Genomic DNA, 57,671 nt, shown 5'->3' on the forward strand with positions numbered 1-57,671 from the left:
GCAACGTTGTTCACGACATCCGGATCGAGCCCCACCTGGCCACCACCGAACATCTCCCCACCCAGTTTGAGCATCACGCGTCGGAACCCGGGACGGTCAGGGGCCGGATCGGTCATAGCTCTCCTCGGTACTCGTCGAACACTACGGTTTACTCACCGATCATCCTGCCCTATCGGCACCCGATCGGTGGACACGGCTCCGACCTGCCTCGCGCACGAACGATGCCGTCCACTCGATGAAATCGAATGAACGGCATCGCCTCGATCGGATCGAGCGCAGACTAGCTGGCGCCGACCTCGAATCGGGAGAAACGGGTGATGGTCACGCCGGCCTCGTCGAGGATGGCCTTGACGGTCTTGTTGCCGTCCTGAACCGACTTCTGCTCGGTGAGAACGACGTCCTTGAAGAATCCGTTGACGCGACCTTCGACGATCTTCGGCAGAGCCTGCTCCGGCTTGCCCTCTTCGCGCGCGGTTTCTTCTGCGATCCGACGCTCGGCGGCGACCAGATCCTCGGGAACCTCGTCACGGGTGACGTACTTGGCCTTGAGCGCTGCGATCTGCATCGCGGCAGCGCGCGCAGCATCGCCGGCGGCGTCGCCGTCACCGGTGTACTCGACCAGCACGCCGACGGCAGGCGGCAGGTCCGCGCTGCGCTTGTGCAGGTAGGTCGCGGTGTTGCCGTCGTAGGACACGACGCGGCGAATTTCGAGCTTCTCGCCGATCTTGGCCGACAACTCGTTCAGAGCCGTTTCGACGGTCTTGCCGTTCAGGTCGAGTGCCTTGAGAGCGTCGACATCAGCAGGCTCGCCTGCTGCAGCCGTCGCCGCGACGGACGCGGCGAACGTCTGGAACTCGTCGTTCTTGGCCACGAAGTCGGTCTCGGAGTTGATCTCCACGAGCACTCCACCCTCGGCGACGACGAGGCCTTCGGCGGTGTTGCGCTCGGCGCGCTTGCCGACGTCCTTGGCACCCTTGATACGCAGGTACTCGACGGCCTTGTCGTAGTCGCCGTCGTTCTCGGCGAGTGCGTTCTTGCAGTCCATCATTCCGGAGCCGGTGAGCTCGCGGAGCCGCTTGACGTCGGCGGCAGTGTAGTTCGCCATCGTGGGCGAGCCTCCTCAAAAGTCTGAATACGGGCGTTGACGAAAGTGCTGTTCTCGAAGCGTGATCGACGGGCTCGCTGTGGAGCCGGACCGATCACAACCCTGACATACCGAAGCGGCCCCGGCCCACCCCTGAGGGTGAACCGGGACCGAATTCGATCAAGCCTGAGCGGCCGGTGCTTCTTCTGCTGCCGGTGCTTCTTCTGCTGCCGGTGCGTCGGCGGCCGGCGCATCGGCTGCGGGAGCCTCTGCTGCCGGAGCGTCAGCGGCCGGGGACGTCTGTGCGAGCTGCTCGAGCTCCCACTCTGCGAGCGGCTCGCCTGCGCCGACCTCGGGCTTGGCGTCGGTTGCGGTGTTCTGGCCTGCACGGGCCTGCACACCTTCGGCCACTGCGGATGCGACGACCTTGGTCAGCAGCGCAGCGGAACGGATCGCGTCGTCATTACCCGGGATCGGGTAGTCGACCACGTCGGGATCGCAGTTGGTGTCCAGGATCGCGATGACCGGGATCTTCAGCTTGCGCGCTTCGCCGACGGCGATGTGCTCCTTGTTGGTGTCGACGATCCAGATGGCCGACGGAACCTTGGCCATGTCGCGGATGCCGCCGAGGGTGCGATCGAGCTTGGTCATCTCACGCGTGAGCATGAGGATTTCCTTCTTGGTGCGTCCCTCGAAGCCACCGGTCTGCTCCATTGCCTCGAGCTCCTTGAGGCGGACCAGGCGCTTGTGCACGGTCTGGAAGTTGGTGAGCATGCCACCGAGCCAGCGCTGGTTCACGTAGGGCATGCCCACGCGAGTTGCCTCAGCGGCGATGGACTCCTGTGCCTGCTTCTTGGTGCCGACGAACAGAACGGTGCCGCCGTGGGCGACCGTCTCCTTGACGAACTCGTAGGCCTTGTCGATGAAGGTCAGAGTCTGCTGCAAGTCGATGATGTAGATGCCGTTGCGGTCGGTGAAGATGAATCGCTTCATCTTCGGGTTCCAGCGACGGGTCTGGTGTCCGAAGTGTGTGCCGCTGTCGAGCAGCTGCTTCATTGTTACTACAGCCATGGCTGAATAACTCTCTTTCATGGTTCGGTTGACGCAGAGTGTCGGTGACCTCTGCCCTGGCGACCGCCGAAGTTGTCGGACCTGAACCACAGGGGGATCAGGACCGCCGACAACCGGTTCTCGTATCGTGAACTCTGCCGAGGCAGTCGATACGATGACGCGGACGCGCGAAGTCGACCCGTGCACGCACAGGCCGCAACAAGGAGTGTAGACCTGCGGCGGCCCCCGTCATAACCAGGCCCGACTGTCAAGAGATTCCGGTGCCTGTGGACGAATCTTTCGGTTGTCCACAATTCGTGCCGGGCCTCGTTTTCCAGCACATTCACAGGCCATCGTCGACGAGTGAACACTCTTCGTACCGGGTGCATCGCCTGCGTTCTTGCCGCGATCGTGCTGACCACGCCGGCCGCGGCAGCCGAATCGGACTCGTTCGCGTGGCCGATTCGGCCGCACCCTCGCGTCGTGACACCGTTCGACCGCCCGGAACACGATTGGCTCCCCGGCCATCGCGGGGTCGACCTCGCCGCGGCGGACGGCACCTCGGTTCTGGCCGTCGCCGACGGCACGGTCGTGTTCGCAGGCCTCGTGGCCGGTAAGCCGGTGGTGTCGGTGGACCATCCGGGCGGACTTCGATCGACGTACGAACCCGTGACGGCGGCGGTCCGGGCCGGAGCACGAGTACGACGCGGCGACATCCTGGGTTCGCTGACGTCGGGACACGACGGCTGCACGGCGACATGCCTGCACTGGGGCATCAAGCGGGGCCGCGAATACCTCGATCCGACGGCCCTGGTGCGTGCCCGTCCGATCAGATTGAAACCCGTGCAGGAGCCGGTTCGGTGACGGTCAGCGCGCAGGGCCGGAGTGACGACCGGACGCGGCAGGAAAGTCGTCCGCGACCATGGCGGCAAGCTCGACGAAAGCGCTCCTGGTCTGGGGACGCAGCTTCTCGAGATCGACCACGGCCCCCTCGGCGAGGTGCTCGTCGAACGGAACCACCAGCACCGCGCGGCAGCGTTCCAGGAAGTGCTGCTGCAACAAGTTCATGTCGACCGCGGACGAACCAGGTCGGACCGAACTGATCACCACGACCGTGCGCTCGACCAGATGGCCGTATCCGTGCAGTTCCAGCCAGTCCAGAGTCGCGGCTGCACTGCGTGCCCCGTCGACGGCCGGCGAACTGACCAGAACCAGCGCATTGGCCAGCTGCAGCACCCCGTTCATCGCCGAGTGCATGATGCCGGTTCCGCAGTCGGTGAGGATCAGGTTGTAATAGACCTGCAGCATGTCGATGACCGCGCGATAGTCCTCTTCGCCGAACATCTCCGACGCCGAGGGATCCCGCTCACCGGCCAACACTTCCAGTCGGCTCGGTGCCTGCGAGGTATGAGCGCGAATGTCGGAATACCGGCGAATGTTCGGGGCTGCGGCCAACAAGTCGCGAACAGTCGACGCGGTCTGACGCGGTACCCGCTCTCCGAGTGTCCCGAAATCCGGGTTCGCGTCGACCGCGATGACGCAATCTCCGCGCAGCGACGCGAACGTCGACCCCAGACCCAGAGTGGTCGTCGTCTTGCCGACCCCGCCCTTGAGCGACAGGAACGCGATGCGGTAGTCCCCCAGCACCGGCTGGCGTATGCGATCGACCTGGTTGCGGTAGCGCTCCTCGGCCGTCGACTCGCCGGGGTTGATGACGCCACCGGTCAACCGGTGCACACCGCGACGCCACCCCGACGACGAGGTGCGCTTGGGTCGTTTCAGCAGCGATTCGGCACCCAGGTCCTGACTGCTCGGACGATACGGATTCGGGGCACCTGCCCACGGCTGCGCGGACCAGGGTGCCTGCTGGGCCGGCTGGGCCTGCGACCGATCGTCCCCGACGGGCGGAACGGGCGGCATCTGTGCCTCGGGATAGGCGGCCGGCGGGCCCGGTCGAAGCGGCACGGGCGGGTTGTACCGCGGGGGCACGGGAGGTCGCTGCACAGAATCGGGCGTCTGCCACGGCGGGGGCTGCCGGGGCGTAGAGCGCGGAGTGGACATCGGTTCCGACGGTGCGGATCCGGCGGCATTGTCACCCCGGCCGTCGACTGCACTGCCGTCGACTGCACTGCCGGGTCGTGCCCCGTTCACCGGCGCACTGTGGCCATGCGTCGACCACGGCTCCGATTTACCTTGCGGTCGGTCGCGGTCCACGGTCCCCCGTATTCGGTGTAGTCGATCCTGGGCAGACGCTACCAAACGATGCGCCGCCCAGCTCGACGCTCATGCTCTGGGATGCGCCTGATCGTGCACCGCCCGCAACCGTTCGACGGATACGTGAGTGTAGATCTGCGTCGTGGCAAGAGATGCATGTCCGAGCAGTTCTTGCACCACCCGGAGATCGGCACCTCCTTCCAGCAGATGCGTGGCTGCTGTATGGCGCAGGCCGTGCGGTCCCAGGCTGGGGCCGCCGGGGACTGTCTCCAGCACAGCATGCACCGCCGACCTGGCCTGTCGCTGGTCGAGTCGTCCACCCCGACGCCCGAGCAACAGGGCCGGTCCGGATCGATCGACGGCCAGGGCAGGCCTGCCGTCGGTGAGCCAGGCGTCGAGTGCCTGCGCGGCCGGCAGACCGTACGGTGCCGACCGTTCCTTGTTGCCCTTGCCCACCACCCGAACGACTCGTCGATCGGTGTCCACGTCGTCGACATCGAGACCGCACAGCTCCCCCACGCGGACCCCGGTCGCATACAACAGTTCGACGACGAGTCGATCGCGCAGCGCTATGGGATCGAGTTCGGCGGCACCCGACTCGGCAGCGTCCAGCGCTCGCGTCGCTTGATCGTGACGCAGCACTCCGGGCAGGGTGCGGTGACCCGACGGGGACGCGAGACGCTGCGCGGGACCGACCTTCACAGCCCCGACCCGTTCGAGCCACGCCCCGAACGTTCGCACCGACGAGGTGCGCCTGGCCATCGATGTCCGGGCCGCGCCGGCCGCCGAGTACCCCGCCAACCACGAGCGCACGACACGCAGATCCAGATCGGCGATCGTCGCGCCCGGTGAGGACGCGGCCAGGTGCGCCAGTAACGAACGCGCGTCGGCAACGTAGGCCCGGATGGTGTGCTCCGACCGTTCCCGTCCGAGGCGCAGGTGTTCGGCGAACTCCTCGACGTGCACCTCCAGGTGCGGCGGCAGCGAATCGGTCATCGGCTCAGCTTGGGCGCTGACGTCTCGCTCGACAACCGGACACGCCGTCGGGTGGACGTCGGTGCGCGATCAGGCGTCGACTCCCGCCTCCGCCTGTGCCAGCTCACGCTTCCAGGCTCGGAAGGTTTCCTCGGTCCGCCCCCGACGCCAGTAACCCGAGATCGACGCCCACTCGGCCCCGACCCCACGTTCCTTGCGAATGTACGGACGGAGGTTGTGCATGACGGCCTGCGCCTCACCGTGGACGAACACCTGCGCTTGCCCGGGTAACCATTCGGTGTTCTTGACGGCCTCGATCAGCGGTGCGTTGTCTCCGGCCCGGTCGTCGCCGATCTCGTTCGACGACGCGCCCCGGTGCACCCAGGTGACGTCGACGACTGCGAGAGTCTCCATGTAGATCTCGTCGTGACGACCGCCGACCTCGATGAACACCTTGGCGATGGCGTCTTCCGGGAGGGCCTCGACCGCAGCCGAGATGGCCGGGATAGCCGATTCGTCGCCTGCGAACAGGTGCCAATCGGCGTCGGGGCGAGGCGCGTATGCCCCCGACGGCCCGAAGAACGACATCTCGTCGCCCGGCTTCGCGCGTGTGGCCCACGGTCCGGCGACGCCCTCGTCGCCGTGCACCACGAAGTCGATGGCGATTTCCCGCGCGTCGGTGTCGACGGATCGAACGGTGTAGGTCCGCATGATCGGTTCGTCCTCGGTTCCGAAGAACAGCTTGACGTACGCATCGGTCTTATCGATGGCGTCGAACTCCTCGAAGCCTGGACCACCCAGATACACCCGGTGCATGTGCGGGGTCAGCGCTTCCGTGCGCACTACGGTCAACGTGGTTTTCTTACGCGGCACTACAGACCCCTCTTCGAGCGAACGACGCCGATGCTCACTGCACCGACTAAGCATTACCTAACACTCTACCTTCACCGGGCCTCGGTAGGGCCGTCACCTCAGCCGCGCACCACCCGGGCCCACCCGGTCTCGTCGTTGCTCACGAAGCCGTCCATCTCCATCACCGGTAGCGCGGCGCGGACCTTCGACAACGGAACTCCGGAACTCTCCGACAGTTCACGGGTGGACAACGCTCCCGTGGCCGGCAGCGCGTCGTAGATCAACAGTGCGGTCTCGGACAGCGCATCGATTTCCCGGAACAGATCGGGACGGGGTTCCTCCGGCGAGCCGAGCGCCCCGGCCTCGGCCACCACATCGTGCGAGCTCGACACCAGAACGGCCTCACCCTCACGAATCATGCGATGGCATCCCTTCGACGTCGGAGAAGTGACCGGCCCCGGCACCGCAAGAACGGGGCGCCCCAGTTTCGCCGCCCACGCCGCGGTGTTGCGCGCCCCGCTCCGCCATCCCGCCTCGACGACCACCACCGCCGAACCGAGAGCCGCCACCAGTCGGTTGCGCGCCAGGAACCGGTGCTTGGCCGGAGTGGTTCCGGGCGCGTATTCACTGAGAACGACACCGCTCGAGGCGATCTGACGCAACAGGCGGGAGTGGCCCGCCGGGTATGCCCGGTCGACGCCGCAGGCGAGCACCGCCATCGTCGTCCCCTCGACTCCGAGTGCCGCGCGATGCGCTGCCGCATCGATACCGAAGGCAGCACCCGACACGACGGTCCAGCCGTCCAGCGCCAGATCGGCGGAGATCTCGGCAGTGACGTGGTCGCCGTACGGACTCGACGCTCGGGTTCCGACTATCGACACCGATCGTTCGGTGTCTGCTCCGACAGACCGGTTTCCCAACGCCCACAGTGCGATCGGCGGCGATGTGTCGACACCCGCGGTGAGGCCGGACCCATCGAAGCCGAGAAAACGCCACGCAGGCCACTCGTCGTCGTCAGGGGTGATCAGCCGTCCACCGAGAGCGGCCATGTGGTCCAGATCTGCTGCTGCAGTGTCGACATGAGCCCGTGCTGCCAGTCGCTCACCCAAGTGTCCGGCGCGTACGGCTGCGGCGGTGACCTCGGGGCCGTGGGCAGCGGCGTGGTCCGTCACCGTGCGATGCGGACCCTGTGCCACCCGGGACAGATACGCCCACGCCAGCCGACGTGCGTCATAGGTCATGCCACTCCCCTGTCTCGAAAATCCAGTGCGGCACCGACCTCGTCTGCACCGGGCACGGTGCCGCCGGCGAGATCGTTCAGAGTCCACGCCACCCGAATCGCACGATCCGCGCCGCGCGCGGTCAGCGATCCATTGCGCAATGCCCGCTCGATCGGTGCCAGCGTCGACCGAGCGAGCCGAAACCGTTGACGCAGTGCGGGTCCGGGCACTTCCGCATTGGTCCTCCACCCGAACTCCGACCAACGATGAGCGGCAGCATCCCTCGCTCCCGTCACGCGGGCGCGAATATCGGCCGTTCCTTCTCCGATGTCGTCGACCAGCGCCCCGGTCGCGACTCCCATCATCTGAATTCGGAGATCGACCCGGTCGAGGAGCGGTCCGGACAGTTTTCCCAAGTACTTGCGGCGAGCAGTGGGCGCGCACACGCAGTCGGCCTGCCGCGCCGGTGCGCACGGACACGGATTGGCCGCCAGGACGAGTTGGAACCTCGCCGGGTACCGGGCCACCCCGTCGCGACGCGCAATCCGAATTTCACCGTCTTCGAGTGGGGTTCGCAACGCTTCGAGTACCCGGATGCTCATCTCGGCGCATTCGTCGAGGAACAGAACTCCGCGATGCGCGCGACTGACTGCGCCCGGTTTGGCCATACCGGTACCTCCGCCGACCAACGCGCTCACCGACGTCGAATGGTGTGGCGCGATGAACGGCGGTGACGTGATCAGCGGTCGCGCGCTCGTCAGCAGCCCCGCCACCGAATGGATCGCGGTCACCTCCAGCGCCTCGGACTCGGTGAGCGGCGGGAGTATTCCCGGAAGACGTTGCGCGAGCATTGTTTTCCCGATGCCCGGTGGCCCGGTCAACATGATGTGATGCGCACCGGCCGCAGCGACCTCCAACGCCCATCGGGCATCTGCCTGACCGGCAACGTCACTGAGATCCGGGTAACTCTCCTGATGCCAGTCGGTGGGGGTGGGCGATTCCAGCGCCTGCTCACCACGAAGCCACGCAACGACATCTGCCAGGCAATCGGCACCCAACACCTCGATACCGTCCACCAGACCCGCTTCGGGCAGACACCGACTCGGCACCACCACCCGCTGCCACCCCGCCGCCTTCACCGCGAGCACTCCGGGCAGTACCCCGCGGACCGCTCGCAACCTGCCGTCCAGAGCCAACTCCCCCAGAAACACCGTCTCCGACAGGCTTCCCCGCGGAATGGCCTTGGCGGCGTCGAGGACCGACAATGCCAGCGCGAGGTCGTACACCGAGCCACCCTTGGGCAACGTCGCCGGAGACAACGCGAGAATCACTCGACTGTCCGGCCAGGTACCACCCGAATTCTTCACCGCGGCCTTGACCCGATCACGCGATTCGTTCAGCGCGGTATCGGGCAGTCCCACCAGATGGGTCCCCGGAAGACCCTGACCGATATCGGCTTCGATCTCCACCAACACTCCGTCGACGCCGTTGACCGCCACCGAATGGGCTCGTCCCAGGGGCATCAGAACGCCGCCCTGACGTGAGTGAGAACAGGGTCGTCACCGCGACCGATCACGATGGCGATCACGTCGAATCGGATGTGGACCCACGGCCCTCCGCGAAGCGAAAGCCACTGCAACGCCAATCCTCTGATCCGAGTCTGCTTGGTGTACGTCACCGCTTCCGCCGGCGTTCCGTAACCGATTCCCGAACGCGTTTTGACTTCGACGAACACCATCGTCTCGCCCTCGCGCGCAATGATGTCGAGCTCCCCCGAACGATGCCGCCAATTCCGCTCGATCACCTCCAGGCCGATGTGCTCGAGATGGCGTGCAGCAAGGTCCTCACCGCGGGCCCCGAGTTCTTGATTGGTCGGCATGTCGAATTCCTCCACTCTGCGGCCGCACAGCACGGCCGGATCCGGTCGCCATGACGGTGACACGACCGAAAGGAGGTGATTCCGAGAAAGTGCAGGTGCCGCATTGCCCTGTGGACACGCGCAATCCTGTGGAGAGAACCGTCGAATCGCAGGGCCGACACACCTGTTTTGTCGTACCTGTGTGCTTACCGGCGTTCATGCCCTGTCGATCGCCCGACAAATGGTTCGAACATGCAAAAGCTCCGTCCGGATTACTGCACGGACGGAGCTGAAGCACGGAATCGGTAATCGAATTCGATGACCGAACTACCGCTGACCGAAGACAGCGGGCATATCAAGGCTGGGAGGCGGTCAGTGCGCAGCCTCGTAGGCGGCCTGAACTTCCTGGCTGATTCGACCTCGGGCGCTGACCTCGTGGCCGTTTTCGCGAGCCCACGCTCTGATGTCCTGCAGATCGACCTTTCCTCGAGCCGGTGCAGGCGCGGCACCGGTCTTGCGGGGGCGGCGACCGGAAATCTTCTCGGCGTGCTCGATCCAGAAAGCCAGCTGCTCGTGCAGTTCGTTCGCATGCTTGAGATTCAAGTCGATGCGGTACTGGTTTCCACCGATACCGAATTCGATCGACTCCCCCTGGCCTTCTTTGATTACCGAGCCGTCGACATCGTCGATCATCTGGACAAGCGTCTTGCGTGCCATCTCGTACCTCTTACGCGTCTGGGAGAATGTGGTAATTCAAGTTCTACCACCGATTATCGGACCGAGGCAAAGACCCAACGATGTTCACATCGGCGTAGGGTCGAAAACATTCGGTACGAAAACGTGTGAATACCGGAAGCTATTTGCATCATTAAATCGAAATACTATGTGAGACAACAGAATTCGGCGTTCACATTTCGACGATTCTCCCGCGCTCGACGTAACCCGGCAACGGGCCTCTGCTCGAAACAGAACACGCGGAATTATTCGGTCGGTTGTCCAGCTTTTCGCTGATCGGTGCGCTTCGGAACACTCCACACGGGAAATCTGCCGAGCGGAACCGTCCAGGTGCGCCCGTCAGGCACCGGGCACACCTGCCGATCCGACCCGGGTAGGACTATTCGGGGAGACGCAGATCCGGTTTGTCCAGCTCTTCGATGTTGACGTCCTTGAACGTGATCACCCGCACGTGCTTGACGAAACGAGCCGGTCTGTACATGTCCCATACCCACGAGTCGGACATCCGCAATTCGAAGTAGATCTCACCGTCGGCATTGTGCGGAATGAGTTCGACGGAGTTCGCGAGATAGAAACGACGCTCGGTTTCGACGACATAGTTGAACTGTCCGACGATGTCCCGATACTCGCGGTACAGCGAGAGCTCCATCTCGGTTTCGTACTTTTCGAGATCTTCGGCACTCATCGGTCTCTTTCATCCTCCAGTCGGGCGTGAAATTCAATCATGGCGCACCGTCGTCGGTGCAGTCCATTCGCCCCAGTGCGTCGACCTCGCTACGCGAGCGACCGGCTGCCGCGGCAGCCACGTTGGCATAGGACATTCGATGCTCTCGGCTCGGGCCGAGCGTGGTCATCGCGGTCGAATGCGCACGTGTGCTGTACCCCTTGTGCACGGCGAATCCGTAACCGGGAATGTCGGTGTCCATCTGCACCATCAACCGGTCTCTGGACACCTTGGCCAGGACACTGGCCGCAGCGATGCAGGCAGCTGTGGCGTCCCCTCCGATGACGGGTAGAGACGGCACCGGAAGTCCGGGAACCCGAAAGCCGTCGGTGAGGACATACCCGGGAGTGAGGCTCAGGCCCGCCACCGCGCGGCGCATTCCCTCGATGTTCGCCACGTGTACCCCGATGCGGTCGACCTCGGCCGCGTCGACGAACACCACACTCCACGCAAGTGCCAATTTCTTGATCCGGGGAAAGAGCTCCTCCCGGCGACGCTCGGTCAGCTTCTTGGAATCGTCGAGGTCCGCGAGGGCAGTGTGCGACCGAGAGCCCAGGATGCACGCCGCGACCGTCAACGGCCCCGCGCAGGCTCCCCTGCCTGCTTCGTCGACACCCGCAACCGGACCGAGCCCGTTGCGTTCGAGTGCCGATTCCATGGTCCGCAGCCCCGCCGCCCTCCTGATGATGGGACGAGGCGGCCACGACGAGCGGCTCAGAGATGCGCGCGCACGAGGCGCGGGACGAGGACGGGCCGTCATCGACCCTGAATGTCCGGCGAGTCCAGGAGGCCGGTTCGCGATGGCGGCAACGCGGTGGCCACGGCCTTACCTATCACGTTGTCCAGCGGAACGGTGCCGGTGAACTCGTCGGTGACGTGATACCGCGAGTCTCGCGAATTGCTGCGATTGTCGCCCATGACCCAGATGTTGCCCTCGGGCACCGTTACAGGGTCGAAGCACCGGCCCGACTTCAATTCGGTCTCGCACGTCATCGTGTCCGGAACGAACGGGAAATCCATCTGTATGTACGGCTCGTCCAACGGCTTTCCGTCCACGAGCACCCGTCCCTGAGCGTCACAGCACTCGACCGTCTGACCGCCGGTGGCAATGACGCGTTTGACCAGATCGTTCTCGTCCGGAGCGACGACTCCGATCAAAGAGCCCACTTCCTGGGCCCCGCGGATGACCGAATTGTCGGAGCGCTGCGAGACGAATTCGTCGTTCCAGGAATCGGGGCCGCGGAACACGACGATATCGCCGGGCTTCGGATCGCCGAATCGATAGCCGATCTTCTCCACGACGATGCGGTCCCCGGTGCAGCCGGCGCAGCCGTGCAGTGTCGGTTCCATCGATTCGGATGGGATGAGATAGACCCGGGCGACGAACGTCTGAAGCAGAAAACTCAGCACGAGAGCTACCAGAATGAGGATGGGAAGTTCACGCCAGAAGGACCGCTGCTTGCGATCCGCACGCTTGTTCCGGGGAGACTCGTCGTCGGGCTCGTTCGTCGAACCCTGTGGGGTCGGATCCTGTGGGGACTGCGTCACCTGGACAGGTTAGCCGGAACCGTCGCCCGCGGGCCGGTCGGTCCGCGCCTGCGGCGTTTTCACCGAGCATCGCTCGTACCGGTACGTCCGAAATGTCAGGGCGGTGGCTCCAACGCACCATGCCGCGTCACCGATGTTCGGTGACGCGGCATGGTTGCTGCTCGAAGCGGTCGATACGACCGGGTCAGCGCTTTTCTTTGATCTTGGCGGCCTTGCCACGCAGATCGCGGAGGTAGTACAGCTTCGCGCGACGAACGTCGCCGCGAGTGAGGACCTCGAACTGCGCGATGTTGGGGCTGTGCACCGGGAAAGTGCGCTCCACGCCGACGCCGAACGACACCTTACGAACGGTGAACGTCTCGCGGACGCCACCGCCCTGACGTCGAATCACGACGCCCTTGAAGATCTGAATACGCTCTTTCGAGCCTTCGATAACCTTGACGTGCACGTTCAGCGTGTCGCCGGGGCGGAAATCGGGGATGTCGCTACGCAGCGACTGATTGTCGAGAAAGTCCAGGGTGTTCATCGGTTGTGCCATCCTTGCGTTCTGCGCTTGAGCAGAGGAACCGAGCGGCTCGCCACCGGGGCGGCACAACTGGTTCGTACTCCGAGTGAGGTGTGTGCCTCGCGAGAGGCAACCCGCCTATTGTGCCAGACCGTCAGGCGTTCGAGGAAATCGCCCCGACCGAGGACTGGGCCACGGTTCCGGCCTGGGGTGCAGGCACGACGGTCCGCGCGAGCTCGTCCTCGGTGGCCTCGACCGCGTGAACAATGCTGGGCTTGCCCGCGATCGCATCCTGCAGGTAGATCTTGGCCCGTATCAACGGCCTGCGCCACTTCTTCTCTCGCCGCAGCGCACGCTCCATCTTCTTCGGTCTGCTCGTGTAGCGCCACCTCGCCCAGGGTGCACTCGGCCTGCTGAGTCGGACCGCGGCCAGAATGAGGATGGGCAGAACGAACAGCCCGATCAGCCCGGTCCAGATCTTGCCCTTGAGCAGCACGACGACGCACAGACTCAGGTTGAGCAGTGCCAGCACACCGAGTGTTCCGCGAACCCAGGGATCGGGATCGGCCCGGAAATCGGCGGGGCTGAGCAGCTCCAACGGGTGAAGTCCCAGTAGCAGGAACCCGGTGAAGGCGACGGCTGCGAATACCGCATCGACGGATGTTCGGCCCTGCTCGGACCAGTAGACGTCGCGGAGATAGAAGATGAGTGCAAATTCGTCGAGCACGAGGGCAGCACCGCTGCCGAAGATCGCCGCCAGCACGGCACCGATGGTCTGCGACCCGTCCACGTACACCGCGATGAGCCCGATCCCCGCCAACAGCATCAGCACGATTCCGAACACGACATGGTGAATGTGCTGGCCGCCAGGGGTGATGTTGCCAGGCCACCACTTCACATCCGCGCGAATCATTCTGACGCTCAGGCGAATCAGCAGAAATCCCACGAGTAGGCCGAGCAGAAAGCAGAGCAACGGAAGGCGGCCGTGCTCGACGACACCGTGCTCCAACCACCTCACGCGCTCCACGTCCCTCCCGCCGCACGCCCGAAACAACGGCTATCGCCGAATCAGCCTATTCTCGTTCTTCGCCGCCGGGGTCGGCATCGACCGGGAAAGTCCGAGCGCTACTTCCCGAAGCCCGCTTTGCGCAACGCGTCGGCCATGGAACCTGCCGCAGGCGTTGCTGCTTGGCCGCCGCGTCGGTCGCGTTGCGGGCGGTTGCCCTGGCCGCCATTGCTCTGACGGCCGTTGCCCTTGCTCGAGGACGTACCGCGGGAGCGGTCACCCTGCTGCCCACGAGGTGCGTCCTTGCCACCGCTCGCACCGGGCTCGTCGTCCAACCGCAGACTCAGGCCGATGCGCTGACGTGGGATGTCGACCTCCATCACCTTGACCCGCACCACATCGCCGGATTTGACGACCTCACGCGGGTCCTTGACGAAGTTGTGCGACATCGCAGAGACGTGAACGAGTCCGTCCTGATGCACGCCGACGTCGACGAAAGCACCGAACGCCGCCACGTTGGTCACGACACCTTCGAGCGTCATCCCCGGCTTCAGGTCGGCGACCTTCTCGATACCGGCTGCGAAAGTAGCGGTCTTGAACTCCGGACGCGGATCGCGTCCAGGCTTCTCCAGCTCGGAGATGATGTCGGTGACAGTGGGCAGCCCGAATCGTTCGTCGACGAATTCCGCGGGGTCGAGGCGGCGCAGGAGTGCGGTGTTGCCCACCACCTCGCGCACGCCCACGCCCGCCTTGCCGACGATGCGGCGCACGACGGGATAGGCCTCCGGGTGCACGCTGGAGCGGTCGAGTGGATCCTCTCCCCCGGAGATGCGCAGGAACCCGGCGCACTGCTCGAAAGCCTTGGGACCCAAGCGCGGTACGTCCTTGAGGGTGCTACGGCTGGAGAACGGACCGTTCTGGTCGCGGTGCGCCACGATGCTCTCGGCGAGCGAACCGGCGATACCGGAGACCCTCGACAGCAAGGGCACCGACGCTGTGTTGACGTCGACACCCACCGCGTTCACCGCATCCTCGACCACAGCCCCGAGAGAACGGGCGAGCAGCGTTTCGGAGATGTCGTGCTGGTACTGGCCGACACCGATGGACTTGGGGTCGATCTTGACCAGCTCGGCCAACGGATCCTGCAGCCTGCGAGCGATCGAGACCGCGCCGCGGATGGAGACGTCGAGTTCGGGCAGCTCACTCGAGGCGTACGCCGACGCCGAGTAGACCGAGGCACCCGCCTCGGACACCACCACCTTGGTCAAATTCGCCGCCGGGAATTTTGCAATCAATTCTGCTGCTAAAGAATCGGTTTCGCGTGAGGCCGTACCGTTTCCGATGGCGATGAGCTCCACCTTGTGCTTGGCCGCGAGCCCGGCGAGTGTGGCCACGGCCTGGTCCCACTTGCCCTGCGGCTTGTGGGGATAGATCGTGTCGTAGTCGACGACCTTGCCGGTGGCGTCGACGATCGCCACCTTGGTTCCGGTGCGAAAGCCGGGGTCGAGTCCCATCGTGGTGCGGTTTCCGGCGGGTGCAGCCAACAGGAGGTCTTTGAGGTTGCTCGCGAACACGTCCACGGCGTCCTTCTCGGCCGACTGGCGCAGTCTCATGCGCGTATCGAGTGAGACGGTGACCAGCATCTTGGTGCGCCATGCCCAGCGAACGGTATCGAGCAGCCACTTGTCGGCCGGGCGGCCGCGATCTGCGATTCCGAACTTGGTGGCGATACGCCCCTCGTAGACACTGGGCACACCGGGAGTCGGCTCGTCCCGCTCGGGTTCGAACCCGAGGGACAGAATCTCTTCCTTCTCACCGCGTAGCGTCGCGAGGATGCGATGCGAGGGCAGGCTCGTGAACGGTTCGGAGAACTCGAAGTAGTCCGAGAATTTCGCGCCTTCCTCCTCTTTTCCCTTGCGCACGGTGGCGACCAGCTTGCCGGAGGTCCACATCAGTTCACGCAGCTCACCCACCAGGTCGGCATCCTCGGCGAAACGCTCGACGAGAATTGCTCGTGCCCCGTCGAGCTGCTCCTGATCGAACTGCGCCGGGTCGGTGGACGGATCGGTGAACAGGGCGTCTGCGACGGGTTCGTGGCCGGCCTCCCGCGCAATCTGTGCCTTCGTCCGGCGCTTGGGCTTGAACGGCAGGTAGATGTCCTCGACGCGGGCCTTGGTCTCGGCCAGCATCAGCGACTGTTCGAGCGCGTCGTCGAGTTTGCCCTGCGAACGAATCGATTCGATGACGGCATCTCGCCGCTCGTCGAGTTCTCGGAGGTATCGAAGTCGCTCGTCGAGTTGGCGCAATTGCGCGTCGTCGAGTGTGCCGGTGACCTCCTTGCGGTAGCGCGCGATGAACGGGACCGTGGACCCGCCGTCGAGGAGTTCTACAGCGGCACGAACCTGTTCTTCGCGAACATCGAGTTCTTCGGCTATGCGCTTGTTCACAGATTTCAGAGCAGTGGTCACGGCGATGGACCCTACCGCTAGTGTGGGACAGGTCGGTCAGCGGTTCTATGTGCGGGAGAGTTCTGTAGATGGTCAGGGGGGCTCGGTTACTGACCGCCACCTGCGCCGCACTGTTGGTCCTGAGCGCGTGCTCCGTACCGCCCGATGATCAGGCCGGCGATCCCGGTGGCAGGGATTCGGCCGAGACATCGGCATCACCGTTCCCGGATATCCAGAAGGTCGACGGCGTGGCCTTGGAAGCGCGTATTCCGATGGCGGTGGAATCGGCGCAAGCCCGAGGTGCCGATGTGAACTTCGCGTTGCTGGATCGAGAGACCGGTTCCTACTACAGCAGCGATGCCGACGAGCCGATCGAAACGGCGTCGGTCTCCAAGCTCTTCATTGCCGACGAGGTGATGTTCGAGGCGCAGTCGCAGAACCGCCCCGTCTCCGCCGACGAGCTGGCCACGATGACCAGCATGCTCGAGTTCTCCGACGACAATGCCGCATACACGCTCTGGTATCGATACGGTTCGTCCGAGATCGTCCGCGCAGTCGCGGCGCGATATGCCCTGAGGAACACCGACGCTCCCGGCGACGACCAGTGGTACAACACGGAAACGACTCCCAGTGACCTGGTCGGCTACTACGCCGGGCTGCTGAACGGCAGCGGCGGCCTGACCACCGCGTCGACCGACATCATCATCGGAATGCTGCGACGCTCGGCCCCCGTAGCTGCCGACGGCTACAAGCAACACTTCGGGATCGTCGACGGCTTACCTGGCGAGACCGTGCATGCAGTCAAGCAGGGCTGGATGTGCTGCGTGTCCGATCGGTGGGTCCATCTGTCGACGGGAACCATCGGCGCGGACAATCGCTACGTACTGGCCCTGTCGTCCCGTGAAGACATCTTCTACGCCGACGACATGGAAAGTTACCCGGACACGGCCGTCGTCGACGTGAGCGACGACGCCAGCGCACTGCACGCACGGGACACCCTGACCGGCTTCGTGTCGATGTTGTTCCCCGACGGCAGAATCAGCTGAAAACGTCAGTCCGTCAGTAGATCCGGGCGTCGGTCCGCTGTTCTGCGCAGAGATTGTTCTCGACGCCAGGCGGCGATCTTCGCGTGGTCGCCGGACAACAGAATCTCGGGGACGTCGAGTTCTCGCCATCGGGCCGGCCGGGTGTAACTCGGACCTTCCAGCAGCCCATCGGAGAACGAATCCTCTTGGTGCGACTGCTGATTGCCGAGTACGCCCGGCATCAATCTGACGACGGCCTCGGCCATGACCAGTACTGCCGCCTCGCCGCCGATGAGAACGTAGTCTCCGATGCTGACTTCCTCGACCCGAACGCGGCGTGCGGCGTCGTCGAACACGCGTTGATCGATGCCTTCGTAGCGACCGCACGCGAACACGAGATGCTGTTCGGTGGACCATCTTTCGGCCGTACGTTGTGTGAACGGCACCCCTGCGGGAGTGGGGACGACGAGGAGCGACTCCTCGGTCAGCACGTGGTCGAGTGCGTCACCCCAGACGGTCGGCTTCATGACCATTCCCGGCCCGCCGCCGTATGGGGAATCGTCGACGGCCTTGTGCACGTCGTGGGTCCAGGAGCGCAGGTCGTGAACGTCCACCGATACCAGCCCGCGATCGATCGCCTTACCGAGCAGAGCAGTACGCAGTGGGGTGAGGTATTCCGGGAAGATGGTGACGACGTCGAGGCGCACGAACTACTCCGGATCCAGCAAGCCCTCGGGCGGATCGATCTCGATTGTCTTGTCTGCCAACGACACAGAGGTCACGATGGCCGAGACGAAAGGTACGAGTATCTCGGAACGACCGGATTCCTCGTCAGCACTCGGCGTGATGGACAGCAGTTCGCCTGCTGCCGAGTGCAGGACCTCGCGGACGGTACCGACGACCGAACCGTCGGTGAGTACCACGGTGAGGCCTTCGAGTTCGTGATCGTAGAACTCGTCCGGATCGTCGGACGGCGGGAGATCGGTGGATTCGACGACGAAGAGAATCCCGCGCAGTTCGTCCGCTGCGGTCTTGTCGTCGATGCCGTTCAGACGCAGCAGAAGCCGCCCGGAGTGTTCCCGGACGGCGTCCACCGTGTGTGTCACGGGCTGTGCATTCGATCGTGGCTTGCGGCCACGCAGAACAGTGCCGACGGCGAATCTGTCGTCGGGGTCGTCGGTGCGAACCTCGACAACCACTTCACCTTTGATGCCGTGCGACTTGGCGACACGACCGATGACCAGCTCCATGATGGGTTACGTGACCTATTGGTCCGTGTCGACGACGTCGACTCGGATGCCGCGACCACCGATTCCGGAGACGAGAGTGCGCAGCGCCGTAGCGGTGCGACCACCGCGTCCGATGACCTTGCCCAGGTCGTCGGGGTGCACGTGAACTTCCACGGTGCGTCCACGACGGCCGGTGATCATCTCGACGCGAACGTCATCGGGATTGGCGACGATGCCGCGAACGAGATGTTCGACGGCATCGGCGACAACGGCACTCACTTCTCAGCAGCCTCGGCGGCCGGCGCGTCTGCCGTCTCGGTTGCTGCAGCGTCGGTGGTGTCCGCGGCAGCGGAATCGTCCGACTTCGGTGCCTTCTTCTTCTTGGCGGTGGTGGCCTCGCCCTGGGGCTCGGAATCCGCCTGCGCCAGCGCAGCGTTGAAGAGGTCGAGCTTGGACGGCTTGGGCTCGGCGACGCGGAGGGTGCCCTCGGTGCCGGGTAGGCCCTTGAACTTCTGCCAGTCGCCGGTGATCTTCAGCAGTGCCTCGACGGGCTCGGTCGGCTGCGCGCCGACGCCCAGCCAGTACTGCGCACGCTCGGAGTTGATCTCGATGACGCTGGGGTCCTGCTTGGGCTCGTACGTCCCGATGGTCTCGATTGCACGGCCGTTACGGCGGGTGCGGGCGTCGGAAATGACGACGCGGTAATGCGGGGTGCGGATCTTGCCGATACGCATGAGCTTGATCTTGACGGCCATGTTCTGGTGAAGCCTTTCGAGGAGTGGTCACTGCGCAATTCAGCGGTTCGCACGGCATGCGAACCCGGTTTTGCGTTGGAGTTGTCGTGACCGCCGCGCGGTACGTAACCGGAGACGGGCGAACAGCGGTCCATTCTGCCAGACGACCACCCGATACCCTCAATCGCCCGGTCAGGCCAGCAGAATCACCAAAGCCGGAAAGGTGTTGTTGACGGAGTGAGCCGTGGTCGACGCGACGATCGAGCCACTTCTCATTCTCGCGATGCCGATGGCGAGTCCTCCCCACAGCAGGACGACGAAGCGCCACCATTCTCGGTGCCAGATCGCGAACATCACCGCCGTGATCACCAGGACCACCCAGCGGTTGCCCAGCCACGCCATCGGCATGGGTCGAGTGCGCTTTTCGAGAGCTCCCCACAACATGCCGCGGAACATCGTTTCTTCGCAGATCGGTGCGCCGATCCAAATCCACACGGCGAAAACGACTTTCCACCCCACGGCGATGTCTGCCATACCGCCCAGCGGTGCCTGATCCTGAAAATCGATACGCGAGAGCAGCACGAGTGCGAGCAGCACTCCACCGACGAGGGCGACTCCGCCCCAGGCCAGACCCGATCGGATATGACCGACGAGTTCGTGAACGGATCTCGGTAGCCCGAAGTCGACGACGGGGCCGTTGCCCCTCGACATCGTCACCGCCACCGCCAGTCCTGCGGCGAGCAGGCTCGGGATCATGATCCCCACGACGAACAGCGGCGAGGACTCCGAGGACACGACCAGGCCGAGGAGCAGGAACCCGGCAAGATTGAGGCCGACCACGAGGGCGGCCGCCGGCAGTCCCCACCGTTGGCCGGGTCTGCGCTCCTCGGCCGCTGCTTCGGCACGCCAGTAGGTCTCGGACAGTCCCGAGCCCTGCTGTTGCACGTGATTCATCGGTGCCATTCCCGCCCAGCTGGGCCGGTTCACGTCGAATTCCCCCGCGCCTCCTGGTGTGCGGCCGAACTGGTCGGCATCGAATCGGTCCGGGCCTTGCCGCGGATCAACCATCGACGTATCCCGATCCACTCGCGGCGCGTCCACGACGATCGGTCACGCGGCCGCGCAGAATCACCAGCTCGGGGTTGGACAACACGTCCGCTCCCCCGCGCGGGTCGTCGGAGTACACGACGAGATCGGCGGGCGCACCGTGCTCGAGCCCGCCTCGCCCCAGCCACGACCGGGCGTCCCAGCAAGCAGCACCGAGCGCGTCGGTCGGTGACAATCCGACGCGTCCCAGAGCGTCCACCTCGTCGGCGATGCGGCCGTGCGCGATGGATCCGCCGGCGTCGGTTCCGGCGAAGATCGGGATACCTGCGTCGTGGGCACGGCCGACGGTATCGCCGACTCGCGCATGCAACGCGCGCATGTGCCGGGCGTAGACCGGGTAGCGGGTGGCCGAGTCCGCGATGCCGGGAAAGGTCTCGATGTTGATCAACGTCGGCACCAACGCTGTCCCGTGCTCGACCATCATCTCGATGGTCTCGTCGGTCAGGCCGGTGCCGTGTTCGATGCAGTCGATGCCTGCCGCGATCAGTCCGGGGAGCGCGTCTTCCCCGAAGACGTGCGCGGTGACGCGTGCCCCTTCCGCTTGGGCCGCGGCAATGGCGTCGACGAGGATCGCGTCGTTCCAAAGAGGCCGGAGGTCTCCCACCGAGCGGTCGATCCAGTCACCGACGAGCTTGACCCACCCGTCGCCGAATCGCGCCTGTTGCGCGACCGCGTCGGGAAGTTGTGATTCGTCCTCGATGTCGATCGCCAGGCCAGGGATGTATCGCTTCGGGGAGGCGATGTGCCGCCCCGCTCTGATGATGCGTGGGAGATCGTCGTGTTCGTCCAACGCCCGCGTGTCGACCGGAGATCCCGCGTCACGCAGCAGCAGAGCCCCGACGCCTCGTTCGGTCTCGGCCTGCGCGATCGACCCGGCCAGGTCGGTGTGTCCTCCGCCGTACTCGATGCCGACATGACAGTGCGCGTCGACGAGCCCGGGCAGGATCCACCCGCCGTCGTGGATGAAGTCGGCATCGGCGATGGGCTCCGTGGACAGGACGCCCCCGTCGATCCACAGGTCGATCGGGGACTCGTCCGGCAGCCCGCGTCCCCGCACCCGCAATGCCGACACCGCAGGCCCGCTTACTTCTTCGGCAGCTTCAGCTGCGAGAGATCGATTCCCTCGAGTCCCGGCGGCAATTGATCGAGGCCCTTGGGCATCGACGACAGGTCGGGCATTCCGGCAGGCATTCCACCAGGCATTCCGGGGAACCCGCCGCGGATCTTCGGCTGTGTGGGCCCGCGAGCACCCTTCTTGCCTTTCTTGCCCTTCTTGTTGTTGCGCACCTGCTTTCGCGCACCCGGCATGCCCATCCGACCGGCCATCGCCGACATCATCTTGCGTGCCTCGAAGAACCGATCGACCAATTGGTTGACGTCGGAGACCTTCACGCCCGAGCCGTTCGCGATCCGCAGCCGTCGAGAGGCATTGATGATCTTCGGATCGGTGCGCTCCTGCGGCGTCATGCCGCGAATGATCGCCTGCACCCGGTCGAGTTGCTTCTCGTCGACATTGGCCAGTTCTTTCATCTGGCCCGCGCCGGGCAACATTCCCAACAGATTTCCGATGGGCCCCATCTTGCGAACGGCCATCATCTGCTCGAGGAAGTCGTCGAGCGTGAGCTGGCCGGAGCCGATCTTGTTGGCGGTGGCCTCGGCCTGCTCGGCGTCGAAGTGCTGCTCGGCCTGCTCGATGAGGCTGAGCACGTCGCCCATGCCGAGGATGCGACTGGCCATGCGGTCGGGGTGGAAGACGTCGAAATCTTCGAGCTTCTCGCCGGTCGACGCGAACATGATGGGCTGCCCGGTCACCTCGCGCACGCTCAGTGCTGCGCCGCCGCGGGCATCGCCGTCGAGCTTGGTCAGCACGACGCCGGTGAAGCCGACTCCGTCGCGGAACGCCTCGGCGGTGCTGACGGCGTCCTGGCCGACCATGGCGTCGAGAACGAACAAGGTTTCGTCCGGCTCGACCGCGTCGCGAATCCCGGCAGCCTGGCTCATCAGCTCGGTGTCGATACCGAGACGGCCTGCGGTGTCGACGATGACCACGTCGTACTGCTTGCTGCGAGCCTCGGCCACTCCGGCGCGGGCCACCTCGACCGGGTCCGCGGCCGACACGCCGAGCGCGTTCTCGCCACCGCCGATGGACGTGCCCGGGTGCGGGGCGAACACTGCTGCGCCTGCCCGCTCGCCGACGATCTGGAGCTGACTGACGGCACCGGGACGTTGCAGGTCACAGGCGACGAGAAGCGGGGTGTGACCCTGACCCTTGAGCCACTTGGCGAGCTTGCCCGCCAAGGTCGTCTTACCGGAACCCTGCAGGCCGGCCAGCATGATGACGGTGGGCGGGTTCTTGGCGAACACCAGTCTGCGTGTTTCGCCGCCGAGGATGCCGACCAGTTCCTCGTTGACGATCTTGACGACCTGCTGAGCCGGGTTGAGTGCGCCCGATACTTCGGCACCCTTGGCGCGGACCTTGATGCGGTTGATGAACTCCCGCACGACGGGCAACGCCACGTCCGCCTCGAGCAGGGCCAGTCGGATCTCGCGGGCTGTGGCGTCGATATCCGCACCGGACAGTCGACCTTTGCCACGCAGGTCCTTGAGAGTCCCGGTCAACCTGTCGGAAAGGGATTCGAACACCGATTGCACTCCTGAGCTAGCCGATCACCGAAAACGAGCCGAGTCCGGCACTGTCACCAGACCGAGTCCGGCGTTGTCACCAGACTAACGCCAGCCCACCTTATCCTCGCTCAGGGCGTCGGGCAGTGAGTCCGTTCGGTGCGGTGCGACCGGTCAGGCCTTGCTTGCCGAATCGCTCCACGTCACAGCGACGCCGCGGGTGGAGAGCCACTGTGCGGGATCGACTTTGACGCCGGCGGGATCGTGCACCTCGAAATGCAGGTGCGGGCCGGTCGACTGACCGCGATTGCCCACAGTTGCGATCTGTTCTCCGGCTGTGACCCGCTGACCGGGCTGCACCGAGAAGTCGTTGACGTGTCCGTAGATGGTCTCGGTGCCGTCGTCGTGCAGAACCTTGACCCAGAGCCCGAAACCGGACGCCGGTCCCGCATCGGACACCGTGCCGTCGGCTGCAGCGTAGATGGGCGTGCCGATCGGGGCGGCGATGTCCAGCCCGCTGTGCTGAGTGCCCCACCGCGAACCGAAGTTCGACGTCAACACTCCGGCGACGGGCTGGACCGTCGCCTTCTTCAACGAACGCAAACTCTCGAGCGGCGACGCCGGCCCGGCACCCGTTCCACCGAGTCCGACGTCGTCGAGCCACTGCTGGGCCGCGGCGTCCACCTCGGGGCCGAGAGCGGCGAGCGGTCCCGGAGTCGGTGCCTGTGTCGAGGCGTCCGACGGGACTGCCGAAGGATCGGTCTGTGGGGCCGGAGCCAAGTCCGGTGCGGCCTGCGGCGGCGCACCGAAAGGCGGCGCGAATTGCGGCAACTCGAACTGTGGTGGCACGAACTGCGGTGGCACGAACTGGGGCAGCTCGAATCCGGCAGGCAGCAAACCCTCCGGGACGGCGAAGGGGAATCCGGCCGCGGGCGGTTCCGGGACGGGTGCCGCGCCTGCGGTGCCCGCGCCCATGGTGGTCGCGCCGACGACGATGGCGCCGGTTGCGGCGACGATGGTGGCCGCACGCCTGCCGGTGTCCTGAACTTCCTCCGCGGCGCGATGCTTGCCACCGGGCGTACCCGATGCCGTCTCGGCCGGTACGTAGATGTTCGACCGTCGGTGTGATCCCACAGTGCGCGCCTCTCGAAATGTCAGAATTGGAGCCTGCAGGAACGACGAGACGTTCGAGCAGCGGAGCCGGCAGTTCGGCCCGAAGGGCCTGCTGCGTCAGGTGACGAACATAACAAATCGGTCTCGGGGGTAAACCCATCGGCCGGAAGTTCGTGAAATGTCACCACGGCATGTCGGTTTCCGACGAACTTCCGACCAACGGTCAAGTGCCCTCGGGCTTTTCCGGGGGTTTGGGCGGTTCCGGCGATGGCACGACGGCGAGGAGCGCGCGTTCGAGATCCTCGCGCACAGCCCGACTGTCCGCGCCGGCCAAGTCGATGCAGAAGGAATCGACCACAGAACTACCCAGCGTCGATACCCGCGCCCAGCGAATATCGAATCCCTGCTGCTCGATTGCGCTCGCCAATCGACACAGCAGGCCGAGGCGGTCCTCGGCTCGCAGTTCGAGCACGACCTGACCCGGTTCGTTGTCGTCGAACCACAGCACCCGAGGCGGAGCCTGGGCGTACAGGACCGGCACAGCCGAATCCTCGCCGTCCTCGTCCGAGGTCTCGACGCGGGCGTCTCGTTCCTTCGCGTCGAGTACGGCGACCAGGTCGAGCTCGCCCGCCTGCGCACGGATGATCTCCTGCCGGATCAACCCCGCCTGCGGCGGGGCACCGAACAACGGTGCGACATCGAACGAGTTGATCGCCGAACCGTCGTGACTGCCGAGCGAGGCCGACAGCACCCGCAAGGAATGCAGTGCCAGCACTCCGGCCGCGTCGGACAGCAGTCCTGGAGTGTCGGGTGCAACCACGGTCACGACGAAGGTGTGCAGACCGTCGGTGGGCGTGATGTCGACGTGCACTCCCCCGCGCGAGGCCAACTCGATGTGCGCCGGGTCGAGCGGATCCGGCGACGGCAGAGTCTCTCCCGCCATCACCAGCCGACAACGACGAACGAGTTCACGGATCAGCGACGCCTTCCAGTCCCCCCACACGCCGGGTCCGGTCGCGAGAGAGTCCGCCTCGGCGAGCGCATGCAGAAGCTCCAGCAGAACGGTGTCCGCACCGAGCGCATCCACGACGGTCTGCACGGTTGCCGGGTCGTCCAGATCGCGCCGGGTGGCAGTCTCCGGCAGCAGGAGGTGATAGCGGACCATTGCCGTCAGCAGGGCCACGTCGGAGGGCCACAAGCCGAGCCGGTTACCGATCTGAACGGCGAGATCGGCACCGACGACGCTGTGGTCGCCGCCGCGTCCCTTTCCGATGTCGTGGACGAGCGCGCCGAGCACCAGCAGATCGGGACGAGCGACACGTGTGGTCAATGCACTTGCGTACGCGGCAGTTTCGACCAGGTGTCGATCCACCGTCCAGGTGTGCACCGCATCTCGAGGCGGCAGATCTCGAACCGCACCCCATTCCGGAATCAGCCTGCCCCACAATCCGGTTCGATCGAGCGCCTCGATGGCCGCGATGGCCTTGCGGCCGGATCCCAGCAGCACCAACAGATCGTTGAGTGCTTCCTTGGGCCACGGCTCACGGAGTTCGGGGGCGCTGTCGGACAGGCGGTTGAGCGTGGAGGCAGACATCGGCATGCCGGTCTGAGCCGACGCTGCCGCAACCCGCATGATCAGACCCGGATCCTTGTTCGGTCGTGCGTCGCGTGCCAGCACCACCTCACCCGCGTGCTCGACGACTCCCTCGTCCAGCGGACGGCGAACGGGTACGCGACGTAGACGCGAAAGACCGCGTCGTGGAAGCGAATTGCCGGCGGTACGCAAACCCACATCGACGGAGTAGCTGATGGTGCGTGCCGAATCGCTGAGCACACGAGCGAGATCGAACCGATCGCCGATGCGAAGCGCAGCACCGATCTCGTCGGCGTCCTGCGCACGCAGCTGATCTCGGGCACGACCGGCCACCCGGTGCAGTTCGGTACGCACGTCGAGAAGTCGCCCGTGCGCGAATGCCAAACCGCCGCCGGGTGATTCGGGTCCCAACCCGGGCATGCCATCGGTCAATTGAGCAATCGACAGGGCGTCGAGCAGTTGCACGTCGCGCAGACCGCCACGGCCGCTCTTGAGGTCGGGTTCGGCACGGTGTGCGATCTCGCCGCTTCGTGCCCAGCGCCCCTGAGTCTGGCCGATCAGCTCGTCGAAGCGACCGCGAATTCCGGTGCGCCACTGCCGACGTATGCCACCGATCAACAGGTTGCTCAGTTCCACGTCACCGGCGATGTGGCGTGCTTCGAGCATGCCGAGTGCTGCGGTCATGTCCGCCGCGGCAACCTGCAGGGCCTGCGGCACGGTACGCACACTGTGATCGAGCTTGATGTGGGCGTCCCACAACGGATACCAGAGCTTGTCGGCGACGTCGGCCACGATGCGGGGGTCGAGATCGTCGTGCAACAGAATCAAGTCCAGGTCGGAGTACGGCAGCAGTTCGCGACGCGCCAGACCTCCTACTGCGACTATCGCGAAACCGGAATCCGGCTTCACGCCCAGTTCTGCGCCCTTGGTGGTCAGCCAGAACTCGTGAAGATCGACGAGCGCCTGCCTGAGCGAGGGCGCATCGAGGCGGCGGTTGCGGGTGCCGCCGTCGAGCAGTTGCTTTCTGGCCCGAGCGAGATCCGCAGCTGCATCGCTCGTGCCCTTCGATGCGGAGCCCGTAGAGACCGAAGGCCCCGGTTCTGGCGCGCGTGCGCCAGAACCGGGGCCCCCGGACCGAGACCCTGTGGGGTCAGAGCGCATCGGCGCCACGTTCTCCGGTACGGACTCGGATGACCGAATCCACCGGGGAAACCCACACTTTGCCGTCACCGATCTTGCCGGTGCGGGCTGCTTCGACGATGACCTCGACGACCTTCTCCACTGCGGCGTCGTCGACGACTACCTCGACACGCACCTTCGGAACGAAATCGACCGAGTACTCCGCACCTCGGTAGACCTCGGTGTGGCCCTTCTGGCGGCCGTAGCCCTGAACCTCACTGACGGTCATTCCGAGCACGCCGGCCTGTTCCAGCCCCGTCTTGACGTCCTCCAGGGTGAACGGTTTGACGATTGCCGTGATCAGCTTCATTTTTGCTTCCCTTCACAAGACCTCGAGTGCCCGTTGTCGTACGGTGCAGCGTTCATCTCTATCTCTACCTTGTCAGGCGAAATCATATGCAGTCTCGGCGTGCTCGGCCTCGTCGATGCCGTTCGCCTCTTCCTCGTCCGTCACGCGCCAGCCCAGCGGCTTCAGAGCGAAGGCGATGACCGCGGTCACGATTGCGGTGAAGACCAATGCGAACAACGCGATGACGATCTGCACGACGAGCTGCTTGTAGTCACCACCGTAGAACAGGCCGGTCTCGGATCCGAGGAAGCCGATTCCGATGGTGCCCCACAGGCCTGCGACCAGGTGGACGCCGACGACGTCGAGCGAGTCGTCGTAACCGAACTTGAACTTCAGTCCGACGGCGAGAGCCGACAGCACGCCGGCGATGACGCCGAGGATCATGGCTCCGACCGGGGTGAGCGCACCGGCGGCCGGGGTGATGGCGACCAGACCTGCGACGATGCCCGATGCGGCACCGAGGCTGGTTGCGTGTCCGTCGCGGATGCGCTCGGTGATGAGCCAGCCTGCGATGGCCGCTGCGGTGGCCGCGGTGGTGTTGACCCAGGCCACGCCTGCGATGCCGTCGGCGGCGAATGCCGAACCGGCGTTGAATCCGAACCAGCCGAACCACAGCAGCGCTGCGCCGAGCATGACGAACGGGAGGTTGTGCGGACGGTAGGCGACCTTGCCGAATCCGGCTCGCTTGCCGATGATGATCGCCAGGATCAGGCCTGCGATACCGGCGTTGATGTGCACGACGGTTCCACCGGCGAAGTCGATCGGTGCGACGTTGGCGACGGTGTCACCGTCGTCGTTGACCATCGTTCCGAAAATCTTTGCGGCCAAGCCCTTCTCGGAGCCCGACAGCAGTCCGCCGCCCCAGACCATGTGTGCCAGCGGGAAGTACGCGAGGGTGACCCAGATTCCGGCGAAGGCGAGCCAGGTGCCGTACTTGACTCGACCGGCGATCGAGCCGCTGATCAGGGCGACCGTGATGATGGCGAACGTGACCTGGAACGCTACGTCGATGACGTTGGCGTAACCCCATGCGCCGGCGATGTAGTTGCCGTCCGCGTCGGTGATCGAATCCTTGAGTCCGAAGAACTCGAACGGGTTGGCGAAGACACCGCCGATGTCCTGGGTGCCGTAGGACATCGACCATCCCCACAGGAAGTAGATGATCGAGACGACGGCCATAGCTCCGAACGACATCATCATCATGTTCAACACGGACTTCGACTGCGACATACCGCCGTAGAAGAACGCCAAGCCCGGCGTCATCAGCAGTACCAGCGATGCTGCCATCAGCATCCACGCGGCGTTGCCGGAGTTGGCCAACATATCCTCGGGACTCACGTACACCCTCCATTCTCCTGCACACCGGTTGGCGCGCCGTTACGCAAGAAGAGTGGTTTCACGAAGTTTCATCCGTGACACTCGGGTGTTTCGGGCATGTGAACGCATGACCGAATTCTGTTGCTAAAAGGTTTCGTGCTGGCGTTTGTGCTTTTTACCCGGTTCGCGGGAGCCCGGCGAGGTCGATCAACCGAGCAGTGCGTCGACGAACGCCCCTGGCTCGAACGGAGCCAGATCGTCGGCACCTTCGCCGAGACCGACGAGCTTGACGGGTACCCCGAGTTCCCGCTGTACCTGAAAAACGATGCCGCCCTTCGCGGTTCCGTCGAGCTTGGTCAGCACGACACCGGTGATGTCCACGATCTCGGCGAAGACGCGCGCCTGAGTCAGTCCGTTCTGGCCGACCGTCGCATCCAGAACGAGCAGCACGTCGTCGACGTGGGCCCGCTTCTCGATGACGCGTTTGACCTTGCTCAGCTCGTCCATCAGACCGGACTTCGTATGCAGGCGACCTGCGGTGTCGACGAGCACCACGTCGACTCCGTTCTCGATTCCCTTGCTCACCGCGTCGAAGGCAACGGCGGCCGGGTCGGCGGCTTCCTTACCGCGCACCACTTCGGCACCGACTCGCTCGGCCCAGGTCTGCAGCTGATCCGCGGCAGCAGCGCGGAACGTGTCGGCCGCACCGAGGAGCACTCGCCGGCCGTCCGCGACCAGGACACGGGCGAGCTTGCCGGTGGTCGTGGTCTTGCCGGTGCCGTTGACTCCGACGACCAACAACACCGCAGGCGCGCCGTCGTGCGGAAGCGCGCGAATCGAACGATCGAACTCCGGATGCAGTTGCGCCACCAGAATTTCCCGCAGCAGGGCTCGCGCATCGGCTTCGGTACGAATACTGCGAGCTGCCATCTGCTCGCGCAGCGTGCGCATGATCTCCGTCGTCGTGGCCGAGCCGATGTCGGCGATCAGCAGCGTGTCCTCGACTTCTTCCCACGAGTCCTCGTCCAGGTCTCCGCCGCCGAGCAATCCGAGCAGGGACTTGCCCACCGCGGACTGGGAACGAGCCAGACGTCCACGAAGACGGTCCAACCGACCTTCGGTCGGATCGATGGTGTCCAGTCGAGGAGCAGGTGCCTCGGCGTCCGGGGCGGGTTCCGGCACCGCAGGCGCGGTGGGCTCGGCCGGCTCGGCGGGCTCGACAACCGGCACCTGAGGCTCGACGACCGGAACCTCGGGGTCGAGGACCTCCGGCTCGTCCCGAGTGTGGGTGGGTGGCACCGGCGTCGGCTCGACCGGGAAGGTCTCGACAGGCTTCGGGGCAGGCGGGACGGGCTTCGGGGCAGGCGGGACGGGCTCGGCGGTCGCAGTGCCCTGACTGAACGAGAAACCGCTGCCGGCGGTGTAGCCACCGGATCTGTCCTTGGTGGCCGCGTCCTCGATTCGGGCGGCCTCGTCCGACTTGAGGGACACTCTCCGGCGACGGGACAGAACGAACCCGGCGACGAGGACGACGAGCAGGACGGCAGCGATCGCCGCGACGATGATCCACGCTTGATTACTCACGTGACCATCCTCTCAGGTGGTCACGACCGAGCGCATCGGTGGTGCATCGCCGAAGTGGACTGTCCGCCGTCCGGGTCGTGTCGATAGCATCGTCGCCATGACGTGGACCGCGGTGCGCGACGCCGACCAACTGACCGCCATGTTCGGCGAACCCAGCTTTCGGGCGGCCAACAAGGATCGCCGGACCCTGCATCCACTCGACGTGCACTGGCTCGCGGCCTCGCCTTTCTGCCTGATGGGAACCTCGGACGCGAGCGGGCGGTGCGACGTCTCCCCCAAGGGTGATCCGCCCGGCAGCCTGGTCCACGTCGTCGACGAGGCCACGATCGCACTGGCCGAACGGCCCGGTAATCGTCGAATGGACGGCTACCGCAACATTCTCGAGAATCCGTTCGTCGGCCTGAACTTCTTCGTGCCGGGGCGCGGCGACACCCTGCGCATCAACGGTCGCGCGTCGCTGGTGACCGACGCACCGTTCTTCGACGAACTGCAGGTCAAGGGCCACCGACCCATCATGTGCCTCGTCGTCGACATCGAGCAGGTGTTCCACCACTGCGCCAAGGCATTCATGCGGTCCAAGTTGTGGCAGCCGGACACGTGGGATGCGGACTCCATTCCCGATGTCGCGTCCTTGACGAAAGCGTTGATTCCGCAGGCACCCGAAACGGTGGAAGAACTCCGCGAGTACTACGGGCCCTCCTACGCCGAGCAGCTCTACCCCGAGAAGTAGCGCAGCCTCACGTCGCGGAATCGGTGTCGCTGGGCACCGACACGTCCGGTTCGGCGGCCTCGACGGCAGGTTCGACTGCATCGACGGCGACGCGCTCGCGATTGAGCCGCTGCGAGATGACGGTGGTGATGCCGTCACCGCGCATACTGACGCCGTAGAGGGCGTCGGCCACTTCCATCGTCGGCTTCTGGTGCGTGATGACGATCAGTTGCGACTTCTCGCGGAGTTGCTCGAACAAACCGATGAGTCGCCGCAGGTTGGTGTCGTCGAGCGCTGCTTCGACCTCGTCCATCACGTAGAACGGCGACGGTCGAGCACGGAAGATCGCCACGAGCATCGCAACGGCCGTCAGCGACTTCTCGCCGCCGGACAGCAGCGACAGCCGCTTGACCTTCTTGCCGGGCGGCCGTGCTTCCACTTCGATTCCGGTGGTGAGCATGTCCGACGGGTCGGTCAGAATCAGCCGTCCCTCGCCCCCGGGGAACAGTTTGGCGAAGACACCGGTGAATTCACGCTCGACGTCCAGCCAGGCCTCGGTGAACACCTGCAGGATGCGGTCGTCCACGTCGGCGACGACCCCGAGCAGGTCCTTGCGCGCGGACTTGACGTCCTCGAGCTGGGTGGACAGAAAGTTGTATCGCTCTTCCAGTGCCGCGAACTCTTCCAGAGCCAGCGGGTTCACCTTGCCGAGCGTGGCCAGATCCCGTTCGGCGCGTTTGACACGCGCCTGCTGAGTGGCGCGGTCGAACGGCATCGGGGCGGGTGCCACCACCTGCTCACCGCGTTCCTTGGCTGCCTCGTACTCGGCCATTTCGAGTTCGGTCGGAGGCAGCGGGACGTCGGGGCCGTATTCCGCTACCAAGTCGTCGAGACCGATCCCGTGCTGTTCGAGAATGGTCGTCTCGAGTTGCTCGATGCGCAGAGCGGCCTGGGCACGCGCCACCTCGTCGCGGTGCACCGCGTCGGTGATCGAGGCCAACTGTCCCTGCAGTGCCCGAACCTGCTCCTTCACCGTGTCGAGTTCGGCTGTGCGCGTTGTCCGTTCGGCCGAGAGCTCGTCGCGCCGTCGTGCGGCAGCAGCGACGACCGCCCCGAGACGAGTCGCGAGCTCTTCACCCGACTCCGCCACTGCGGCAGCGACCGCGGCAGCATGACGCCGAGCCGCGCTCTCCCTCTCGGCCCTGGCTCTGGCCTCCCGCTCGGCTCGCGCCGCCCGGCGTAGCGAATCTGCCCGTCCCCGGACCGACTGCGCACGCTCCTCCGCGGTGCGCACGTTCAGCCGAGCTTCGACTTCCACGGCGCGAACCTCGGTGAGCGCGGCCGCCGCCATTTCACGCTCCATCGTGGTGGCCGCGTCGCCGCTCTCACCGTCTCCCACGAACCCGGATTGTTCGTCCTCGGCGGATCGCAGGCTGTCTTCGAGCTCGGCCAGCCGAGCGACCGCTTCCTCGCGACTCGTCTCTGCCGAATCACGCTGCGTCGTCAACCGTGCCGACTCGGCATGAGCAGACCGCGCCAATTGACCGAGCCTGCCCAGCTGCTCGTACACAGCTGCCATTGCGGCATCGGATTCATTGAGGGCAGCCAGAGCCTGCTCCGCCGATTCACGTCGGTCGCGCTGTTCCGCGAGTGCACCGGAAAGCGCTGCATCGAGTTCCTCGGCCCGGCGCACGGCCGCAGCCAGCTCGACGGTCGAGGTGTCGATGGCGGATTGCACTTCGAGCGTGCTGGGCCGTCGATCCGATCCTCCGGTCACCCACCCGGGTTCGACGACGTCGCCGTCCTTGGTCACCGCGCGCAGTCGGCCGTTGCCGGAGACGAGTCGGTGCGCGGTGTCGAGCGAGTCGACGGCAACCACGCCGTCGAGCAATGCTGTCATGGCACCGGCCAGGCGGTCCGGGTAGTCGATGAGATCGAGCACCCACCGCGCGCCATCAGGAAGTTCGGGGCGCGAGAGTGGTTGCACTGCAACGGAACTGCTGTGCACGATGGCAGCGCGACCACCGTCCGCGGCGCGGAGCGCCAGGACTGCATCGCGGGCAGCGGCGAAAGACTCTGCATGGGCAGCGTCGGCCGCCGGTCCCATCGCGACTGCGACCGCGATCTCGTATCCCGGCTCGACCGTCAGGTGCCCGGCCAGCAGTCCCGACAGTCCGTCCTGTTCGTTCTCCACCAACCAGCCGGCACCGTCTTTTCGTTCGAGGCCCATCGTCAGCGCCTCGATCCTCGCTTCGAAGGACGCCACCCGCTTACCCGCGATCCGTTCCTCGGCCTGCAGTTCCGAGACACGCGCATCGGCATGACGTAGCGCAGCCACTGCGCGCTCGTAGTGGGTGTCCAAGCTCAGTTCGCTGGCGTCGAGGGTACCGATCTGGTCCTGCACGCTCTCGAACTCGCGCTGGGCCGCCTCGCCCCGTTCACGGGCCTCGTCGATGGCCACCGACAGGCGTGCCACCTCGGCGTCGATCGATTCGACCTTGGTACGGAAAGTATCGACCCGCCCGGACAAGCGTGCAAAGCCCTCCCTGCGATCGGCCACCGCACGCACGGCCGCCAGGTGCGCCCGTTCCGCAGCCGCAGCCGCCGACTCTCGTTCGGCCAACTGTTCGCGGGCCGCCTCGAGGGTTTCCCGCGCCATCTCCACGGCTTCGACGAGTTCCATCTCTTCTTCGGCAACCCGCTCGGCCTGTGCCTCCAGCTCGTCTGGGTCCTGCCCTCGGCCTGCGCTCTGCACGGAGTCGAGGTGCCGGGCCCGCTCGTGCGCGATGCGAACAGTCGCGTTGACTCGTTCGGCCAGCGCGGAAAGTCGAAACCACGTCTGCCCGGCTGCTTCGGCGCTGGGCGTCAGGCGAGCGACGGCTTGCTCGTGTTCGGCGAGGGCTACGGTCCCCGCCTCGAGGGCGTCCTGCACCATCGCATACTGCTCGCGAGCCGCTTCCTCGTCCTGCGTCTGATTGGCGAATTCTTCTCGCCTGGCCACCAAATCGTCTGCTGCCAGCCGAAGGCGAGCGTCGCGCAGGTCTGCCTGCACCGTCTGCGCTCGACGTGCGACCTCGGCCTGCCGACCCAACGGCTTGAGCTGCCGACGCAGTTCGGTCGTCAGATCGTTCAGTCGCGCGAGATTGGCCTGCATCGCGTCGAGTTTGCGGACCGCCTTTTCCTTGCGTTTGCGGTGCTTGAGAACGCCGGCAGCTTCCTCGATGAATGCTCGCCGGTCCTCCGGGCGGGATTCGAGAATCGCCGCCAGCCGGCCCTGCCCGACGATCACGTGCATTTCGCGCCCGATACCGGAGTCGCTCAGCAGCTCCTGGACGTCCATCAAACGGCAGGAGCTTCCGTTGATCTCGTACTCGCCCGCACCATCGCGAAACATACGGCGGGTGATCGATACCTCGGAGTAGTCGATCGGCAGCGCTCCGTCGGAGTTGTCGATCGTCAGCGTCACCTCGGCCCTACCCAGCGGCGCTCGACCCGAGGTTCCCGCGAAAATGACGTCTTCCATCTTGCCGCCGCGCAGGGCTTTGGCACCCTGCTCGCCCATCACCCAGGTCAGAGCGTCCACGACATTCGATTTGCCGGAGCCGTTCGGTCCGACCACGCAGGTGATACCGGGCTCGAATCGAAGAGTCGTCGCCGAAGCGAAGGACTTGAAGCCCTTGAGCGTCAGACTCTTCAGATACATAGCGTCCGTACTTTACCGGCCAGGTGCCCACCCGCGCGCCCAGCCTCCGGTAGTGCAGATCAGCGCTCGACGAAACCGCTCAGATCACCGCGGGCCGACCCCCAACTCTCGACGACGAGCGTCACCGTGCCGGGGGTTCCACCGCCGCGTAGCAGTTCGAGAAGCGCGTCGAGACGATCGCGCGGTCCCTCGGCGATCACCAGCACCCGTCCGTCGGCGTGGTTGGTCGCATGACCGACGAGACCGAGTTCGAGAGCACGCGATCGAGTCCACCACCGAAACCCGACGCCCTGCACCAGGCCGTGCACCCACGCCGTCAGACGCTCGTCGTTCATGCCGGGCTCAACTCTCGGACGGATCCGTCGAAACTCGTTGCGTACAACGACGTCGGGTCGAATCCCACCCCGCCGAACGCGACCGCGGATGTCAGCGGCACACCTGTCGCCACGACACACGACGACCCCGACGTCGGGTCGATGCGAATAACTCGTCCCGCGAGATTCTGTGCGAGATAGATCATTCCGTCGCCACCCACGGTCAGGTCGTCCGACATGGTGAGTGGTCCGAATCCGTCGACGCGAACACGCGAGACCGAACCGGACGGATCCTGCTCGTCGAGGACGTACACGACGGGCTCGACATCGAACGTGTTGCCCACGTAGATCTTTCCGCGCGCAATCGCAATCCCGTTGGCAGACCCCAGATCCGTACGTACCGTCGACACGGTGCGATCGGTCGCGATCCGGCTCAGGCCTGCAGCGACACCCAGATTACGGGTGGTGAAGAGATCACCCGTCTCCGATCTCGCCAGTCCGTTGGGCATCGCCAGTCCCGACGCGTACGTCGAGCGACCGCCGGTATCGAGATCGAGCGCGTCGATCGTTCCGGTCGAGGAATCGAAAAGTCCTGCGGCCGCGCTGTTTCCGGTGGTGAAGTACAGGGTGTCTCCGTCCCGCACCAAGCCGCCGGGTGACTCGACGCCCGCCACCAGAGTGCCCCGGTCTCCGTTCGGCGCGACGCTACGTAGAGCACCCGGTCCGATCGGCGACGTCTCGGAAACGATCATCGAACCGCGGCCGTCGAACTCCAGATTCTCGAGCATCCCGAATCCCGACGCCACTGTGCTCACCGACCACGGAGTGCACGCACTCGACGCCTGTGCGGCCGGGGCCGCGGCGATCGACGCGCCGCAGAACAACGCCGCGGTGAAGATCGCCCGAGACTTCATCAGGCGTCCACGTCGATGTCCAGGTTGATCGTCGTTCCAGCCTTCAAGGTCCGCCCGACCGTGCACACCTTGTCGATGGCACGCTCGACGACGGTCAGCAGGCGTTGCTGCGCCTCGGGGTCCATCGCGCTGAGGTCGACTCGAAGGATCTCGTTCAACTCGGGGTAGAGCTCGTTCTCGCGGTCGGCGGCCCCCGACACCTCGACGGTGGCGGAGTAGTCGTCACCGAGTCGACGAGAGAGCGGGACGTCGGAGCTCATGCCCGTGCACGCCGCGAGGGCGATCTTGAGCAGCTCCCCCGGAGTGAAAACACCCTCGACCGATTCGGACCCGATGAGCACCTCAGCTCCCCGCGAACTGCGACCGGTGTATCGACGTGTGCCTGTGCGCTCGACCCAGAGATTGGTCGGCGTGCTCTGTTCTGCCATGACCGAAATACTAGGCGGGCGGTTCAGGAGTGGAGCCTGCGGAATGACCTTGTGCAGTCAGGTCCGGAGGTGTCGCGGCCGCGGCTGGCAGGTGGGGCAGCTGAACGAGGAGCGGTTCATGAATTTTTCGCGCCGGATCGGTGCGCCGCACCTCGAACAGGGCAGTCCTTCCTGCCCGTAGGCATCGAGCGACCTGTCGAAGTAGCCGGACTGCCCGTTGACGTTGACGTACAGCGCATCGAAGGAGGTTCCGCCTTGAGCGAGGGCCTCCCCCATCACCGCGTGGACCCCGGTCAGCAGACGCCGAAGCGCGGGACGCGTCAGTGTTTCTGCGATTCGATTGCCGTGAATCTTCGCGCGCCACAACGCTTCGTCTGCGTATATGTTGCCGACACCGGACAGCACGGTCTGGTCGAGCAGTGCCCGCTTGATCTCGGTGTGCTTGCCGCGCAACACGTTCACCACCGATTCGGCATCGAACAGTGGGTCGATAGGATCGCGGGCGATGTGCGCGACCGGTTCGGGTACCTGGGTTCCGTTCACCGTCACGATCGGAGCGAGTGCCCAACCACCGAAGGTCCGTTGGTCGACGAAGCGGAGGTCGCTACCGTCGTCCAGGCGAGCTCGAATTCTCAGGTGCTTCTCGTCCGGGGCAGTGGGAGGCTGCACGAGCATCTGCCCGCTCATACCCAGGTGGACGACGGTCGCGAAATCGCCGGGTTCCATCACCAGCCACAGATACTTGCCACGCCGCTGGGCCGAAGCGATGCGCTGGTCCCGCAATTGGCCGATCAGATCGATGCCGCCGAGGTCGTGTCGCCGCACGGCGCGAGGATGTAGCACCTCCACCGAGCGCACCGTCTTGCCGACCACGTGGGATTCCAGGCCGAGCCGGACCACCTCGACCTCAGGCAGTTCGGGCATCAGGAAGAGTCGGATGCGGAGTCGGCAACGACAGGAGTCTCGTTGTCCGACAACGAGTTCCACGCCGTGCTGGCAGCCTTTTGCTCGGCTTCCTTCTTCGACCGGCCCACCCCGACGCCGCGCGGGAATCCGCCGACGAGCACAGTGGCCGTGAATTCCTTGTCGTGGTCGGGTCCGGTGGACGAGATCTCGTACGCGGGGACACCCAGTGCACGTTCCGCAGTCAACTCCTGCAGGCTGGTCTTCCAATCCAGACCCGCACCGAGCTTGGGAGCCCGATCGAGCAAGCCGGCGAACAGTGTCAGAACCACGGTGCGGGCAACATCGATTCCGTGTTGCAGGTGGATGGCACCCAGCAAGGACTCCATACCGTCGGCCAAGATGCTGGGCTTGTCGCGCCCGCCGGTCTGCTCTTCGCCCTTACCCAGCAACAGATGACGACCGAGGCCGCCGTCACCGAGATCACGAGCCACCTCGGCGAGCGCATGCATGTTGACCACACTGGCTCTGATCTTGGCCAGCTGTCCTTCGGACTTGGTGGGGTGCACCGCGTACAGGTGCTCGGTGACCGCTAAGCCGAGCACGGAGTCGCCCAAGAACTCGAGCCGTTCGTTGGTCGGCAGACCACCGTGCTCGTAGGCGAACGACCGGTGCGTCAGAGCCAGCGTCAACAAGGGTTCGGACAGAGAAACACCGATAGCGGCGAGGAGCGACTCTCGGTCGTCCCCGCCGCTGACGGCAGTGGAGCTATTGTTCTGTGGCCCGCCGTTGTGTCGGTCCACTACTTCGTTTGTCACCTGAGCGGGAATCAGACCGCTGCGACGACCTGGCGGCCCTTGTAGGTACCGCACGAAGGGCACGCGATGTGGGGCAGCGTCTTCTCGCCGCAACCACGGTTGGGGCACGTCACGAGGGTGGGCGCAGTGGTTTTCCACTGTGCACGACGCGACCTCGTGTTGGAACGCGACATTTTGCGCTTCGGGACAGCCACTTACTTCTCCTCGGCTTCGTTGTTCACAAGTTCTGTGCTCGGTTCTGGATCCACGCCAAATTTGGCTGCAAGTCCAGCCCAGCGAGGATCAATTGTATCGTGACTGTGGCCGGATTCAGCAATCGCCAGGCGAACGCCGCATTCTGGGCACAATCCCTCGCACTCGTCACTGCAGACGGGGTGGAGTGGAAGCTCCAGACCGACCGCGTCGACGATGACGGGTTCGAGATCTATCAGGTCGTCGACGATACGGTGAATCTCGTCCGCATCCGTGGTCTCCTCGGTGATGCTGTTCGGGTAAGCGAACAGCTCGGTGAGGTAGACGTCGACATTGCCAGTGACCGGGTCGAGGCAGCGCGTGCACTCACCGGCCGTGGCAGCTCGCACGGAACCGGTGACGAGAACGCCCTCGGATACCGCCTGCAACTGCAGATCGAGCGAAACCGGTACACCGGCTTCGATGGCGATGGCATCGAGGCCGATTCGGGAAGGAGCCGGAACCGTCCGCTCGATGGTTTTCGTCGACCCGGGTCGACGACCGAGGTTGAGAATGTCCAGAACGAATCCTGCGTCCAGTTCGGGACGCGTCGTTCTCTTGGGCGGGGGCACGGCTGATCTTCCTTACTGTCGGTGTGCCTACTGTCGGTAAGCAACCACACAACGATACGCATCTGCGCATACGTGAGCAAATCGTGACGGGTCAGTGCCGACTACGACGTCCCTGGTCTGCACTTCCGTAGGAGGTGTCACCGTACGGTTCGTTGCCGTAGTCCGGGACGCCCGAGCCGGTGCGCAGCTGCTGCCGACCGCGACCCACCGACCGAATGGTGCCGCTGAGGAACTCCTCGAACTCTGCAAGCTTGGTGTCGACGTAGACGTCGCACTCGCTGCGCATCCGATCGGATTCGGCGTGTGCGCTGTCGATCACCCGAGCCGACTCGGCGTGGGCCGCCTGCACGACCTCCGTCTCCGAGACGAGCCGGTTCTGTTCGGCGGTGCCGTCTGCGACCGACCGCTCGTACGACGCCGTACCGGACTCGATCATCCGATCGGCCTCGGTGCGAGCGCGAACGGTCAGCGCCTCGTACTCACGCTGGCCTTCGAGAACCGTTCGCTCGGCCTCGGCTTCGGCATCGGCCACGAGCTGATCGGCATGCGCCGACGCTTCGGACACCATGCGATCGGCCTGGGCTTTGGCGTCGGCGAGAATGCGGTCCGCCGAGTCGCGTGCGTTCTCCACCGTGTCCTGAGCTTCGGCGTTCGCACTGGTGACGGTCTTCTCCGCCGTCGCACGCGCGTCACCCACCAGCTTGTCGCGATGATCCAACACGTCCTGCGCATCGTCGAGCTCGCCGGGGATGGCGTCACGGACGTCGTCGAGCAGTTCCAGGACATCGCCGCGAGGGACGACGCACCCGGCAGTCATCGGAACGCCGCGCGCCTCCTCGACAATGGCGACGAGCTCGTCGAGCGCCTCGAATACGCGGTACACCGGTTACCCCAATCGTCGAATCTGCCACCGCGAACGCATCTGCTCCGCAGACGACACCCACAGTTCTTCGCTGCTCAGTCTGCCCGCCGATACGCCGGTCTGCGCTATACCCACCCGGTGTGTCGCCCTTTCGAACTACTGGGCCATCGAACTATTGGGTTGCACGCTCGGCGATACGCGACATCAACCGGTCCTGCACGAACGGCGGCAACATACCGGTGACGTCTCCCCCGAACGTGGCCACCTCCTTGACCAACGAGCTCGACAGAAAACTGTGCGCCGGATTCGCAGGGAGGAACACCGTGTCCACTCCGGTCAGCGTCCGGTTCATCTGCGCCATCTGCAACTCGTAATCGAAGTCGACAGCACTCCGAAGACCCTTCACGATCGCCGAAAAGCCCTCTTGCCGTGCGTAATCGACCAGCAGGCCATACCACGAACCGACCCGAACATTGGGCAGATGCTCGGTCGCGACCTCGAGCATCTCGATCCGCTCCTCGACGCTGAACATGCCCTTCTTGCTCTTGTTCACCATCACCGTCACCACCACCTCGTCGAAGGCGGCCGCCGCGCGCTCGAAGATATCCAGGTGACCGATGGTCACCGGGTCGAAGGATCCAGGACACAGTGCGCCAGTCATGCTCGCGAACCTATCAGCTCAGCCAGCTCATTCCGCTGGCTCCACTCCTGACCACTTCGGTCATTCCGCAGGCTCCACTCCTGACCCAACCCGGTCATTCCGCAGGCTCCACTCCTGACCGGATTGCGATCTCGATTCGGCTCTCGCCGTACTTCTTCGACTTCTCCGGCACGAGCCCGGTCGGCCATACGGTCTCCGGCGAACGCGACGACCGTTCGAGCACGACCACCGCGTCGACCGAGAGCCATCCCCCGCTCACGAGCCGCTCGAGGAGGCCTGCCACGGCGGTATCCGTGACGGCGTACGGCGGATCTGCCAACACCAGGTCGTACGCCGCGTCGGCGGTGCCGGCCAGGACCGAGGCCACCGGCGCGCATTTGACCGAAGCTCCGGTCAGGCCGACCGATTCGATGTTCTTGCGCACTACCGCGGCCGCCCGTGCGTCGGATTCGACCAGCACCGCCGACGCGGCCCCACGTGAGAGTGCTTCGAGTCCGAGCGCACCCGACCCTGCGAACAGATCCAACACCGCGGCCCCGTCGAGCTCCATCCGACTTTCGAGCGCACTGAACAGTGCCTCTCGAACCCGCTCCGACGTGGGCCGGGTGCCTTGGCCGGGGACCGCCAATCGGCGACCCCCGGCAACGCCCGCGACGATCCGGGTCATTCGCTCCCGGCCTCTTCGCCCGTCGACCCCCCACCGATGACGACGAGCAGATCGCCGCCCTCCACCTGCTGTACGCCCGAGATCGCCAGACGAGTGACCGAGCCGCCCCGCGGTGCGGTGATCGCTGCCTCCATCTTCATCGCTTCGATCGTGGCAATGGTGTCGCCGGCCGAGATCTTCTGGCCCTCCTCGACCGCCAGCGTGACCACCCCGGCGAACGGAGCCGGAATGTGTCCGGAATTGGAGCGGTCTGCCTTCTCGACCGTGGGTGCTTCGCTCGCGATGGACCGATCGCGCACCGACACCGGACGTAGCTGCCCGTTCAGGATGCACATGACGGTGCGCATACCGCGTTCGTCCGGGTCGGAGATCGCTTCGAGTCCGATGAGCAGTTCGACGCCCTTCTCGAGCGTGACTCGATGCTCCTCGCCCTGACGCAGACCGTAGAAGAACTGGTTGGCAGACAGTCGGGTGGTGTCGCCGTACTTCTCTCGATGAGCTTCGAGTTCCGCTGTGGGGCCGGGGAAGAGCAACCGATTCAGAGTGGTACGGCGTTGCGCCGACGTCCCGTCGAGGTTCTTCTCGTCCTCGTCGGTCAGCGGCGTCACCGGCTTGCCCGCACCACGGCCTTCGAGCGCCTTGGTGCGCAGCGGCTCGGGCCAGCCGCCGGCGGGTGTTCCGAGATCGCCGCGTAGGAACCCGACAACGGAATCGGGAATGTCGTACCGGCTGGGGTCCTCGGCGAATTCCTCGGCGGACGCATTGGCACCCACGAGCGCAAGAGCCAGATCGCCGACGACCTTCGAGCTCGGCGTCACCTTGGTCAATCGACCCAACATGCGGTCGGCCGCAGCGTAATTGGCTTCGACCGTCTCGAAGCGATCACCGAGACCGAGCGAAATGGCCTGTTGGCGTAGGTTCGACAGCTGGCCGCCCGGAATCTCGTGGGTGTACACGCGACCGGTCGGTGCAGGCAGCCCGGACTCGAAGGGCGCGTACACCTTTCGCACGGCCTCCCAGTACGGCTCGAGATCGCAGACGGCCTGCAGATCGAGGCCGGTGTCGCGCTCGGTGTGCGCAGCCGCGGCGACGATCGCCGACAGCGCGGGCTGACTGGTGGTTCCTGCCATCGCAGCACAGGCACCGTCGACCGCGTCGGCTCCGGCTTCCCAGGCCGCGAGATAGGTAGCGAGCTGTCCGCCGGGAGTGTCGTGGGTGTGCACGTGCACCGGCAGATCGAAGTTGGACCGCAACGCCGTCACCAGCGTCTTGGCTGCGGGGGCACGCAACAGACCCGCCATGTCCTTGATGGCCAGCACGTGCGCGCCGGCATCGACGATCTGCTCGGCCAACTTCAGGTAGTAGTCGAGCGTGTACAGGTTCTCGTTCGGATTCGACAGGTCGCCGGTGTAACTCAGGGCTACTTCGGCGATGGCCGTACCGGTTTCGCGCACTGCATCGATCGCCGGACGCATCTGATCGACGTTGTTGAGCGCATCGAAGATACGGAAGATGTCGATTCCGGTGTCGGTGGCCTCGGCGACGAAGCTACGGGTGACCTTCTCCGGGTACGGGGTGTATCCGACGGTGTTCCTGCCGCGCAGCAACATTTGAATCGCGATGTTGGGCACGGCTTCTCGCAGGCTCGCCAACCGCTCCCACGGATCCTCGTGCAGGAAGCGCAACGCCACGTCGTACGTCGCCCCTCCCCAGGCCTCGATCGAGAGCAACTGCGGCGTCGTTCGCGCCACGTACGGCGCTACGCCGAGCAGACCACTGGTGCGCACACGCGTTGCCAACAACGACTGATGGGCATCACGGAACGTGGTGTCGGTGACACCGAGCGCCTTCTGATTGCGCAGATCGCGGGCGAACCCTTCCGGCCCGAGGGCCAGCAGCCGTTGCCGGGAGCCGTCGGGAATGGGAGCCGAGAAGTCGACCTCGGGCAGCTTGTCGTGCGGGTATACCGGCGAGGGACGTTCGCCGTGCGGCTTGTTGACCGTCACGTCGGCCAGGTAGGTCAGAATTTTGGTGCCACGGTCACCCGAGGAACGCGACGTCAGCAGTTCCGGACGTTCCTCGATGAAGGAGGTGGTGACGCGTCCTGCGGTGAAATCGGGGTCGACCAGAACCGCTTGCAGGAACGGGATGTTCGTCGCGACACCGCGAATTCTGAACTCCGCCACCGCACGTCGGGCACGCGCCACGGCAGTGTCGAAATCACGGCCGCGACAGGTGAGCTTGACGAGCATCGAGTCGAAGTAGGCACCGACCTCGGCACCCAACGTCGTGCCACCGTCGAGGCGCACGCCGGCACCGCCCGGGGTGCGGTAGGCAGTGATGCGGCCGACGTCGGGCCGGAATCCGTTGGCGGGATCCTCGGTGGTGATGCGGCATTGCAACGCTGCACCGCGCAACACGATGTTCTCCTGCTGCAATCCCAGGTCCGCCAACGTCTCACCGGAGGCGATACGCAGCTGCGACTGCACCAGGTCTACATCGGTCACTTCTTCGGTGACTGTGTGCTCCACCTGAATTCGCGGATTCATCTCGATGAAGACGTGATTGCCGCGGGTATCGAGAAGGAACTCGACGGTACCGGCGCAGGAATAGCCGATCTGCTTGGCGAACGCCACGGCGTCGGCGCAGATCTTCTCGCGTAGTTCCTGAGGAAGGTTGGGTGCCGGTGCCAACTCGATCACCTTTTGGTGTCGACGCTGCACACTGCAATCGCGCTCGAAGAGATGGACGACGTTTCCTTGGCCGTCGGCAAGAATCTGTACCTCGATATGACGGGGGTCGATCACTGCCTGCTCGAGGAACACGGTCGCATCGCCGAACGCCGACTCCGCTTCGCGCGCAGCAGCTTCGATGGACTCGCGTAGCTGCTCGGGCTCGGCCACGCGGCGCATTCCGCGACCACCGCCACCTGCCACGGCCTTGACGAACAGCGGGAAAGTCATCGACTCCGATGCCGCGACCAATTCGTCGATATCGGACGACGGTTCCGACGACGCCAACACCGGTAGTCCCGCGGCCTTCGCAGCGGCGATCGCACGCGCCTTGTTACCGGTCAGCTCGAGGACATCGGCGGAGGGCCCGACGAACGTGATGCCCGCCTCCACACACGCGGCGGCGAGATCCGGGTTCTCGGAAAGGAATCCGTAGCCGGGGTACACAGCATCGGCACCGCTACGCTTGGCGGCGGCGACGATCTCGTCGACCGAGAGATACGCCCGAACGGGATGGCCCTTCTCCCCGATCTGATACGCCTCGTCGGCCTTCGTTCGGTGCACCGAGTTTCGATCCTCGAACGGGAACACCGCCACCGTCGAGGCACCGAGTTCGTAGGACGCACGGAAGGCGCGGATAGCGATCTCGCCGCGGTTGGCAACCAAAACTTTGGAGAACATTGGCTCAACTTACCCGGCAGACAGAGCCCCGGAGGCGTACTGATCCCACGATGCGGGAACTTTTGTTCAATTTCGGCTACTGAAACGGTGCAGTGCGGACTGCGACGGGGTCAGGACTTGTCGAGGTAGTCGATTCTGTCGGATCGCCACGCCGAACGCATCATCGACGCGATGCCGGGATTGTCGGCCAGAGACGGGTCCCGCGCGAACAACGACCGGGCACAATCCTGGGCGTCGGAAATGATGTCCTCGTCGTCGATGAACGAGAGCAACCGAAGTCCGGTCACCGTGCCCGACTGCGCGGCTCCCAACACGTCACCTTCTCGGCGGGTCGCCAGGTCCAGTTTGGCGAGCTCGAACCCGTCGTTGGTGGCGGCCACAGCCTCGAGCCGAGCGAACGACCCACCGCCCGGGCTGAGCCAGCTGATCATGATGCACAGCCCCTGATGCCCGCCGCGGCCGATTCGCCCACGCAGCTGGTGGAGCTGGCTGACGCCGAAGCGGTCGGCATCCATGATCACCATGACCGTGGCATTGGGTACATCCACGCCCACCTCGACCACCGTCGTGCAGACGAGCACGTCGATCTCACCCGCGTTGAATTCCGACATGGTGATGTCCTTGTCGTCACCGGACAGTCGACCGTGCAGCAGCCCCACACGCAGATCGGCCATCGGCCCGGCGGAGAGCGTCTCGTAGAGATCCACGGCAGCCGTCGTCTCCGGCCCGTCCTCCACTTTCGGCGCAGCCTTCTTCGCCGCTCCGCTCTTCTTGCCCGTGTCCGCATCATCGCCGTCACCGATACGAGAACAGACCACGTAGGCCTGTCGGCCGGCCGCGACCTCCTCGTGAATCCGTTGCCAGGCTCGATCCACCCATCCGGGTTTGGATCTGGCCGGGACGACGTTGCTGACGATCGGCGACCTGCCGCGCGGAAGCTCCGTCAGTACCGACGTCTCCAGGTCCCCCAGTGTCGACATCGCGATCGTGCGCGGAATCGGTGTCGCCGTCATCACGAGGAGATGCGGGCTGGTGTTTCCACGAGCCTTCGCGCGCAAGGCATCTCGCTGCTCCACACCGAATCTGTGCTGCTCGTCCACGACGACCATCGCGAGGTCGAGAAACTCGACCCGATCCTCGATGAGAGCGTGGGTGCCGATGACGATCCCGGCATCACCTGTCACGGCATCGAGCAGGGCCGATCGCTTTGCCGCAGTGGACATCGACCCCGTCAGCAGAGCCACCTTGGTGGCCAGCTCGTGCGATCCCAGCTCGCCACCGGCGGCCAGCGTGCCGAGCATCGATCGGATAGATCGCGCATGTTGGGAGGCAAGCACTTCCGTCGGTGCCAACAGTGCGCACTGGTGTCCGGCGTCGATCACCTGCAGCATGGCACGCAACGCGACGATGGTCTTACCCGAGCCGACCTCGCCCTGCAACAGACGCGACATCGGATGCGGGCCCGACAGGTCGTTGGCGATCTCCGCAGCAACCTGGTGCTGACCGACCGTCAACTCGAACGGCAGCCGGCGGTCGAACTCCGCCGCGATGCCGTCGGTGATCGGTGGGCACCGCGCAGCTACCCGGTCGGACGCGTCGCGTCGTCGGTCCGCGAGTACCAATTGAACAGCCAATGCCTCGTCGAACTTCAATCGTTCCCGGGCGGCGTCCTTGTCCGCCGCAGTATCGGGAAAGTGGACCGAACGCAGCGCGGCGTCGATGTCGATGAGGCCACGCTCGCGGCGCACCGATTCCGGCAGCGGATCGACCACGTCGTCCAGCTGGTCGAGTACCTGCCGAACGCAGCGCATGAATGTCCAGCTCTCGACATCTTTCGCCGCGGGATAGATAGGTACGAAGGCGCGGTCGAACACCGACATGTCGACGGCTCCGGACGAATCGACCGAGCCACGCGCCAGGCCGGCCAGCGTGCCACCGCCGACGATGCGACCCGCGGGGACGATGGCCCCGTCGTTGTCGTCGCCCCCGAGGATCACGTAACTGGGGTGTGTGAGGTTCCACCGCCGACCGAAATACTTGACCTTGCCCGAGAACATGCCCCGCCGCCCGGGCACGACCACGTGTTTGAGCTTGTGCGGGCTGAAGAACGTGGCTTCGATCCGCTGCCCGTCGGCCGCAAGGGTGACGGCAAGGAATTGACCGTTGCGGTTCTTCATCGAACGCAGGGTGGCCGATTCCACGGTGGCGACGATGGTGATGTGTTCCCCCTCGGGGGGTTCCTTCTCGCCGAGCTCGGAACCGTGCGTCATGTAGCGATGCGGGTAGTGCCGCAGCAGGTCTTCGACGGTATGGATGCCGAACACCTCGGCCAGCGGTGCCGCAGCCGCCGCTCCGAGGACATCGTCGAGCCGATCCACCAGCGTTGCCATAGTTCCGAGATTCCCTATTCCACTCCGAATTGCACGAGATCCCCGGGCTGCCCGCCCGGGTAGACCACCACGTCGACGCCGGGATGCGCACCCGCCACATAGTCGGCGAGCCGACCTCCGAGATCCGCGGGAGCCAGCGCCCCGAGCAACACCGTCACCATCTCACCGCCGGTGGCCAACAGCTGGTCCAGCAGTCTGCATCCGGCATCGAGCGGATGCTCGGCAACGATCACCACTTCCTGCCCGGCCAGACCGAGACAGTCACCCGGCTCGCACATGCCGACCCAGGTCAGCGAGCGTTGCTCGGCGATGCGCAACGAACCCCACCTCGTCCCCGCTGCAGCATCGGACATCGCGAACGCGTCGTCGACGGCTGCTCTGGCCGCGTCGTGCACTGCGAGCGCAGCCAACCCCTGCACCATCGCCGAGCATGGCAACATCGACACGTCCTTACCGTCGGCCCTGGCCGCAGCACCGACGGCAACGAGCTCCTGAGCGGACAGCGCCCCGTTCGGCAGCACCAGAACCTCGCGGTGCTTCATGCCCACGATGGCGCGATGCAACACCGACGAATCGATGGGCTCGTCGCATCGCACCACCGTCGCACCTTCCTGTACGTAGAGAGCCGCGGCACCGTCACCGGCGACCAGGGCCAAAATATCGCGACCCACCGACATAGCCTCGGGCTCGTGCTCACCGACGTTCGCGTCGACGGAGTACTCGGCCAGTCCGAAACACGAGATGCGTACTCCTCGAATGCTTCCCGCCGCGATCCCGCACTCGACGGCACCGCCCGGGTCGGTGGTGTGCACATGAGCGGAGTACGCCCCGGAGCCGTCTCCGGCAACCACGACCGAATCGCCGAGGTCCGACAGCGCTGCACGCAGCGCTGCCGCGCGGGTGTCGTCGATGCCGGGGACGACGTAGAGAACCTCGTAGCCGAGCGGCCGGGACTGCGAGCGGGTCGCTGCCCCGTCGGAGGCTCCGGGTGCGTTCGAAACACCGACTTCGATCACCCGTTCGTGGTCCTGAGGACGGCGATAGCGTCGCCTCGGCGGGGTGCGGCCGGTCACGACTTCGACCAACGCGTCGAAGATCACCGACAACCCCAGCGCCCCCGCATCCACGACGCCCGCCTCTCGCAACGGTGCGAGTTGGTCCGTCGTGCGATCGAGAGCGCGAGCGGTGGCCTCGGCTATATCGACGACCAGCGTGGCCAGATCGACGTTCGCGTCGTGGGCAGCGGCCTCGTGGGCAGCGGCCTCGAGCACCGTGAGCATGGTGCCCTCGGCGGGGACACTGACCGCGCCCGCCACCAGAACTCGTGCACGCCGCAACATCGCCTGGATCGACACGGTGTCCAGCGGACCGTCGGCTGCGGCCTCACCCACGGCGCGCAGGAGTTGCGAGACGATGACCCCGGAATTTCCTCGCGCGCCCGATACGGCTCCCACCGCCAGAGCCCGTCCGATCGCACCCGCGCCTGCGGCCGGCCCGGCACTGCGCATGGACTCGACCGCAGCCCGGAACGTGAACATCAGGTTGGTGCCGGTATCGGAGTCCGGAATCGGGAAGACGTTCAGTGCGTCGATCTCGTCGCACCGAGCAGTGAGGGAATCCACACAGCGATAGGCCCACCGGCGCAGGCCCGAGGCATCGATGGATTCGAGTACGTCGACCACCTCGAGCGCCTCCCCTGCGTTCCGTCCGTACCTGCGCCCGGGCCCGACGATGTCGGCCCCGGACAGTGCCCGAAGCTTAGTCGGGCAGAATCGTCAGCGCGGCCCGCGTGAGCCGGTACACCTCGTCTGCGGTGGCGGTTTGGTGATTGGGTGGGACGCCGCTATTCTTGCAGGGTTGCCTCGAGGCGATCTTCACGCATTGCAATCCTTGCATCTGCTCGTAGTTCGTTTCGATGTCTTCGACCACATGTAACGCTCAACATCTAACAAGGAGTTCGCGACTATGGCTGCCGTCTGCGACGTATGCGCCAAGGGGCCCGGCTTCGGTAAGTCGGTCTCGCACTCGCACCGACGGACCAACCGTCGTTGGAACCCGAACATTCAGACCGTTCACGCTCAGGTTGCGCCTGGCAACTCCAAGCGCATGAACGTGTGCACCTCCTGCTTGAAGGCAGGCAAGGTGGTTCGGGGCTGATTTCGGCCCCGCTCTTCGATTTCCTCCACGGCCTCGACCGCGTGCGAGAACTGTGCCCCGCATCCACTCGGATGCGGGGCACAGTTGTCTGTCGATGTTCCTGCGCATTCGGGCAAACAGTTGGACGTCCGATAGAGTGCCGAACGTGACTCATTCGGACAGTGAAAGCTCGAGCAAGGTCAGCATCGAGGACGGGGTGCTGCACATCGTCGTCGCCACCGAGGCGGGCGGTTCCTCTCTCGACCTGGACGGCATCACCTCGGGAACGCAGGCACTGCACGAGGTGAACACCGGTGCCACATCTGTAGGAAGCGTCCTGCTCATCGGCCGCGGGCCGAACTTCTGCGCCGGCGGCAACGTACGGGACTTCGCCGGTGCCGACGATCGCGGTGCCTTCGTCGGCTCGGTTGCCGATGCGTTCCACGCCTTCGTTCGCGAACTGGCAGCAGTGACGGTTCCGATCGTCGCCGGGGTACACGGCTGGGCGGCCGGCGCCGGCATGAGCCTGGTCTGCCTCACCGACATCGCGATCGGTGGCCCGTCCACCAAGCTTCGACCGGCCTACCCCGCCATCGGGTTCACACCGGACGGTGGCATGTCCTGGACCTTGCCCCGCATCGTCGGATCCGGCCACGCGATGGACATCCTGCTGAACGATTCGATTCTCAACGGTGAGGATGCGGTGCGCCTCGGAATCCTCAGCCGCCTCGTGGGCGACGACTTCGTCGACAGCGAGGCCGAACGACTGGCCCGAACCCTCGCCGTCGGCCCCACCTCGGCGTATCAGGGAATCAAGAAGCTGCTCGCGGCGTCCGACACCGCCACTCTGGCAGAGCAATTGGATGCCGAGGCCGCCTCGATCTCGGCGGCCGCAGTCTCACCTGCAGGAGTGGAAGGCGTCGACGCATTCGTCGAGAAGCGTCGTCCCGATTTTTCCTGAGCCGGTCACGGCAACGTCCAGTCGATCGGTTCGTCCCCGCCCTCGACCAACAATTCGTTGGCGCGACTGAAGGGCTTGGATCCGAAGAATCCCCGTGATGCGGACAGCGGTGACGGGTGGGCCGACTCGATGTACGGCACCGTCCCCAGCATGGGTTTGAGAGTCGCCGCGTCACGTCCCCAGAGAATCGCCACCAGGCCAGGGGCCCGGGGATCCTCGGCTCTGGCGACAAGAGCACGAATTGCCTGCTCCGTCACCGCTTCCCAGCCCTTCTTGCGGTGCGACGCCGCCGCGGACGGTTCGACCGTGAGCACTCGGTTGAGCAGCATCACACCCTGCTCCGCCCACGGCGTGAGATCACCGTTGCTGGGTGTCGGCAGACCGAGATCGTCCGAATATTCCTTGAAGATGTTGGCCAGACTGCGTGGAACGGGACGCACGTCGGGGGCGACCGAAAAGCTCAGCCCCACTGCATGACCCGGGGTCGGGTACGGGTCCTGGCCCACGATCAGCACCCGAACCCGGTCGAACGGGTACCGAAAAGCACGCAGAACGTTCTCACCGGCAGGGAGGTAGTGCTTTCCGGCGGCGAGCTCGGCTCGCAGAAAGTCGCCCATCGCAGCAACATTCGTCTCGACCGGAGCCAAGGCACGGGCCCAACCCGGATCCACGCTCTCGGCGAGCGGGCGGGCCGTCACCGGTCGATCCGGCGCAGCGCGTCGCGGTAGTACGCGGCGTTCGCGGAGTACATCTGCACGTTGATGTCCACGTGCCCCTCCGGAACCTCGAAGCCCTCACGGATTTTCGCGGGAACACCGAGCGCCATGCTGCGTTCGGGAACGACGAACTTGAACGGCACCACCGCACCCGCACCCACGATGGAACCGGCCCCGATCCTCGAGCCGTTGAGCACCACGGAACCCGATGCAATGAGGCAGTTGTCGCCGATGGTCGCACCCTCGACATGCGCGTTGTGACCGAGAACGCATCCGGCACCGATCACGGTCGCGTCGATGGGGGTGCAGTGGATGACGGTCCCGTCCTGGATGTTGGTGCCCGCACCGACGGAGATCGTGCCGTAATCGGCTCGGAGCACGGCCGTCGGCCACACCGACGATCCCGCCGCCAAGGTCACCGCTCCGATGACGACTGCATCGGGATGGACATAGGCGTCCGGGTGAATATCGGGTTCGCGATCGCCGAGCGCATAGATAGCCATCCTTGCAACTTAGCCGACTCCATCGACCCGGTCGGAGCTCACTCTCGGTCGAAGCTCGACCAACCGGATCTGCCCACGCGGTGGTGCCCGGCGACAGTGACGCTACCGGCGGTTGCATTCGACGCGGACTCGACGCGGCCGATCACGATCCACCCCGTCGGAACGGTAGCGAGGCCGGGGAACGTGCCGACGAGAGCATGATCCTCGCCGCCGGTGAGTACCCACTCGAGGGGATCTACCCCCAACAGCTCTGCAGCCGAACGGACTTCGTCGGCGATCGGAAGACGCTCGGGTTCCAGAACCATCGATACCCCGGATGCGTCGGCGATATGCCCCAGGTCGGCCGACAACCCGTCGGACACATCGGTCAGTGATGTCGCGCCCGCTTCGGCGGCCTCGATTCCGGCACGGTACGGCGGGGCGGGCACGCGGTGTGCATCGAGAACCGCGTCGTGCCCGGAGCGATCGCCGCCCGCGAGCAACAGAGCGAGTCCGGCCGCGGACCACCCGAGCCGCCCCGCGAACGCGATCACATCACCGACCTGCGCACCCGATCGCAGTACGGGAGCCCTGCCCTGTAGGTCACCGAGCGCAGTGATCGAGATCACCAGCTGATCCGATTGCACCACATCACCGCCGACGATCGCCGAACCCGCAGCCGACGCCTCGCGCCACATGCCCTCGTTCAGACCGTCCGTCACGCTCACCGGTGTGTCCGCCGGGCAGCCGAGAGCAACCAGGAATGCCGAGCACTGCCCACCCATCGCGGCGATGTCTGCCCCGTTCTGCGCGATCGCCTTCCGGCCGATCTCCACCGGAGTCGACCAATCGAGCCGAAAGTGCCTGCCGTCCACCAACATATCTGTCGTGGCGGCCACCCTGCCGTCGGATGCACTGACGACGGCAGCGTCGTCGCCGGGGCCGACGATGGTCGACGTCGGTTGCACTCGATCGGCGACGGCCCGGGCGATGACGTCGAACTCGCCGATCTGGGCCACCGTCGGTTCGGCGGCGGTGGTCCCCGAAGGGCCGGTGTCGTCGATGATGTTCCTCCCTCAGGGCGCAATTCGGACGTCGGTCTCCCGCGAAACCGGCACCGCGCCTGCGGTACCTTTAGCGGTGCCCGGGCCCGGTCCGGCGCAGCCGGTTTCGTGCTGTGAGTACGCAACCGACTCAACGTACAGTCGACTCAACTTACAGTCGATCGTCCCAGCAAGGAAAGGGACCACCGATGGTGCAAGCCTTCGTTCTCGTTCAGACCGAAGTCGGCCGTGCCACGACCGTTGCGCGGCAGATCGAGTCGGTCGACGGCGTCGTATCCGCAGAAGCTGTGGTCGGACCCTACGACGTCATCGTCAGGGCCGACGGCGCATCCGACACCGAGATCGCGGACATCGTCTCCCGAATTCAGAAGGTCGACGCCATCACGCGCACCCTCACCTGTCCCGTCGCCCCGCAGTCGACCTCGACGGTTCGGTAGCGCATGAATTCTGCCGACCACGACCACAACCACGACAAAGACAACGGCGACGACGCCGGCACCCGGTCCGAGAATGCAGCAGCGGCCGACGAGAAGCGCCACCCTGCGGTCATAGCCACCGCAATCGCCCTGCCGGTCGCGTTGGTGGTGGGAGTTCTCGTGGCCGCGATAGCGGTGAACAGCTCCCCCGCCCACGATCCGGTAGCGCTGGGGCCGGTCGACGCACCCGACGCCGCGAGCGCACAGTGCTCGACCCTCCTCGATGCGCTGCCCGACGAGCTGGGCGACTACAGCCGCGCCGACCTGGCCGACCCGGCACCTGCCGGAGTCCGAGCCTGGGTATCGGCCGAGGAGAACGCCGAGCCGGTCGTGCTTCGCTGCGGACTGCCTCGACCGATCGGATTCGACGTGGCCGCACCACTTCAGGTGATCGACGGCGTCCAGTGGTTCGAGGTGTCCGGCGAGAACGACGGCATCGACGCCAGCACATGGTTCGTCGTCGATCGCGGCACGTACATCGCTCTCACCATTCCCGGCGACTCCGGCCCGACTCCTCTGCAGGATGCCTCGTCGGCAGTGTCGGCAGCACTACCCCAGCAGCCCCTCGACCCGGCACCGTTGCAGTAGCGCCGGGTCAGCGCAGGCCGGTACCGCGTGCGAGAGCGGTGTCGATCAGGGTGCTGATCAGGGTCGAGTAGTCGATTCCGCTCTCGGCCCACATCTTGGGGTACATCGAGATCGACGTGAATCCGGGCATCGTGTTGATCTCGTTGATCACCGGGCCTTCCTCGGTGACGAAGAAGTCGACCCGCGCTAATCCTTGGCAGTCCAGTGCGCGGAAGGCCGAGACTGCGAGTTCGCGAATACGATCGCTGATGTCGTCGTCGAGTGCGGCAGGAATGTCGAATTCGCTGACATCGTCGAGGTACTTGGTGTCGAAGTCGTAGAAGGCGTGATCGTCGCTGTCCGCGTCGGGGAGCCGGATCTCGGCGATCGCGCTGGCGCGCACGCTGCCGTCGGGGAATTCGAGTACGCCGCATTCGACCTCGCGGCCGTGGATCATTCCTTCGACGATCACCTTGGGGTCGTGCTCGCGGGCAACGCCGATCGCCGACTGCAGGTGATCCCACGAGGTGATGCGCGAGATTCCGATCGACGATCCGCCTCGCGCGGGCTTGACGAAGGCAGGGAGACCGATGTGGTCGCGTTCGGCTTCGGTCAGGTCATCGGTGCCGCGTCGCAGCACGACCTGCCTGCCGATCGGTAGTCCGTCGGCTCCCAGAAGCTTCTTGGTGAACTCCTTGTCCATGCCTGCGGCACTGGCCAACACTCCGGGACCCACGTACGGGACACCGGCGAGTTCGAGCATTCCCTGCAGGGTGCCGTCCTCGCCGTACGGCCCGTGCAGCACCGGAAACACGACGTCGACCGCAGCCAGGACCTGTCCGGCGTCGCCCTCACCGAGAGCGATCAGCGCGCCTGCGCGTCCCGGATCGGTGCTCAGCGCGAGTGCGGCACCGGACTTGTCCACCGTCGGCAGTACTCGATCACGAATCGTCAGCGCATCCGGATCACTGGAGCCGAGCACCCAGGCACCGTCGGGGGTGATCCCCACCGGGACCACCTCGTAGGTATCGGGGTCCAGATTCGCGAGCACGCTACCCGCCGAGACACAGGACACCGCGTGCTCACTGCTGCGGCCACCGAAGACGACGGCAACTTTGATTCGGGGAGTACTCACGGTGACAAACCGTACCGCCGTCTCCCCGCGAACGCGGATTCGCCCTGTTCGTGCACACGTCGAGAACGTGACCTCACTCGGGCTTGATTCGACGCCCCAGCAGGTGGCCCACCGCGTCCGGAACCGACATTCCCCCGTGGCACACACGGTGCACGGCATCGGTCAACGGCATCTCGACGTCGTAGCTCTCGGCGAGCGCGCGCACCGACGTACAGGACTTCACGCCCTCGGCCACCTGCCCGTGCGCTGCTTCCTGCGCGCTCTCGAGGGAGCCTCCCGAACCGAGCCGCTCACCGAACGTACGGTTGCGCGAGAGCGGCGACGAGCAGGTGGCGACCAGATCTCCCACGCCGGCGAGCCCGGACAGCGTCGACGGTGTGGCCCCGAGCGCGACACCGAGCCGGATGATCTCGGCCAGGCCTCGGGTCATGATCGACGCGAGGGTGTTCTCGCCGTAGCCGACTCCGCTGGCCATTCCACAGGCGAGGGCGATGACGTTCTTGCACGCGCCACCGATCTCGGCACCGATGACGTCGGAGTTGGTGTACGGCCTGAAATATCCTGTGGCGCAAGCTTTTTGAATCTCAAGCGCTCGTTGCGAGTCGGAACACGCAATGACGGTCGCGGCCGGCTGCCCCTCGGCGATCGGGCGCGCCAGATTCGGCCCGGACAGGCAGGCCACCCGGCTGGGATCGGCGCCGGTCACCTGTGAAATCACCTGACTCATGCGCATGAGCGTTCCGGTCTCTATGCCCTTGGCCAGAGACAGCAGTGTCGCGTGCGGTGCGATCGCATCCGTCCACTCCCCCAGGTTCGCGCGCAGACTCTGCGACGGCACCGCGAGCACCACGATGTCCGCGCCGTCGAGGGCGGTCGCCGGATCGCTCGTGGCGCGGATCGACGACGGCAGTTCGATTCCGGGGAGGTAGTCCGCGTTCTCGTGCCGTTCGCTGATCGAGGCAGCGAGTTCCTCTCGGCGCGCCCACATGGTGACATCGGTTCCGGCATCGGCCAACACTTTGGCGAATGCGGTACCCCACGACCCGGACCCCAGTACCGCTGCTCTGCTCATGCCGCCAACCTCTCACCTGCTCGCCGATGCCCTGCCTACGCGCGCATCACCCTAACGCGCAGACCTGCCCGGGCGGTCGGAGTCGGCAGACATCGGTGACGCTGGCAGGATCGAACACCATGGGCGCAATTCGAAGCAGCGACGACGACCGCGAGGGTCGGCCGTCCGATGCGCTGCGCCGCGCGGTCGGAGTCGTCATCGCGGTCAAGGACCTGACAGCGGCGAAGTCCCGTCTGGCGTCCGAGTTCTCCGGGGCCGACCGGACCCGATTGGTGCTCGCCATGTTCGTCGACACGGTCACCGCGGCCGGTTCGGTGTCGGTGGTCGATTCGGTCACCGTCGTCACACCCGATCCGGTCGTCGCCGACACCGCGCGACAAATCGGTGCCCGGGTGCTGGACGAACCGTCGGCTTCCGGCGCTCGAGATCCCGAAGCCCGTCTCAATGCCGCATTCTCCGCTGCTGCGGCCGCACTGCGAGTCGATCACGCACCACGCGATCGCCACGGGAACCCCGGCGCGGCCCCGGCCGATCGGGTCGACATCGTTGCGCTGCAAGCGGATCTGCCTGCGCTACGTCCCGCCGAACTCGCGCAGGCGTATGCGACGGCAGTCTCCGGCGGCAGGTCGGTCGTGGTCGACCATCACGGCACCGGAACCGCAGCGCTGATCCTGAAGAATTCTGCCGACGAGCTCGCGCCGCTGTTCGGATCGGATTCCGCACGCCGCCACACCTTGTCGGGAGCGCGACCACTGGACGGCACGTGGCCGGGACTTCGACTCGACGTCGACACCGTCGACGACGTACGTCGGGCTCATCGACTCGGGGTCGGGCCGGAGACGACAGCCGTACTTCGCTCACTCGGTTGGAGCGACGAGGAATCCGCAACCACCGCGTGATTCGGTGGACGTGCGAACAAGTTCGGTCATCGGAGTTTCACCGACGGCGGGTATGGGGGATGATCGTGCTGTGAGCACAGACGACGCGCAGCCAGCGACCGAAGATCCGGCGATCGAGACCGCGGAGAGCAACGGTGCGGACAGCAACGGTGCGGAGCCGGTGTGGAGTGCCCCGGTGACCGCAACGATGCCGAGCATTCCCTCCGCCCTTCCTGCCGCCACTCCGGAATCGGTGGATGCCGCCATGGTGCTTCCCGAAAATCGGTACCTGAACCGGGAATTGAGCTGGCTGGATTTCAACTCCCGTGTTCTCGCGCTTGCAGAGGACTCGTCCCTGCCGCTACTCGAGCGTGCCAAGTTCCTGGCCATCTACGCGTCCAATCTGGACGAGTTCTATATGGTTCGTGTCGCAGGGCTCAAACGCCGCGACGAGACCGGACTGTCGGTTCGATCGGCCGATGGCATGACCCCGCGCGAGCAGCTCGCGGTCATCGGGCAGCGCACTCAGGAGCTCGCTCTCAAACACGCCCGAGTACTGCTCGATTCGATCCTGCCCGAGCTCACGGCCGAGGGCATCGCAATCATCCGGTGGTCCGATCTCGACAGCGACGAGCGTGCGCGTCTGTCCGACTATTTCACCGAACAGGTCTTCCCGGTCCTCACCCCGCTGGCCGTCGACCCGGCGCACCCCTTCCCGTACATCAGCGGCCTGAGCCTGAATCTCGCTGTGACGGTGAAGGATTACTCCACGACCGGCGAGCACTTCGCCCGTGTGAAGGTACCCGACAACGTCGACCGATTCGTGCGCGTCAAGCGCGGTGAGGGGAGCCATCGCATCGACGCCTTCCTGTCGATGGAGGAATTGATCTCGGCGCACCTCGACGTGTTGTTCCCCGGCATGGAGGTGGTCGAGAGCCACGCGTTCCGCATTACTCGCAACGCCGATTTCGAGGTCGAAGAGGACCGCGACGAGGATCTTTTGCAGGCACTCGAACGAGAGCTGGCGCGTAGGCGTTTCGGTTCTCCCGTCCGCCTCGAGATCGCCGACGACATGACCGAGCACATGCTCGAACTGTTGCTACGCGAACTCGACGTCGATCCGGGCGACGTCATTCAGGTTCCCGGTCTGCTCGATCTGTCGTGCCTGTGGCAGGTCTACAGCGTCGACCGCCCCAATCTCAAGGACGCTCCCTTCGTCCCGGCAACACATCCGGCGTTCGGTGAGCGCGAAACCCCGAAGAGCGTGTTCTCGACGCTTCGCGACGGCGACGTTCTGGTGCATCACCCGTACGACTCGTTCTCCACCAGCGTGCAGCGCTTCATCGAACAAGCTGCGGCCGACCCACAGGTCCTCGCGATCAAGCAAACTCTGTACCGCACCTCGGGTGACTCACCGATCGTCAACGCACTCGTCGACGCGGCCGGGGCCGGCAAGCAGGTGGTTGCACTCGTCGAGATCAAGGCACGATTCGACGAGCAGGCGAACATCGAGTGGGCACGCAAGCTC

56 protein-coding genes (2 of these 56 only partly in view) are annotated in these 57,671 nt (G+C 65.3%); 9 read left to right on the forward strand and 47 right to left on the reverse strand.

Annotated features, from left to right (window positions below; genetic code table 11):
* From pyrH to rpsB, 3 genes are all read right to left on the reverse strand, one after another.
* Positions 1 to 116: the 5' end (the start) of a UMP kinase gene (gene pyrH / locus RFA01S_RS14090; RefSeq protein ID WP_027496704.1), read on the reverse strand. Its footprint begins 613 nt before the window's first position; the window shows 116 of its 729 coding nt (coding positions 1-116); its start codon is at positions 114 to 116; the stop codon falls past the left edge of the window.
* A 164-nt stretch (positions 117 to 280) separates the two neighbouring features.
* Positions 281 to 1,105, reverse strand: coding sequence for a translation elongation factor Ts (tsf, locus tag RFA01S_RS14095; protein ID WP_027496703.1), 825 nt, complete (start codon positions 1,103 to 1,105; stop codon positions 281 to 283).
* Positions 1,106 to 1,264: 159 nt separating this feature from the next.
* Positions 1,265 to 2,155, reverse strand: a complete 891-nt coding sequence (rpsB, locus tag RFA01S_RS14100; protein ID WP_032370791.1) for a 30S ribosomal protein S2 — start codon at positions 2,153 to 2,155, stop codon at positions 1,265 to 1,267.
* 342 nt (positions 2,156 to 2,497) lie between these two features.
* Between rpsB and RFA01S_RS14105 the strand changes: the two genes are divergently transcribed.
* A complete protein-coding gene (locus RFA01S_RS14105; RefSeq protein ID WP_081371335.1) occupies positions 2,498 to 2,998 on the forward strand; it encodes a M23 family metallopeptidase in 501 nt (166 codons plus the stop codon).
* A gap of 3 nt (positions 2,999 to 3,001) precedes the next feature.
* Here the strand turns inward: RFA01S_RS14105 and RFA01S_RS14110 are convergent, their stop codons facing one another.
* From RFA01S_RS14110 to RFA01S_RS14170, 13 genes are all read right to left on the reverse strand, one after another.
* A complete protein-coding gene (locus RFA01S_RS14110; RefSeq protein ID WP_371829102.1) occupies positions 3,002 to 4,348 on the reverse strand; it encodes a MinD/ParA family ATP-binding protein in 1,347 nt (448 codons plus the stop codon).
* Positions 4,349 to 4,417: 69 nt separating this feature from the next.
* On the reverse strand, positions 4,418 to 5,344 hold the full coding sequence (locus RFA01S_RS14115) for a tyrosine recombinase XerC (protein WP_027496700.1): 927 nt from the start codon (positions 5,342 to 5,344) through the stop codon (positions 4,418 to 4,420).
* Positions 5,345 to 5,413: 69 nt separating this feature from the next.
* Positions 5,414 to 6,196 (reverse strand): siderophore-interacting protein, encoded by a 783-nt coding sequence (locus RFA01S_RS14120; protein WP_032407052.1) that lies wholly within the window; start codon positions 6,194 to 6,196, stop codon positions 5,414 to 5,416.
* A 98-nt stretch (positions 6,197 to 6,294) separates the two neighbouring features.
* Positions 6,295 to 7,416 carry a DNA-processing protein DprA gene (dprA, locus tag RFA01S_RS14125; RefSeq protein WP_027496698.1) on the reverse strand — a complete coding sequence of 374 codons (1,122 nt, stop codon included), beginning with the start codon at positions 7,414 to 7,416 and terminating at the stop codon, positions 6,295 to 6,297.
* Positions 7,413 to 8,918, reverse strand: a complete 1,506-nt coding sequence (locus tag RFA01S_RS14130; protein ID WP_032366404.1) for a YifB family Mg chelatase-like AAA ATPase — start codon at positions 8,916 to 8,918, stop codon at positions 7,413 to 7,415. The genes dprA and RFA01S_RS14130 overlap by 4 nt, the downstream gene beginning before the upstream one ends.
* The gene (locus tag RFA01S_RS14135; protein ID WP_027496696.1) at positions 8,918 to 9,274 is read right to left on the reverse strand and encodes a YraN family protein; all 357 of its coding nucleotides are present in this window, start codon (positions 9,272 to 9,274) and stop codon (positions 8,918 to 8,920) included. The genes RFA01S_RS14130 and RFA01S_RS14135 overlap by 1 nt, the downstream gene beginning before the upstream one ends.
* A 351-nt stretch (positions 9,275 to 9,625) precedes the next feature.
* The gene (locus RFA01S_RS14140) at positions 9,626 to 9,970 is read right to left on the reverse strand and encodes a histone-like nucleoid-structuring protein Lsr2 (RefSeq protein ID WP_027496695.1); all 345 of its coding nucleotides are present in this window, start codon (positions 9,968 to 9,970) and stop codon (positions 9,626 to 9,628) included.
* A 397-nt stretch (positions 9,971 to 10,367) separates the two neighbouring features.
* The gene (locus RFA01S_RS14145; RefSeq protein ID WP_008717288.1) at positions 10,368 to 10,673 is read right to left on the reverse strand and encodes a DUF2469 domain-containing protein; all 306 of its coding nucleotides are present in this window, start codon (positions 10,671 to 10,673) and stop codon (positions 10,368 to 10,370) included.
* A gap of 37 nt (positions 10,674 to 10,710) precedes the next feature.
* Positions 10,711 to 11,472 carry a ribonuclease HII gene (locus tag RFA01S_RS14150; protein ID WP_072692096.1) on the reverse strand — a complete coding sequence of 254 codons (762 nt, stop codon included), beginning with the start codon at positions 11,470 to 11,472 and terminating at the stop codon, positions 10,711 to 10,713.
* Positions 11,469 to 12,260: a signal peptidase I gene (gene lepB, locus RFA01S_RS14155; protein WP_027496693.1), complete on the reverse strand. Its 792-nt coding sequence runs from the start codon at positions 12,258 to 12,260 to the stop codon at positions 11,469 to 11,471. Before lepB ends, RFA01S_RS14150 begins: the two co-directional genes overlap by 4 nt.
* Before the next feature lie 184 nt (positions 12,261 to 12,444).
* A complete protein-coding gene (gene rplS, locus RFA01S_RS14160; RefSeq protein ID WP_027496692.1) occupies positions 12,445 to 12,786 on the reverse strand; it encodes a 50S ribosomal protein L19 in 342 nt (113 codons plus the stop codon).
* A gap of 133 nt (positions 12,787 to 12,919) precedes the next feature.
* Complete coding sequence (locus tag RFA01S_RS14165) at positions 12,920 to 13,783, reverse strand: hypothetical protein (protein WP_370878684.1); 864 nt, start codon at positions 13,781 to 13,783, stop codon at positions 12,920 to 12,922.
* A 107-nt stretch (positions 13,784 to 13,890) separates the two neighbouring features.
* Positions 13,891 to 16,239: a Tex family protein gene (locus RFA01S_RS14170; RefSeq protein ID WP_032387225.1), complete on the reverse strand. Its 2,349-nt coding sequence runs from the start codon at positions 16,237 to 16,239 to the stop codon at positions 13,891 to 13,893.
* Positions 16,240 to 16,307: 68 nt separating this feature from the next.
* Between RFA01S_RS14170 and RFA01S_RS14175 the strand changes: the two genes are divergently transcribed.
* Positions 16,308 to 17,264 carry a serine hydrolase family protein gene (locus RFA01S_RS14175; protein WP_052057248.1) on the forward strand — a complete coding sequence of 319 codons (957 nt, stop codon included), beginning with the start codon at positions 16,308 to 16,310 and terminating at the stop codon, positions 17,262 to 17,264.
* A gap of 5 nt (positions 17,265 to 17,269) precedes the next feature.
* Here RFA01S_RS14175 and trmD read toward each other — a convergent pair whose 3' ends face one another.
* The 12 genes from trmD to ftsY form a co-directional block, all read right to left on the reverse strand.
* Positions 17,270 to 17,950, reverse strand: a complete 681-nt coding sequence (gene trmD, locus RFA01S_RS14180; protein WP_032366400.1) for a tRNA (guanosine(37)-N1)-methyltransferase TrmD — start codon at positions 17,948 to 17,950, stop codon at positions 17,270 to 17,272.
* A 3-nt stretch (positions 17,951 to 17,953) separates the two neighbouring features.
* The gene (gene rimM, locus RFA01S_RS14185; protein ID WP_027496688.1) at positions 17,954 to 18,493 is read right to left on the reverse strand and encodes a ribosome maturation factor RimM; all 540 of its coding nucleotides are present in this window, start codon (positions 18,491 to 18,493) and stop codon (positions 17,954 to 17,956) included.
* Between the two features lie 15 nt (positions 18,494 to 18,508).
* Positions 18,509 to 18,751, reverse strand: coding sequence for an RNA-binding protein (locus RFA01S_RS14190; RefSeq protein WP_027496687.1), 243 nt, complete (start codon positions 18,749 to 18,751; stop codon positions 18,509 to 18,511).
* Positions 18,748 to 19,227: a 30S ribosomal protein S16 gene (gene rpsP / locus RFA01S_RS14195; protein WP_027496686.1), complete on the reverse strand. Its 480-nt coding sequence runs from the start codon at positions 19,225 to 19,227 to the stop codon at positions 18,748 to 18,750. Before rpsP ends, RFA01S_RS14190 begins: the two co-directional genes overlap by 4 nt.
* Before the next feature lie 171 nt (positions 19,228 to 19,398).
* Positions 19,399 to 20,274, reverse strand: coding sequence for a CPBP family intramembrane glutamic endopeptidase (locus tag RFA01S_RS14200; protein WP_081371336.1), 876 nt, complete (start codon positions 20,272 to 20,274; stop codon positions 19,399 to 19,401).
* Positions 20,267 to 21,385, reverse strand: a complete 1,119-nt coding sequence (locus tag RFA01S_RS14205; protein ID WP_032407050.1) for an amidohydrolase family protein — start codon at positions 21,383 to 21,385, stop codon at positions 20,267 to 20,269. Before RFA01S_RS14205 ends, RFA01S_RS14200 begins: the two co-directional genes overlap by 8 nt.
* 11 nt (positions 21,386 to 21,396) lie before the next feature.
* Complete coding sequence (gene ffh / locus RFA01S_RS14210) at positions 21,397 to 22,956, reverse strand: signal recognition particle protein (protein ID WP_032366589.1); 1,560 nt, start codon at positions 22,954 to 22,956, stop codon at positions 21,397 to 21,399.
* 153 nt (positions 22,957 to 23,109) lie between these two features.
* Complete coding sequence (locus RFA01S_RS14215) at positions 23,110 to 24,045, reverse strand: M23 family metallopeptidase (RefSeq protein ID WP_441344193.1); 936 nt, start codon at positions 24,043 to 24,045, stop codon at positions 23,110 to 23,112.
* Positions 24,046 to 24,271: 226 nt separating this feature from the next.
* Positions 24,272 to 26,803 (reverse strand): [protein-PII] uridylyltransferase, encoded by a 2,532-nt coding sequence (locus tag RFA01S_RS14220; RefSeq protein ID WP_027496681.1) that lies wholly within the window; start codon positions 26,801 to 26,803, stop codon positions 24,272 to 24,274.
* Positions 26,793 to 27,131: a P-II family nitrogen regulator gene (locus tag RFA01S_RS14225; RefSeq protein ID WP_019664269.1), complete on the reverse strand. Its 339-nt coding sequence runs from the start codon at positions 27,129 to 27,131 to the stop codon at positions 26,793 to 26,795. The genes RFA01S_RS14220 and RFA01S_RS14225 overlap by 11 nt, the downstream gene beginning before the upstream one ends.
* A gap of 72 nt (positions 27,132 to 27,203) precedes the next feature.
* The gene (locus RFA01S_RS14230; protein WP_370878683.1) at positions 27,204 to 28,508 is read right to left on the reverse strand and encodes an ammonium transporter; all 1,305 of its coding nucleotides are present in this window, start codon (positions 28,506 to 28,508) and stop codon (positions 27,204 to 27,206) included.
* 186 nt (positions 28,509 to 28,694) lie between these two features.
* Positions 28,695 to 30,071: a signal recognition particle-docking protein FtsY gene (ftsY, locus tag RFA01S_RS14235; RefSeq protein WP_032400565.1), complete on the reverse strand. Its 1,377-nt coding sequence runs from the start codon at positions 30,069 to 30,071 to the stop codon at positions 28,695 to 28,697.
* A 97-nt stretch (positions 30,072 to 30,168) separates the two neighbouring features.
* Here ftsY and RFA01S_RS14240 point away from each other — a divergent pair, with 97 nt between their 5' ends.
* The gene (locus RFA01S_RS14240; RefSeq protein WP_032383417.1) at positions 30,169 to 30,801 is read left to right on the forward strand and encodes an MSMEG_1061 family FMN-dependent PPOX-type flavoprotein; all 633 of its coding nucleotides are present in this window, start codon (positions 30,169 to 30,171) and stop codon (positions 30,799 to 30,801) included.
* Positions 30,802 to 30,808: 7 nt separating this feature from the next.
* Here the strand turns inward: RFA01S_RS14240 and smc are convergent, their stop codons facing one another.
* The 14 genes from smc to RFA01S_RS14310 all read right to left on the reverse strand — a co-directional run bounded on the left by smc (position 30,809) and on the right by RFA01S_RS14310 (position 48,338).
* Positions 30,809 to 34,483 (reverse strand): chromosome segregation protein SMC, encoded by a 3,675-nt coding sequence (gene smc / locus RFA01S_RS14245; protein ID WP_032407049.1) that lies wholly within the window; start codon positions 34,481 to 34,483, stop codon positions 30,809 to 30,811.
* Between the two features lie 59 nt (positions 34,484 to 34,542).
* Positions 34,543 to 34,818, reverse strand: a complete 276-nt coding sequence (locus RFA01S_RS14250; protein ID WP_027496676.1) for an acylphosphatase — start codon at positions 34,816 to 34,818, stop codon at positions 34,543 to 34,545.
* Positions 34,815 to 35,711, reverse strand: a complete 897-nt coding sequence (locus RFA01S_RS14255; protein ID WP_052060641.1) for an SMP-30/gluconolactonase/LRE family protein — start codon at positions 35,709 to 35,711, stop codon at positions 34,815 to 34,817. Before RFA01S_RS14255 ends, RFA01S_RS14250 begins: the two co-directional genes overlap by 4 nt.
* Positions 35,711 to 36,139 (reverse strand): OsmC family protein, encoded by a 429-nt coding sequence (locus RFA01S_RS14260; RefSeq protein ID WP_027496674.1) that lies wholly within the window; start codon positions 36,137 to 36,139, stop codon positions 35,711 to 35,713. The genes RFA01S_RS14255 and RFA01S_RS14260 overlap by 1 nt, the downstream gene beginning before the upstream one ends.
* A 57-nt stretch (positions 36,140 to 36,196) precedes the next feature.
* Entirely contained in the window at positions 36,197 to 37,063 is an 867-nt protein-coding gene (mutM, locus tag RFA01S_RS14265; RefSeq protein WP_032407048.1) for a bifunctional DNA-formamidopyrimidine glycosylase/DNA-(apurinic or apyrimidinic site) lyase, read from the reverse strand.
* Positions 37,063 to 37,845, reverse strand: a complete 783-nt coding sequence (gene rnc / locus RFA01S_RS14270; RefSeq protein WP_027496672.1) for a ribonuclease III — start codon at positions 37,843 to 37,845, stop codon at positions 37,063 to 37,065. The genes mutM and rnc overlap by 1 nt, the downstream gene beginning before the upstream one ends.
* 26 nt (positions 37,846 to 37,871) lie before the next feature.
* Positions 37,872 to 38,054, reverse strand: coding sequence for a 50S ribosomal protein L32 (rpmF, locus tag RFA01S_RS14275; protein WP_032397784.1), 183 nt, complete (start codon positions 38,052 to 38,054; stop codon positions 37,872 to 37,874).
* Positions 38,055 to 38,663, reverse strand: a complete 609-nt coding sequence (locus RFA01S_RS14280; protein WP_027496671.1) for a YceD family protein — start codon at positions 38,661 to 38,663, stop codon at positions 38,055 to 38,057. It abuts the gene before it with no gap.
* Between the two features lie 91 nt (positions 38,664 to 38,754).
* Positions 38,755 to 39,546, reverse strand: a complete 792-nt coding sequence (locus RFA01S_RS14285) for a DivIVA domain-containing protein (protein ID WP_045841865.1) — start codon at positions 39,544 to 39,546, stop codon at positions 38,755 to 38,757.
* 151 nt (positions 39,547 to 39,697) lie between these two features.
* Positions 39,698 to 40,186: a pantetheine-phosphate adenylyltransferase gene (coaD, locus tag RFA01S_RS14290; RefSeq protein ID WP_032370780.1), complete on the reverse strand. Its 489-nt coding sequence runs from the start codon at positions 40,184 to 40,186 to the stop codon at positions 39,698 to 39,700.
* 94 nt (positions 40,187 to 40,280) lie between these two features.
* A complete protein-coding gene (gene rsmD, locus RFA01S_RS14295; protein WP_027496669.1) occupies positions 40,281 to 40,853 on the reverse strand; it encodes a 16S rRNA (guanine(966)-N(2))-methyltransferase RsmD in 573 nt (190 codons plus the stop codon).
* On the reverse strand, positions 40,850 to 44,266 hold the full coding sequence (locus RFA01S_RS14300; RefSeq protein WP_032383422.1) for a pyruvate carboxylase: 3,417 nt from the start codon (positions 44,264 to 44,266) through the stop codon (positions 40,850 to 40,852). Before RFA01S_RS14300 ends, rsmD begins: the two co-directional genes overlap by 4 nt.
* Positions 44,267 to 44,376: 110 nt before the next feature.
* The gene (gene recG, locus RFA01S_RS14305; RefSeq protein ID WP_027496667.1) at positions 44,377 to 46,656 is read right to left on the reverse strand and encodes an ATP-dependent DNA helicase RecG; all 2,280 of its coding nucleotides are present in this window, start codon (positions 46,654 to 46,656) and stop codon (positions 44,377 to 44,379) included.
* 14 nt (positions 46,657 to 46,670) lie between these two features.
* Positions 46,671 to 48,338 (reverse strand): DAK2 domain-containing protein, encoded by a 1,668-nt coding sequence (locus RFA01S_RS14310; RefSeq protein WP_032366388.1) that lies wholly within the window; start codon positions 48,336 to 48,338, stop codon positions 46,671 to 46,673.
* Between the two features lie 283 nt (positions 48,339 to 48,621).
* Between RFA01S_RS14310 and rpmB the strand changes: the two genes are divergently transcribed.
* Both rpmB and RFA01S_RS14320 read left to right on the forward strand, forming a co-directional pair.
* A complete protein-coding gene (rpmB, locus tag RFA01S_RS14315; RefSeq protein ID WP_008717389.1) occupies positions 48,622 to 48,813 on the forward strand; it encodes a 50S ribosomal protein L28 in 192 nt (63 codons plus the stop codon).
* 145 nt (positions 48,814 to 48,958) lie between these two features.
* Entirely contained in the window at positions 48,959 to 49,753 is a 795-nt protein-coding gene (locus tag RFA01S_RS14320) for an enoyl-CoA hydratase/isomerase family protein (protein ID WP_032366585.1), read from the forward strand.
* A 5-nt stretch (positions 49,754 to 49,758) separates the two neighbouring features.
* Here the strand turns inward: RFA01S_RS14320 and RFA01S_RS14325 are convergent, their stop codons facing one another.
* From RFA01S_RS14325 to RFA01S_RS14335, 3 genes are read right to left on the reverse strand one after another with little or no spacing between them, the layout of a single operon-like run.
* Positions 49,759 to 50,451: a uracil-DNA glycosylase gene (locus RFA01S_RS14325; RefSeq protein ID WP_032366387.1), complete on the reverse strand. Its 693-nt coding sequence runs from the start codon at positions 50,449 to 50,451 to the stop codon at positions 49,759 to 49,761.
* Positions 50,448 to 50,972, reverse strand: coding sequence for a gamma carbonic anhydrase family protein (locus RFA01S_RS14330; protein WP_032366386.1), 525 nt, complete (start codon positions 50,970 to 50,972; stop codon positions 50,448 to 50,450). Before RFA01S_RS14330 ends, RFA01S_RS14325 begins: the two co-directional genes overlap by 4 nt.
* A 38-nt stretch (positions 50,973 to 51,010) precedes the next feature.
* Entirely contained in the window at positions 51,011 to 51,970 is a 960-nt protein-coding gene (locus RFA01S_RS14335; protein WP_032370777.1) for a thiamine-phosphate kinase, read from the reverse strand.
* 233 nt (positions 51,971 to 52,203) lie between these two features.
* On the opposite strand from RFA01S_RS14335, the gene RFA01S_RS14340 reads away from it, so the two are divergent.
* The gene (locus tag RFA01S_RS14340) at positions 52,204 to 52,452 is read left to right on the forward strand and encodes an Lrp/AsnC ligand binding domain-containing protein (RefSeq protein WP_032366384.1); all 249 of its coding nucleotides are present in this window, start codon (positions 52,204 to 52,206) and stop codon (positions 52,450 to 52,452) included.
* A 3-nt stretch (positions 52,453 to 52,455) separates the two neighbouring features.
* Entirely contained in the window at positions 52,456 to 53,079 is a 624-nt protein-coding gene (locus tag RFA01S_RS14345) for a DUF3515 domain-containing protein (RefSeq protein ID WP_032407047.1), read from the forward strand.
* A gap of 7 nt (positions 53,080 to 53,086) precedes the next feature.
* On the opposite strand, the gene RFA01S_RS14350 is transcribed toward RFA01S_RS14345, so the two are convergent.
* Positions 53,087 to 54,193 carry a D-alanine--D-alanine ligase family protein gene (locus RFA01S_RS14350; protein WP_032391547.1) on the reverse strand — a complete coding sequence of 369 codons (1,107 nt, stop codon included), beginning with the start codon at positions 54,191 to 54,193 and terminating at the stop codon, positions 53,087 to 53,089.
* Positions 54,194 to 54,266: 73 nt separating this feature from the next.
* Positions 54,267 to 55,265, reverse strand: coding sequence for an NAD(P)H-dependent glycerol-3-phosphate dehydrogenase (locus RFA01S_RS14355; RefSeq protein ID WP_027496659.1), 999 nt, complete (start codon positions 55,263 to 55,265; stop codon positions 54,267 to 54,269).
* Between the two features lie 101 nt (positions 55,266 to 55,366).
* Here RFA01S_RS14355 and cofC point away from each other — a divergent pair, with 101 nt between their 5' ends.
* Entirely contained in the window at positions 55,367 to 56,164 is a 798-nt protein-coding gene (gene cofC, locus RFA01S_RS14360; RefSeq protein ID WP_174557266.1) for a 2-phospho-L-lactate guanylyltransferase, read from the forward strand.
* A 187-nt stretch (positions 56,165 to 56,351) separates the two neighbouring features.
* A protein-coding gene (locus RFA01S_RS14365) for an RNA degradosome polyphosphate kinase (RefSeq protein WP_238325090.1) crosses the window boundary here: on the forward strand, positions 56,352 to 57,671 show its 5' portion. 801 nt of this gene lie beyond the right edge of the window; the window shows 1,320 of its 2,121 coding nt (coding positions 1-1,320); its start codon is at positions 56,352 to 56,354; its stop codon lies beyond the right edge, outside the window.

Origin of the sequence: Rhodococcoides fascians NBRC 12155 = LMG 3623, assembly GCF_001894785.1 — a bacterium.
GTDB lineage: Bacteria > Actinomycetota > Actinomycetes > Mycobacteriales > Mycobacteriaceae > Rhodococcoides > Rhodococcoides fascians.

Coding starts and splice junctions, on each gene's coding strand:
- rsmD (WP_027496669.1), bottom strand. CDS start 40,853: ATGACCCGGATCGTCGCGGGCGTTGCCGGGGGTCGCCGATTGGCGGTC.
- RFA01S_RS14175 (WP_052057248.1), top strand. CDS start 16,308: ATGGTCAGGGGGGCTCGGTTACTGACCGCCACCTGCGCCGCACTGTTG.
- RFA01S_RS14135 (WP_027496696.1), bottom strand. CDS start 9,274: ATGCCGACCAATCAAGAACTCGGGGCCCGCGGTGAGGACCTTGCTGCA.
- dprA (WP_027496698.1), bottom strand. CDS start 7,416: ATGACCTATGACGCACGTCGGCTGGCGTGGGCGTATCTGTCCCGGGTG.
- RFA01S_RS14115 (WP_027496700.1), bottom strand. CDS start 5,344: ATGACCGATTCGCTGCCGCCGCACCTGGAGGTGCACGTCGAGGAGTTC.
- mutM (WP_032407048.1), bottom strand. CDS start 37,063: ATGCCCGAACTGCCTGAGGTCGAGGTGGTCCGGCTCGGCCTGGAATCC.
- RFA01S_RS14345 (WP_032407047.1), top strand. CDS start 52,456: ATGAATTCTGCCGACCACGACCACAACCACGACAAAGACAACGGCGAC.
- RFA01S_RS14130 (WP_032366404.1), bottom strand. CDS start 8,918: ATGCCCCTGGGACGAGCCCATTCGGTGGCGGTCAACGGCGTCGACGGA.
- tsf (WP_027496703.1), bottom strand. CDS start 1,105: ATGGCGAACTACACTGCCGCCGACGTCAAGCGGCTCCGCGAGCTCACC.
- RFA01S_RS14300 (WP_032383422.1), bottom strand. CDS start 44,266: ATGTTCTCCAAAGTTTTGGTTGCCAACCGCGGCGAGATCGCTATCCGC.
- RFA01S_RS14250 (WP_027496676.1), bottom strand. CDS start 34,818: ATGAACGACGAGCGTCTGACGGCGTGGGTGCACGGCCTGGTGCAGGGC.
- rpsB (WP_032370791.1), bottom strand. CDS start 2,155: ATGGCTGTAGTAACAATGAAGCAGCTGCTCGACAGCGGCACACACTTC.
- RFA01S_RS14200 (WP_081371336.1), bottom strand. CDS start 20,274: ATGGTTGATCCGCGGCAAGGCCCGGACCGATTCGATGCCGACCAGTTC.
- RFA01S_RS14220 (WP_027496681.1), bottom strand. CDS start 26,803: ATGCGCTCTGACCCCACAGGGTCTCGGTCCGGGGGCCCCGGTTCTGGC.
- RFA01S_RS14145 (WP_008717288.1), bottom strand. CDS start 10,673: ATGAGTGCCGAAGATCTCGAAAAGTACGAAACCGAGATGGAGCTCTCG.
- RFA01S_RS14225 (WP_019664269.1), bottom strand. CDS start 27,131: ATGAAGCTGATCACGGCAATCGTCAAACCGTTCACCCTGGAGGACGTC.
- rpmB (WP_008717389.1), top strand. CDS start 48,622: ATGGCTGCCGTCTGCGACGTATGCGCCAAGGGGCCCGGCTTCGGTAAG.
- RFA01S_RS14150 (WP_072692096.1), bottom strand. CDS start 11,472: ATGACGGCCCGTCCTCGTCCCGCGCCTCGTGCGCGCGCATCTCTGAGC.
- RFA01S_RS14255 (WP_052060641.1), bottom strand. CDS start 35,711: ATGAAGTCTCGGGCGATCTTCACCGCGGCGTTGTTCTGCGGCGCGTCG.
- RFA01S_RS14260 (WP_027496674.1), bottom strand. CDS start 36,139: ATGGCAGAACAGAGCACGCCGACCAATCTCTGGGTCGAGCGCACAGGC.
- smc (WP_032407049.1), bottom strand. CDS start 34,483: ATGTATCTGAAGAGTCTGACGCTCAAGGGCTTCAAGTCCTTCGCTTCG.
- rimM (WP_027496688.1), bottom strand. CDS start 18,493: ATGGAGCTGGTCATCGGTCGTGTCGCCAAGTCGCACGGCATCAAAGGT.
- coaD (WP_032370780.1), bottom strand. CDS start 40,186: ATGACTGGCGCACTGTGTCCTGGATCCTTCGACCCGGTGACCATCGGT.
- RFA01S_RS14240 (WP_032383417.1), top strand. CDS start 30,169: ATGACGTGGACCGCGGTGCGCGACGCCGACCAACTGACCGCCATGTTC.
- rpsP (WP_027496686.1), bottom strand. CDS start 19,227: ATGGCCGTCAAGATCAAGCTCATGCGTATCGGCAAGATCCGCACCCCG.
- RFA01S_RS14340 (WP_032366384.1), top strand. CDS start 52,204: ATGGTGCAAGCCTTCGTTCTCGTTCAGACCGAAGTCGGCCGTGCCACG.
- rplS (WP_027496692.1), bottom strand. CDS start 12,786: ATGAACACCCTGGACTTTCTCGACAATCAGTCGCTGCGTAGCGACATC.
- RFA01S_RS14330 (WP_032366386.1), bottom strand. CDS start 50,972: ATGGCTATCTATGCGCTCGGCGATCGCGAACCCGATATTCACCCGGAC.
- recG (WP_027496667.1), bottom strand. CDS start 46,656: ATGGCAACGCTGGTGGATCGGCTCGACGATGTCCTCGGAGCGGCGGCT.
- RFA01S_RS14355 (WP_027496659.1), bottom strand. CDS start 55,265: ATGAGCAGAGCAGCGGTACTGGGGTCCGGGTCGTGGGGTACCGCATTC.
- RFA01S_RS14140 (WP_027496695.1), bottom strand. CDS start 9,970: ATGGCACGCAAGACGCTTGTCCAGATGATCGACGATGTCGACGGCTCG.